The following is a 56,207-nucleotide window of genomic DNA, read 5'->3' on the forward strand; positions in this document are numbered from 1 at the left end:
CGGCGCCGACGCGGTTAAGGTCGGCGTGGGCCCGGGCTCGATCTGCACCACCCGCGTGGTCGCGGGCGTGGGCGTGCCGCAGATCACCGCCATCGACCTGGTGGCAGAGGCGCTGCAGGACCGCATCCCGCTGATCGCCGACGGCGGCATCCGCTACTCCGGCGACATCGGCAAGGCGATCGCCGCCGGCGCGTCCACGGTGATGATCGGCGGCCTGTTCGCCGGCACCGAGGAATCCCCGGGCGAGGTCGAGCTGTTCCAGGGCCGCAGCTACAAGAGCTACCGCGGCATGGGCTCGCTGGGCGCGATGGAGAAGGGGTCCAAGGACCGCTACTTCCAGGACGCTTCCGACGCCGACAAGCTGGTGCCGGAAGGCATCGAGGGCCGCGTCCCGTACCGCGGCCCGGTCGGCAGCATCATCCACCAGCTCGCCGGCGGCCTGCGCGCCACCATGGGCTACGTCGGCTGCGGCACCATCGAGGAGATGCGCAGCAAGCCGAAGTTCGTGGTGATCACCGGCGCCGGCCAGCGCGAGAGCCACGTGCACGACGTGACCATCACCAAGCAGCCGCCGAACTACCAGATCGGTTGAGGCAGGGGCAGGCCGCTCGGCCACCCGGCGCACCGTCCACTGCCAGCTGAACCCAATGACCGACATCCATAGCGACAAGATCCTCATCCTCGACTTCGGCGCGCAGTACACCCAGCTGATCGCCCGCCGCATCCGCGAGATCGGCGTCTACTGCGAGATCTGGGCCTGGGACCACGACCCGGCCGAGATCGCCGCGTTCGCGCCCAAGGGCATCATCCTGTCCGGTGGCCCGGAGTCGACCACGGTCGAAGGTTCGCCGCGCGCGCCGCAGGAAGTGTTCGATTCGGGCCTGCCGGTGCTCGGCATCTGCTACGGCATGCAGACCATGGCGGTGCAGCTGGGCGGCGCGACCGAGGCCGCGGACCAGCGCGAGTTCGGCCATGCCGAGGTCTCGCTGGTGGCGGCCGACCGCCTGTTCGAGGGACTGAAGGACCATCCCGGCTCGCCGCCGCGGCTGGACGTGTGGATGAGCCACGGCGACCACGTGTCGGTGGCGCCCCCGGGTTTCACCGTCACCGCGAAGACCGACCGCATCCCGGTCGCGGCCTTCGCCGACGACCGCCGCGGCTGGTACGGCGTGCAGTTCCACCCCGAAGTGACCCACACCAAGCAGGGCGAAGCGCTGCTGCGCCGCTTCGTGGTCGACATCTGCGGCTGCCAGACCCTGTGGACCGCCGAGCACATCATCGAGGACCAGATCCGCCGCGTGCGCGAGCAGGTCGGCTCCGACGAGGTGATCCTGGGCCTGTCCGGCGGCGTGGATTCGTCGGTGGTCGCGGCGCTGCTGCACAAGGCCATCGGCGACCAGCTGACCTGCGTGTTCGTCGACACCGGCCTGCTGCGCTGGCAGGAGGGCGACCAGGTGATGGCGACCTTTGCCGAGCACCTGGGCGTCAAGGTGATCCGCGTCGACGCCGCCGATCGCTACTTCAAGGCGCTGGAAGGCGTTTCCGAGCCGGAAGCCAAGCGCAAGATCATCGGCAACCTGTTCGTCGACATCTTCGAGGAGGAGTCGGCCAGGCTGAAGAACGCGCGCTGGCTGGCCCAGGGCACGATCTACCCGGACGTGATCGAGTCGGCCGGCAGCAAGACCGGCAAGGCCCACGTCATCAAGAGCCACCACAACGTCGGCGGCCTGCCCGAGCACATGAAGCTGGGCCTGGTCGAGCCGCTGCGCGAGCTGTTCAAGGACGAGGTGCGCCGCCTCGGCGTCGAGCTGGGCCTGCCGCGCGAGATGGTCTACCGCCATCCGTTCCCGGGCCCGGGCCTGGGCGTGCGCATCCTCGGCGAGGTCAAGCGCGAGTACGCCGAGCTGCTGGCACGTGCGGACGCGATCTTCATCGACGAGCTGCGCAAGGCCGGCCTGTACGACAAGACCTCGCAGGCCTTCGCCGTGTTCCTGCCGGTCAAGTCGGTGGGCGTGGTCGGCGACGCCCGCGCCTACGAATGGGTGATCGCACTGCGTGCGGTGGAGACCATCGACTTCATGACCGCGCACTGGGCGCACCTGCCGTACGAGTTCCTCGGCAAGGTGTCCAACCGCATCATCAACGAACTGCGCGGCGTCTCCCGCGTGGTCTACGACATCTCCGGCAAGCCGCCGGCGACGATCGAGTGGGAGTGATTCCGCGCAGGCCCTGATACACCCGGTCGTCCTTTCCCGGGGCGACCGGTCCGATGCCCCTCCGTGCGCGGGGCAGGCCGCCGGCACCGCCGGCGCTTGCGGGGAACCGTTCCCCGCGTTCGATCAGCAGGTAGTAGCAGTGGACTGGGTCCCGGTGGTGTTCCTGGCGTTCAAGATCTCGGTGTTCGGGATTTGCATGTTCCTGGCCATCAAATGGCATTACGACCAGGGCAGGAAGGCGCGGGCCGAAAGCGAGAAGCTGCGCGCGAGCTACGCGCAGCCCGAAGCCGCGGAGCCTGCGGCTGCCGGGCCGGAGGCCGGCGACAAGCCGCGGCCCTGAAGCGCGCCATCGCGGTATAGCCCATCTCCCGAGGTGAGAGGGCTTGGGGAGAGGGCCGGTGCGGCAGTGGTGGCCCGGCCGCATGCCACCAAGACGGCCCCGGTCCGCTGGATTCGCGCGTTACCCAGCCGCCGGGCTCGACCGTGGCGCGACCAACCTCGACACACCCTGCTGCGCGCCCTGTGTCCGGGCCGGATCGTCGCTGCTAGACTCCCGCGCTGCCACGGCAAGGACGCCGCGCATCATCCGGACCGCCCTTCCGTGTGCCACGGGAACCTGCGCAGGCTGCTGTCCCTGCGCTCCATGGATGCTCCAGGGGAGGAGGAAGGACGATGGGAAGACTGGTCGTACTGATCGTGCTGGTGGCGGTGGCGTGGTTCGCCTGGGACCGGGGCTGGCGGATCGGGGAAGAGCATGTCCACGAGTACTACGACCGCCAGGTCGAGCTGTTCGGCGCCTATGACCACGAGGAGCTGTGCAAGCTCCTGGCCGACGACTTCAGCATGGACGTCACCACCTATGCCAACGGGCAGCTGGTCGACGACGACGTCTACGATGCCGACGAGACCTGCGCGATGACCCGCAAGATGGTCGATGGGATGCGCATCCTGAATTCGCGCAGCCGCGGCCTGCTGGATTTCGATATCAACGTGGACATCCATTCCATCGACATCGCCCCCGGTGGACGCAGCGCCAGCGTGGACGCGACCACGACGGTGCGGATGGGCGACCGGCTGGTCAGCCGCAGCCGGGGCACCGAGCGCCTGTCGCGCGCGCGCTGGCGGGTGCGCAGCCACGGCGGCGAAGGCAGGAGCTGGACCTACTGAAACCAGTTCCGGCCGTCGTGCCCCGGATTCACGGGGGCGCGACGGCAGGAGTCGCAGCGTAGGGGCTCCGAATCCCGGGAATCCCCCGCCATGTCCGACGACACCAAGCAGGTCGGCTCGCCCGACCGCGACCGCATCAACCTCTCCGAGGACTACGAGGTCCGTTACTGGACCGGTGCCCTTGGCGTGAGCGAGGAGCAGCTGCGCGAGGCCGTGGCCGCGGTGGGTCCCACCGCCGAGGCCGTGCGCCGCCACCTGGGCAAGTGATGGGCGTGGCATGAGCCTGGTCGATTACCGGCGCAAGCGCAGCTTCGACCGTACCCGCGAACCGGAACCGGGCAAGCCTGCGCCGCGCGGGCAGCGCCCGATCTTCGTGGTCCAGCTCCACCACGCCAGTCGTCGCCACTACGACTTCCGCCTGCAGGTCGGCGATGCGCTCAAGAGCTGGGCCGTGCCCAAGGGGCCCAGCTATGACCCCTCGGTCAAGCGCATGGCGGTGGAAGTCGAGGACCATCCGCTGGACTACGCCGGCTTCGAGGGCGATATCCCGAAGGGCGAGTACGGCGGCGGCCACGTGGCCCGCTTCGACCATGGCGTGTGGTCCACCGCGGGCGACCCGGAGGAGCAGCTGGCCAAGGGCCACCTGCGTTTCGAGCTGTTCGGCGACCGCCTCAAGGGCGGCTGGCACCTGGTGCGCTCGGGCAAGCCCGCTCGCCAGCCGCAGTGGCTGCTGTTCAAGGACAAGGATGGGTGGGCCGGCACCCTTGAGGCCGACGACCTGCTGGCCGAGGTCACGCCCCCGCCGGAAGCCGACCGCAAGCGCGCCGGCAGCGGCAAGGCCAAGCCCAGGCGCCTGGCCGCGGTGCCGGCGCCGCGTGCGCGGCGCAAGGACTGGAAGAAGCGCGCGCTGGCACTGGACGGTTCGCGCGCCGCCGATGCGCCCGACGGTCCATTCCAGCCGCAGCTGGCACGCCTGGGCCAGGCCGCGCCGGAGGGCGAGCAGTGGCTGCACGAGATCAAGTGGGATGGCTACCGCATCCTCGCCACCGTCGAGGAGGGCGAGGTGCGGTTGTGGTCGCGAAACGCGCTGGAGTGGACCGACCGCGTTCCCGAGATCCGCGACGCGGTGAAGGCGCTGGGCCTGCGCAGCGCGGCGCTGGATGGCGAGCTGATCGCCGGCAGCGGCACTCGCGAGGACTTCAACCTGCTGCAGGCCACGCTGTCCGGCGAGCGACCGGGCACGCTGGCCTACGTGCTGTTCGACCTGCTCCACGTCGACGGCGTGGACATCACCGAGGCATCCCTGCTGGAGCGCAAGGAACTGCTGCAGGCGGTGCTGGAGAAGGGTCCCGCGCACCTGGCCTACAGCTCGCACATCCCGGGCGACGGCCGCCAGGCGATCGCGCTGGCTGCCGAGCGCCACTTCGAGGGGATCATCTCCAAGCGCGCCGATCGTCCGTACCGGCCGGGACGCGGCGACGACTGGCGCAAGACCAAGCAGCTGGCCAGCGACGAGTTTGCCATCGTCGGCTATACCGCGCCGCAGGGCAGCCGTACCGGTTTCGGTTCGCTGCTGCTGGCGCGGCCGGATGCGAAGCATGGCTGGCGCTATGTCGGCCGGGTAGGCACCGGCTTCAGCGACGAGATGCTGCGCGAGCTGGCACCGCGCCTGGCGAAGGACACCAGCAGCAAGCCGACCGCGCACGTGGACACCATGGACACCGCGCTGCGTCGCGCGACCTGGGTGCCGCCGCGCATGGTGGTCGAGGTCTTCTATCGTGGCATCGGCGGGCAGCAGCTGCTGCGCCAGGCCTCGTTGAAGACCTTGCGCCCGGACAAGGACATCGAAGACCTGTACGACAGCGACCGCGGCCCGGGTGTCGCGGAGGAGACGGTAATGGCGGCAAAGGGGAAGGCAGCCACGAAGAAGACTGCGGCGACGAAGGGGGGGGCGGGGAAGACCGCCACCGCGAAGACGGCCACGAAGAAGGCGCCGGCACGCGAGGCAGTTGCCAAGGGCGCACCCACGAAGGCTGCGAAGAAGGCAGTAAAGGCTCCTGCGGAGAAGGCCGCCGCGAAGGCCGCGAAAACATCGGCCAGCAAGATCGTAGGAAAGACTCCCGGCGCGAAGACGGGCGCCTCCCGCGCCGCCACGCCGACGAAGGCCAGCGCCGGCACCAGTCGCAAGCGCGCGACCACGCCGCAGGACTGGCCCAGGCTTTCCAGCCCCACCAAGGTCCTGTTCCCGGACATCCGCGCCACCAAGCAGGAGGTATGGGACTACTACGCGGCGGTGATGGACCACCTGCTGCCTGAGATCGTCGGACGTCCGCTCTCGGTGATCCGCTGTCCGTCCGGAACGGGCAGGCAGTGTTTCTTCCAGAAGCACCTGACCGCCGGGCTGGAACGGGTGGCCTCGGTGAAGCTCAAGGAGGAGAGCGGCACCAACGCCGAATACCTGGTGGTGGAGGACGAGGGTGGGCTGATGGAGCTGGTGCAGTTCAATGCGCTGGAGTTCCATCCCTGGGGCTCGCATGCCGACAACCCCGACCATGCCGACCGCGTGGTGTTCGACCTGGATCCCGGCCCGGACGTGCCGTTCGCCGAGGTCAAGAAGGCCGCGGTCGATATCCGCCGCCAGCTGGAAGCGCTGGAGCTGGCGTCGTTCCTGCGCGTGACCGGCGGCAAGGGCCTGCACGTGGTGGTGCCGCTTGCGCCGGGCTGCGACTGGGAACTGACCAAGCGCTTCGCCCATGGCTTCGCCGATGCGCTGGCCAGGTCCGAACCGGACCGCTTCGTCGCGACCGCGACCAAGAGCCTGCGCAACCGCCGCATCTTCGTCGACTACCTGCGCAACGGTCGCGGCGCCACCGCGGTGGCTTCCTACTCGCTGCGTGCGCGGCCGGGCGCACCGGTCGCGATGCCGATCGCCTGGAACGAGCTGGCGCGACTGCCTCGCGCCGACGTCTACACGATGCGGGACGTGCCGGAACGCCTGCGGCGCAGGCGCAAGGATCCCTGGGAGGGAATCGATGGACTGCGCCAGAACCTCGCGCGCTGGGCCAGGGACGAGTAGGGCTGCCGGTATGATTTCGACGATTTCCCGGGAAAACAACGATATCGATGGCGCCATTGGCGCCGGGGTGTCATCCTCCACCGGCCCTGTCCGCCCCGCGGACGACAAGGGGGGGCGCACTGATGGACGTTTCGTCGCTATGAGCGCCACCGGCACGCCACACGCCAGCCCCGGTGACGAGCACCTGCTGTTGCAGGGCGTTACCGATTACGCGATCTACATGCTCGATGCATCGGGCACCATCCTGAGCTGGAACACCGGCGGCCAGCGGATCAAGGGCTATACCGATGCCGAGGTGATCGGCCAGCACTTCTCGCGGTTCTATCCGCAGGAGGACATCGAGCGCGGCGAACCGCAACGTGCGCTCGGCATCGCCGCGCGCGATGGCCGTTACGAGACCGAGGGCTGGCGGGTGCGCAAGGACGGCAGCCGGTTCCGTGCCCATATCGTGATCGACGCGATCTGGCAGGACGGCGAGCTGGTCGGCTTCGCCAAGATTACCCGTGACATCACCGCGCGGCACCTCGCCGCCGAGCAGAAGCGCCAGGCTGAGCAGGCGCTGGCACAGGCGCAGAAGATCGCCGCCGTCGGCCAGCTGACCCTGGGCATCGCCCACGACTTCAACAACCTGCTGGCGGTGATTACTGCAAGCCTGGACCAGCTGGACGTGGCCGAGGGCCGCAGGCGCGAGGTCCTGGTCGATGCGGCACGCCAGGCCGCCGGCCGTGGCGCACGGCTGGTCCGGCAGATGCTGGCCTTCTCGCGCGGACAGGCGCTGGAGCCGAAGTTGCATGACGTCAACGCACTGATCGACGGCGCCAGCGAGGTCTACCGCCGCGCCGCCGGCCCGATCACCCAGTGCGTGTTCGAACTGGCCGAGGCCGATACCCGGGTGATGGTCGATGCCGAGCAGCTGGAAGCCGCGCTGGTCAACCTGGTGGCCAACGCGCGCGACGCGATGGAGACGCCGGGCACGATCCGCATCGCCACCCGCATCGCGCGTCCCCGCGCCGGGTTGCACCTCGAGGCCGTGCCCGGGCGCAACCACCTGCATGTCTCGGTCGCGGACGACGGTCCCGGCATGCGCGAGGACGTGCGCCTGCGCGCGATGGAACCTTTCTTCACCACCAAGGACGTGGGCCGCGGCAGCGGCCTGGGTCTCAGCCAGGTCTTCGGGTTCGCCAGCCAGTCCGGCGGTTTCGCTTCCATCGAGAGCGCGCCGGGCGAGGGCACCTGCGTGACCATGGCCATTCCCCTTCCGGAGAACACCAACGATGCCTAGGGTGCTGTATGTCGAGGACGATGCCCTGTTGCGCATGGTCACGACCATCGCGCTGGAAGATGCCGGTTACGCCGTGGTCGAGGCGCATGACGGCCACCAGGCGCGCCGGCTGCTGGACGAGGAGGGCGGCTTCGACTTCGTGATCAGCGACATCAGCATGCCCGGCGGCATGAGTGGGGTGGAGGTGGCGCAGGCGGCCCAGGCCGTGCGCCCCGGCTGCCGCACCATCCTGGTATCCGGTTACGCCACTGCGCAGTTGCCGCCGCTGCCGGAATCGGTGGTCTACCTGGGCAAGCCGTTCCGGGTGCAGCAGCTGATCGACACCCTGGCGGGGGCCACCGGCAGCCCGGCCTGAGCCGGCCGGGGTCGGAAAAGCCCTACACGAAGGGCCGCGGTCGCCCGATGGTCCGCCGCCCCCGGGGGCCGCAGACTATGCGGATTCCCCGGACGGCCCTCCAGCGCCGTCACTATTGCGCCAGTCCCCAATCCCTGGCGCCGCTCGGCCGCCTCGTGCGGCCTTTTTCTTCCTTGCGCCCAGTCCTTCCTCCCCCCTGGGAGGCGGCAATGCCTGCGCGCGGCGTGCACCTGGCGTCGGCGGCTTGCCCGTCCGATTTGCTACCCTGCGCCGCCGTCCGTATCGCTGTCCGGTGCCATCCATGCCGTTGCGTGTCCTGCCCATCCTCCTGCTGGTCGTGCTCAACACCCTGGTCCACGCCGTGCCGTTGCTGCTGGTCGGGCTGGTCAAGGCGGTGCTGCCGCTGCGTCCGGTTTGGCGCGCCTGCAACCCGCTGCTGACCGGGCTGGCGGAGAACTGGATCGCGGTGAACACCTGGATGATCGGCGCCTTCACCCGCACCCGCTTCGAACTGGAGGGAATGGCCGACCTGGAGCGCGACGGCCACTACCTGGTGCTGGCCAACCACCAGAGCTGGGTCGACATCCTGGTGCTGCAGAAGGTGTTCAACCGCAAGGTGCCGCTGCTGCGCTTCTTCCTCAAGCGATCGCTGTTCTGGGTGCCGGTCCTGGGTCTGGCCTGGTGGGCGCTGGATTTCCCGTTCATGGGCCGCTACAACCGCCGCCAGATCGCGAAGAACCCGGAGCTGGGGCGGCGCGACATCGAAACCACGCGCAAGGCCTGCGAGAAGTTCCGCGACATCCCGGTGTCGATCATGAACTTCGTCGAGGGCACGCGCTTCACCCCGGCCAAGCACGCGCAGCAGTCCTCGCCGTACCGGCACCTGCTCAAGCCCAAGTCCGGCGGCGTGGCCTTCGTGATCGACGCGATGGGCCAGGGCCTGCATTCGATCCTCGACGTCACCATCGCCTATCCGGACGGCCGCCCGTCGATGATGGACCTGATGGCCAACCGCGTCGGCACGGTGCGGGTGAAGGTGCGCCAGCGCCCGATCCCGGCCGGACTGGTCGGCGGCAACTACCAGGACGACCGTTCCTTCCGCGCCCGTTTCCAGCAGTGGATGAACGGCCTGTGGCAGGAGAAGGACGCCGACCTGGACCGGCTGCTGGGCCGCTGAAACGCGCGGCAGGAAGCGGGGGTTCGGGCTGAACGCCCGGGCCGGCGTGGTTTGCGCGGGCCGGCGGCAGCGGCTAAGGTGGTCGACAGCCGAGGCGCCGTGAGTCCACCGGTCCTTCGCGGCCATCCACCCATTCCCCCCTTTCCTTATCAATTACCAGGGAGAACCTTCCATGGAGATCGCTGCCGCACGCGTGGCCACGTTCCATTACATCCTCACCGACGACGCCGGCCAGGTGCTCGACCGTTCGCCGGACGAGCATCCGCTGAGCTACTTCCACGGTGGCGGCAACATCATCCCGGGCCTGGAGAAGGCGCTCGAGGGCCGTAGCGCGGGCGACGCGCTGACCGTCGACGTGCAGCCGGCCGAGGCCTATGGCGAGCGCGTCGAGGGCCTGGTCCAGGACGTGCCGCGCGAGGCCTTCCAGGGCATCGACACCATCGAGCCGGGCATGCAGTTCCAGGCCAATGGCGGCCAGGGCCCGGTGCTGGTCACCGTGGTCGCGGTGAACGACACCCAGGTGCGGATCGACGGCAACCACCCGCTGGCCGGCCAGACCCTGCACTTCGACGTGCGCATCACCGATGTGCGCGAGGCGACCGAGGAAGAGAAGCAGAACGGCCGCGTCGCCGGCTGATCCGCTTCCCACGGATGCATGACAGGACGCCGGCGCAATGCCGGCGTCCTGTTATCCGCAGTAGCGCATCCAGATGCAGTCCAGCGCATCCAGCGCGACATGCAGGACCAGGCCGGTGCCCAGCCAGCGCGTGCGTCGCGGCAGCATCAGGCCGGCATAGACCGCGGCGGCCGGCCAGGTGTGCAGGGGATGGAAGCCGATGCTGCAGCGTCCCGGCGCGTACACGGGATCGGCCAGCAGGTGGTCGATGTCGATCAGCCAGCCGGCCAGCAGCCATGGCGCGGCAGCGCGCCAGTGCCTGGGCCAGGCGATGCGGGCCACGCCCAACGGCACCAGCACGTGCAGTGCGATATGCAGCAACGGGCGAAGTTCGAATTCGGGCAAGGCGGGGCTCCGGCGGGAGCGCGCATGTTGCCTGTGCCGGCGCTGCAGGTACACCGCGCGGGCGGGTGGATCAGCGCCCTGGCGCGCGGGGCCGGGCGGAGGCGCGTGGAAGCGCGACGGCCGCCCCGCGCACGGGGCGGCCGCGGAAGGCTCAGGCGGCCTTCTTCTTCTTCGCCGCCGGGGCGGCAGCCTCCGGCGCGGGGGCATCGACCTTGGTCAGCACCGGGGTGTTGCCCAGTACTTCGATGCGGCCACCGGCCTTGCGGAAGGCCTCAAGGTCGTGGGCGATGCGCTCACGGGTGAGGGTGCCGCCGGACTTGCCGGTGTCGGCCAGCTTGCGGCCCTTGGTGGACGTGGAAGCGGTCTTGCGGACGGCCATGTCGTCTCCTTGGTCAGTCGAGGGTGAGCGGGAGGCCGCGCTGCCGCTGGTCGCGGTAGCGGGCACGGATGTCGATGCAGGCCCCGCCGCCCATCGCGAACTCGCGGCAGATGGCGGGACGGTCTTCGTAGATCGAGCAACGCAGGTGCAGCGGATCGATCGCCGCGCACCAGCCGTCCTCGTCCTTGGCCATGGTTTCCAGGCCGTGTTCGTCGATTGCGATGTACCGTGAGGGCACCCGGTCGCCCGGCAGCAGCAGGACCGGCAGGCGGCAGCACACTGCGTCGCAGCGCCTGCAGTCCACGCCGGCCTCCAACGCGCTCAGGACTTCGTCCCCGGCGGGAAGGGCAGGTTGCGCGGAAGCGCGGTATCCACACCGGCGGACCGGTGGGCGTGGAGGACCGGAAGGAGGATGACGACGCCCTGGAAGCGGCTTGCCGGCCGGCGCGGATGCGGCCTGGACCGGGAAGCGTGGAGCGCGTGGCAGCTCGCGCGGATGGATGGACTGCCGGAATGCCGGCCGAGTATAGCGCAAATCGGCGATCCGTGCCGAACTGGCGGGGGATCTGCCGGTAACGGCGTGCAAAACGCTGCATTCCACGGGCTTCGCGCGCATCGCCCGCGCTTCGTCGCTGCTAGCATCCCGCGCTTCATGCTTCCCGGTGGTCAACCATGAACCTGCAACCATTCCATCCCGTCGGCACGCCCGGCCAGCCCTGGGGCAAGGCCGAGAAGGCGCAGTGGCTTGCCATGCAGCGGCGCCAGCGCAGCCACGCCGAAGAGGTGGTGGAGCCGCTGCGGGCACTGGCCGGGGACTGGGACGTGGTCGAGTACGGCTCGCTCGACTACGCCGACGACGGGCACTACCCGTTGCTGGCGCTGCGCAGCCGTGGCTGGGACGACAGCCTGCCGGTGGCCCTGGTCACCGGCGGCGTGCACGGTTACGAGACCAGTGGCGTGCAGGGTGCGCTGCTGTTCGCGCGCGGGCATGCGGCGGCGTACGCCGGCCGCATCAACCTGCTGGTGGTGCCCTGTGTCAGCCCGTGGGGCTACGAGCGCATCCACCGCTGGAATCCCGATGCGATCGATCCCAACCGTTCCTTCCGCCAGCCCAGCCCGGCCCGCGAGTCGGCGGCGCTGATGGAGCTGGTGGAGCCGCTGCGCGGCCGCTTCGTGCTGCACGTGGACCTGCACGAGACCACCGACAGCGACGAGAGCGAGTTCCGCCCGGCGCTGGCCGCGCGCGATGGCAAGCCGTTCGAGCCGGGCCACATCCCCGATGGCTTCTACCTGGTGGACGACAGCGCCAGGCCGCAGCCGGAGTTCCAGCAGGCGGTGATCGAGGCGGTGGCGAAGGTCACCCATATCGCACCGGCCGACGCGGACGGCCGGATCATCGGCTCGCCGGTACTGGCCCCGGGCGTGATCGCCTATCCGCTGGTCGAGCTTGGGCTGTGCGCGGGGATCACCGGGGCGCCCTACGTCACCACCACCGAGGTCTACCCGGACAGCCCGCAGGCCACGCCGGCACAATGCAATGCGGCCCAGGTCGCGGCCATATGCGCGGCGCTGGATCATGTGCTGGCGGTCGCGCGTCCATAAGGTTTTCCCGGCGCCGGCCGACAACATGTGCGCCGATCCGCGCACGCGGATGGAGGGCCGGTGCCGCGACAGGCGGTCGCCGGTGCCCGGCAGGCGATGCGTACCCGGCGGCCCTGCCGTCGGGGAGGGGCGGTACAGGAGGTCATCATGCGGTGGATAGGCTGGCTGTTTGGAAGCAGGCGTGCCCAGGGCGCGCCTGCGCCGTCGCGCCCGTATGCGGATGGGGCCGACGCCAGCGATCCAGCCGCCACCGATGTCGCAGCGCAGGGCGGGCCAGCCCTGCACTGGAGCGTGCGCCTGGCGGCGCTGGCCCTGCCGCTGGAGGCGGAGACTGGAGTCGATCCGCGCCTGCTGCCGGAGGTCGAGGCCGCGCTGCTGCAGCTGGTGCACGACAAGGTGCGGCTGCCGCGGCGTCCGCAGTTGCTCCCGCAGTTGCTGGGCATGCTCAACGACGACCGCGCCTCCGGCCGCCAGATCGCCGAGGTGATCGCCCGCGATCCGGCGCTGGCGGCAAACCTGCTGCGCCTGGCCAACAGCCCGATGTACAAGGTGCACTCGTCCACCGTGGAAAGCCTGGACCGCGCGGTCGCGCTGGTCGGCACCGAGGGACTGCGCCAGCTGGTGGCGGTGGCGCTGATGCAGCCGGTGATGCGATTGGAAGGCGGCGCGACCGGCACCCTGCCGGAGCGGGTGTGGGAGCACACCGAACTGGCCGCGGCACTGGTCGCGCGCAACGCGTCCGGGCGTGGCCGCGATGCCGTGTTCGCGGCGCAGATGCTGGCGCTGATGCAGGGCCTGGGCGCGATCATGGTGGTGCAGGCGCTGCGCGATGCCTGCGCCCGGCTGCGCTGCGCGGCCCCGGATGCCCATGCCACCGGCGAACTGCTGCAGCGCTGGGCGCGGCGGATCGGCCGCGGCGTTGCCCAGGCGTGGGAGCTGCCGGCACTGACCGGCGTGGCCGACGTGGCCACCATCTTCGATGGGCTGCTGGAAGCGGCCAGCGACAGCGCGGTCGATGCCATGCAGGCGCCGGCGGCGGAAGCCGTGACCGACGCAGCCTGACACCCGTGCGGGGCGACGCCCCGCCTGCTGGCCAAGGCAGGGCGCGGCCACCAGTCACGCAGTCGCCCTCATTTATATGTGCATGTGCAGCATCGCTCGACCGGTGCTGCGTGGAGGGTCGTGGGCCGGCGGATGCGCACCGGCTGTCGACCATGCGCAGCCCTCCCGCGTCGACGGCTCGAACGCATCCGCCAGCCTGCTTGCCTGGCTGCAGGATCGCGCGGAGCCGGCCGCCGCTGTGCGACCGCTGGGTGCACGCGCATCGCGCGCGACTGCAATCCGCGACGTCGAATGCGCGTGCCTGCAGAGGAGGCTGCATACAAGCGCGCGGAAAATGTCCAGCGCTGTCGTCGCGGAATCGCGATCGCCGCTGCGCGGAAAAGCGGAAAAACCGGCCCGGAAGGCAATGAATACGTATGCACAAAGCTTCCCTACGTTGAACCCGCCACTACCATTGCCGCCACGCACCGGGCCTGTACACGGTGCCCGTGCAGGGCAGGGCGATCGCGCAGCGACGTACCCCGCCCCCGAACACAACGTCCTTGGAGAGGGGAACATGTACCTTAAGCGCAACCTGCTCAGCGCGGCGCTGGCTTCCGCCATCGTTCTTGCCGCGACCAGCGCCCACGCCCAGAACACCCAGGCCACGGCCGGCGAAGCCGCCGACGCCACCGAGCTCGACACCGTCACCGTCACCGGCATCCGCCGCGGCATCGAGAGCGCGATCTCGGTCAAGCGTGACTCCACCTCCATCGTCGAGGCGATCTCGGCCGAGGACATCGGCAAGCTGCCCGACGTGAGCATCGCCGAGTCGATCGCCCGCCTGCCGGGCCTGGCCGCCCAGCGCGTGGCCGGCCGCGCCCAGGTCATCTCCGTCCGCGGCCTGTCGCCCGACTTCGCCACCACGCTGCTCAACGGCCGCGAGATGGTCAGCACCGGCGACAACCGCAGCGTCGAATTCGACCAGTACCCGTCCGAGCTGATCAGCGGCGTGACCGTGTACAAGACCCCGGATGCCGGCCTCGTCGGCCAGGGCCTGTCGGGCACCATCGACATGCAGACCGTGCGTCCGCTGAGCTTCGGCGAGCGCGTGTTCTCAATCAGCGGCCGCTACCAGAAGAACTCGTTGGGCGAAGCCGCCGGCGAGGATCCGTACGGCAACCGCATCAGCTTCAGCTACGTCGACAAGTTCGCCGACGGCACCCTGGGCGTGGCCATCGGCTTCGCCCACTCGGAGATGTCCAAGCAGGAGAACCAGGTCGGCCTGTACGAGCCGTGGCAGGCGATCGGCGAAGGCTGGCGTCCGGGCGTCGAGCCGGGCACCTTCTACTCCGACGGCATCAAGGCCCTGCGTCGCACCGGCAAGGCCGAGCGCGACGGCCTGATGGCGACCATCCAGTACCGCCCGAACAACACCTGGACCAGCACCTTCGACGCGTTCTACACCGACGCCGAGGAGCACGACACCGCCAACCAGCTGGAAATCCACCTGGGCGACTTCAACGGTGGCTTCGACCGCCTGCAGGTCGACAACGCCGTGGTCAACGGCAACGGCAGCTTCACCGGTGGCATCGCCCGCAACGTGTACCCGCTGGTGCGCGGCATGTACAACGAGCGCGAGGACAGCATCAAGGCCTTCGGCTGGAAGAACGAGCTGTCGTTCGAGAGCTGGCGCCTGATGGTCGACATGAGCTGGTCGAAGGCCGAGCGCGAGGAGACCAACCTCGAGAACAACCTGCAGCGCCTGCCGTCGCCGATGCTGGATTCGGTCACCCTGGACTTCAGCGGCAATGGCTTCCCGCAGATGACCCCGGGCCTGGACTACTCCAACCCGGCCTCGCTGTACCTCACCAACACCATCTACGGCTCCGGCTACGGCAAGGTCCCGCAGGTCGAGGACGAGCTGCGCGGCTTCCGCGTGGTCGCCAACTTCAACGCGCCGCAGGCGCTGTCCTGGCTGTCGGACATCGACCTGGGCGTGAACTACGCCGACCGCAGCAAGAGCAAGCACCAGGCCGAAGGCAACATCAACCTGGGCGCCCAGGGCGAGACCAGCATCGCCGCCGACCTGCAGTACAAGCCGGTCAACCTCGGCTTCGCCGGCGCAGGCCTGATCCCGGCCTGGAACGTGCCGGAAGCGGTCAAGCGCTACATGGTGTTCGCGCCGGTCGATGACCTCGACTACCTGATCCCGAAGCAGTGGAGCGTGGACGAGGAGATCGTCACCACCTTCGTGCGCGCCAACATCGACACCCAGCTCGGCTCGGTGCCGGTCCGCGGCAACATCGGCTTCCAGGCCCAGCACGTCGACCAGTCCTCCGACTCGAACTACTGGGACGCCTCGCAGCCGGTGGGTAGCCAGGTGCTGCCGATCAGCAAGGGCAAGAGCTACACCGACTTCCTGCCGAGCCTGAACCTGGCCTTCGAGCTGCCGGCCGAGAACACCCTGCGCTTCGCCCTGGCCCGCCAGGTCGCGCGCCCGCGCGTCGACGAGATGCGCGCCTCGATGGACTTCGGCGTCGACACCAGCACCGGCAAGCCGGGCGCCGGCGGCGGCAACCCGGAGCTGGATCCGTGGACCGCCAACGCGATCGACCTGTCGTGGGAAAAGTACTTCGGCAACAAGGCGTACATCGCGGCGTCGGTGTTCTACAAGGACCTGCGCACCTACATCTACAGCCAGCTGCGCAGCGACTATGACTTCACCCCGCAGGTCCAGTCCTGGCTCGACGCCAACGGCGACACCCTGCCGCCGGGCGTGGTCGTGCAGAACACCGGCAACTACACCGCGCCGTTCAACGGCGAGGGCGGCACCCTGCGTGGCGCCGAGCTGACCGCCTCGCTGCCGCTGGACCTGTTCTCCGACGCCCTGCGCGGCTTCGGCGTCGTGGCCAGCGCCGGCTTCAACGACAGCAGCATCGTCATCCCGCCGGATCCGGGCACCGTGTCGTCGGTGGGCTCGGACCCGATCATGCTGCCGGGCCTGTCCAAGCGCGTCTACAACTTCACCGCCTACTACGAGAACAATGGCTTCGAAGTGCGCGTGAACCAGCGCAAGCGTTCGGACTTCATCGGCGAGATCGGCAACTTCGACGGCGCCCGCACCCTGCGCTACGTCGAGGGCGAGGACACGATCGACGCCCAGGTGGCCTACAGCTTCGGCTACGGCAGCGCGATGGAGGGCCTGAGCCTGTACCTGCAGGGCAGCAACCTCAACAACTCGCGTTACCGCACCTACGCCGGCACCAAGGACCGTCCGCTCGAGACCGTCGAGTGGGGCAGCACCTGGCTGGTGGGCCTGAGCTACAAGTTCTGATCCACGCGTAAAACCTCCCAGCACCACTTGGCCCGCCCTTCCCGGCGGGCCATTTTTTTGCGCCAGGCCACGGCGGACTGGCCTGGAGGTCATGCCAACTTTCCGCATGGGCGCATGCGCGTGGACGGTGGTATCCATGCGCTTTCCATAGCTGCCGGAGAGCCCATGGACACCACCCGCCGCGACCTGTTCAGGCTTGGCGCGCTTGCCGCCGCCGCAACCGCCCTGCCGGGCTTCGCCAGTCCCGCAGGGGCGCAGAAGCCATCCGCGGTGCCGGTGGAGCGGGCAAAGCGGCCGCTGGACATCCTGATCCTTGGCGGCACCGGCTTCACCGGCCCGTTCCAGGTCGCCTATGCGTTGGCCCGCGGGCATCGGGTGACCCTGTTCAACCGCGGCAGGCGGCCGTCGCCGGAATGGCCGGGCGAGGTCGAGCAGCTGCATGGCGACCGCGAGACCGGCGACCTGGAGGCCTTGCGCGGACGCCGCTGGGACGTGTGCATCGACAACCCGACCAGCCTGCCATCGTGGGTCCGCGACGCCGGCAGGGTGCTGCGCGGTAATGTCGGCCACTACCTCTTCATCTCGACCATCTCGGTCTACGCCGACGGCAGCCGGGCCGGGATCGACGAGGACGCCCCGCTGGCCCCTTACCGCGGCCGCGACGCCATGGCCGAGACCCGCCAGACCCTGATCGCGGACATGGAGAACCTGTACGGCCCGCTCAAGGCGCTGAGCGAGGTCGAGGCGCGTCGCCAGTTCGGCGAGCGCACCACCATCGTCCGCCCCGGCTACATCGTCGGCCCGCGCGACGAGACCGACCGCTTCACCTACTGGCCGCACCGGGTGGCACAGGGCGGCGAGATCCTTGTGCCGGGCGACGGCCTGGACCCGATCCAGGTGATCGACGGCCGTGACCTCGGCGAGTGGATGATTCGCCTGGCCGAACAGGGCACAACCGGCACCTTCAATGCGGTCGGGCCGGCATACCCGCTGACCATGGACGCGCTGCTGCATGGATGCCAGGCGGTGACCTCGACCGCGCTCACCCTGACCCACGTGGACCCGGCCTTCCTCGAGGCGCAGAAGGTGGACCTGCCGATCTGGGTGCCGCGCAACCGCGGGCCGTATGCCGGCTACGGCCAGGTCAGCAATGCGCGCGCATTGGCGGCCGGCCTGAGCTTCCGTCCCCTGGCCACCACGGTCGCCGACCTGCTGGCCTGGTTCGGCTCGCTGCCCGCCGAGCGCCAGTCCGCCCTGCGCGCCGGTATCGACCGCGCCCGCGAGGCCGAACTGCTGCGCGCCTGGCACGCCCGCGGCGGGGCTGGCTGAGCCGGCAGGCCCACTTGCGCGCGGCGCGGCCTGTTCACGGCCGTGCCACGCCGCCCTGCGTAAGGTCGCCGCCCAACACAACGGACTGGAGCAGGGCAATGATCAAGTGGGCCATCATCTTCCTCGTCATCGGGCTTGTCGCCGGCGCCCTCGGACTGACCGGCGTGGCCGGCGTGTCGATGGGTATCGCCAAGTTCCTGTTCATCGTCGCCCTGCTGATCGCCGTGGTGCTGTTCGTCCTCGGTGTTACCGTCTTCAAGAAGATCACCTGAGCGGTCGCGCTTGGCTGGTGCTAATGTCGGCGGCGACATGACGACGACCGCGATTGTTGCCCGGGCCGCCTGGCTTTTTCTGCTCCTGGTTCCCCTCTCGGTGGGCGCGCGCGAGCGTGCCCAGGCAAACCATCTTCCGTTGCCGGTCATGGACCTGGGGCGGTTCGCCGGCCAATGGCACCACGTGGCCTGGCTGCCGGTGGATTTGCAGCGCAAGTGCGTGCGCGATAGCCGGGTCTCCCTGGCGCGCGTTGAAGAGGGCTTCGAGCTGCGACGCTCCTGCGTCGACAGCGACGGCAAACTGCTGGAGGAAACCGCCGACGCCGTCTCCGTGCCTGGTGCACCGGGCTCGCTGCAGGTGCGCTCCGCACCGCGCTGGCGTGCATGGATACCGATGGGCTGGAGCCGGCGCTGGGTGCTGGCGGTGGACCCGTCCTACCAGTGGGCGCTGGTCGGGGCTCCGGACCAGGACCATCTCTGGGTCCTCGCGCGCCAGCCGCACATGGACCGCACCCTGCTGGCCAGCCTGGTCGAACGTGCGCAGGCCATGGGATATCCGGTGGATGAACTGGTGTTCGAGCCGGGTGCGCATGGCGGCGAGGCGCGGCGGATTCCCTCCACCCTCGTGGCCTCGACCAACGAGCCGTTCTGGCAGGCGAAGGTCGAGGGTGCGGTGGTGCAACTGTCGGGTCCCGCGCTGGAAACGCCGCGGCGACTGCCGCTGGTCGTGCGCGAGGATTCCCTGGTGCCTGGCGTGCAGCGCATCGTCGCACGCGATGCGCAGGGCGAGCTCGTGCTGCGGGTCGCGGCCGATCCCTGCCAGGACAGCATGTCGGGCGCGTGGTTCCCGCTGCAGGCCTCGCTGTCGGTGGATGGGCAGGCCGCGGTCGCTGGTTGCGCGCGTCCCGCGGACCTGCCGGCTCCGGTGGAGCCGCGCTAGCCCGATACAATGGCGGCCGTTCTTTCCTGCCCAAGAGGATGCAATGGCCGCCATTCCTTCCTGCCCCCAGTGCGGGCTGGACAACACCTACGCCGACGGCGCGCTGTGGATCTGCCCGGACTGCGGCCATGAGTGGACCGCGGAGGAGGGCGCCGAGGCCGACGCAGACGCCGCGGTGCGCGACAGCAACGGCAACGTGCTGGCCGCCGGCGACACGGTCGTCGTGATCAAGGACCTAAAGGTCAAGGGCTCTTCGATCCCGCTCAAGCAGGGCACGGTGATCCGCAACATCCGCCTGGTCGAAGGCGATCCGGAGCACATCGAAGGCAACTCCGAGAAGATCAAGGGGCTGGTGCTCAAGACCCAGTTCCTGCGCAAGGCCTGAGGGTGATTGGTGATTGGTGATTGGTGATTGGTGATTCGTGATTGGTGATTCGTGATTGGTGATTCGTGATTCGTGATTGGCGCGGAGCCTAGTCCGGACAAGCGACGCGCTCCGGTGTTGGGTGGGGCCGGAGCACCGTTCCTCTTCGATCTGGAGCGGGGTAGGGAGAGCGCCGGGCGCCGGCGCATCTCCCGGATCGCGGCGTAGGCGAGCGCCCGTACCAGGCCGTCTCCTGCGTGCCCATTCGCATGTGGCCGCTATGATTCGATGTTCGTCCGGCGCCACCGCGCCGCGGTCCTTTTCCCGGCCACGCTGCCTGCCAGCCCGGCCCGTTCCAGGAGTCCATGCATGCGTTCCAGAGCTTTCGGCCGTACCGGCCACACAGTCGGCGAGATCGGCTTCGGCGCCTGGGCCATCGGCGCGGCCTGGGGCACGGTCGACGACGGCGAGTCGGTCGCCGCGCTGCACGCGGCGCTGGATGCCGGCCTGGATTTCATCGACACCGCCGACGTCTACGGCGACGGCCATTCCGAGCGCCTGATCGCGCGCGTGCTCAAGGAGCGTGGCGGCAAGCGCCCGTTCGTGGCGACCAAGGCCGGGCGTCGCCTGCCCAGGCAGGAGGTGGCCGGCTACACCGCGCAGAACCTGCAGGAGTGGATCGACCGCAGCCGCCGCAACCTGGAGGTCGAGACCCTCGACCTGCTGCAGCTGCATTGCCCCCCGACCGACGCCTACTACCACCCGGAGCTGTTCGAACACCTGGAGCGGCTGGTCGAGCGCGGCGCGATCGCGCGCTACGGCGTGAGCGTCGAGCGCGTCGAGGAAGCCCTCAAGGCGATCGAGTACCCGAACGTCGCCAGCGTGCAGATCATCTTCAACATGTTCCGCCTGCGCCCGGCGCAGCTGTTCTTCGCCGAGGCCCAGCGCCGCGGCGTGGCGGTGATCGCGCGCGTACCGCTGGCCAGCGGCATGCTCAGCGGCAAGTTCCGCCCGGATACCCGCTTCGAGGAAAGCGACCACCGCAACTTCAACCGCAACGGCGAGGCCTTCGACGTCGGCGAGACCTTCTCCGGCGTGCCCTACGAGGTCGGCCTGGCAGCGGTGGAGAAGCTGCGTCCGCTGGTGCCGGAAGGCGCGACCCTGGCGCAGCTCGCGCTGCGCTGGATCCTGATGCACGAGGCGGTGAGCGTGGTCATCCCCGGCGCGAAGAACCCGCAGCAGGCCCTGGCCAATATCGCCGCCGCCGACCTGCCGGCGCTGTCCGACGAGGCCATGGGCGAGGTCGCGCGCATCTACGAGCAGGACATCAAGCCGTACGTGCACCAGCGCTGGTAAGCGCGGCGGCATCTTCCGGGAACGAGCAGGGACATGAGGATCCTCGTGGTACTGACCTCGCACGACCGCCTCGGCGATACCGGCGAGAAGACCGGCTTCTGGCTGGAGGAACTGGCCGCGCCGTACTGGCGCTTCCGCGACGCCGGCGCCGAGGTGGTGCTGGCCACGCCGCGCGGCGGTGCGGCTCCGCTGGACCCGCGCAGCGACGCGCCGGAATCCCGGACCGACGACACCCGCCGCTTCAAGGATGACGCCGCGGCGATGGCTGCGCTGGCGGATACCCGCAGGCTGGCCGAGGTGTCTACGGATGATTTCGACGCGATCTTCTATCCCGGCGGCCACGGTCCGTTGTGGGACCTGGCCGAGGACCGGCAGTCGCGGGCCCTGCTCGAACGTGCGGCCGCCAGCGGCAAGCCGCTGGGCCTGGTCTGCCACGACCCGGCCGCGCTGCGACATGCCCACCGCCCTGATGGCGCGCCGCTGGTGCAGGGCCGCAAGGTCACCGGCTTCAGCGACAGCGAGGAGGCCGCGGTGGGCCTGGCCGAGGTGGTTCCGTTCTCGGTCGAGGCCATGCTCCGCGACCACGGCGGCGAGTACTCCAGGGCGGGCGACTTCCAGCCCTACGTCGTGACCGACGGCCTGCTGGTGACCGGCCAGAACCCGGCCTCGTCCGCGCCAACCGCCGAAGCGCTGCTGGCCCTGCTGCGCTGAGCCAGGCGGGGTATCCGCCGAGCCCGTACTGGACAGCCTGCCGGCACCGGAGGCACGCTGGCGTCGGGTCCCACAGGCCTGCAAGGTGCCGAATGCGTAGAGCTGCGCTCGCTTCATGCCTTATCGCCGTCCTGGTGTCGCTGGTGGCGTGTTCGCGATCGCCAGGAGAGGGGGCGGAGACAACTGCCGTCAACCCGCCTGCACTGGTGGAAGAGGCCCTGTCGTCGGACGACCAGGTCGCGGACCAGCAGGCTCCCGTGGATGGGGCCGCGGACGATGGCATCGCCGACGAGCCCGATCCAACCATCGCCGGCCTGGCGGGTTCCTGGTCGCTGTGGGAGGACACGGAGGGCGGCACGGTGTGCCCGATCGAACTCAAGGAGACGCCGGTACTGGGAGGCCATGCGCGTGAAGTCGACCAGGCCTGCGTGGAGCAGCTCGACCTGGCCGGAGACATGCATGCCTGGTTCGTCGACGAACGCGACCGCTCGCTGGTGATCGTCGATGCCACGCGCCAAGCCATCGTGCGCCTGCCGCGTTCTGGTGGCACCGAGTTCTACCTGCCGCGCGAAGCGGGCCGGCGCTATGGCCTGATGCTCAGCCCGGCCCGGTAAGCGGCGGGCGCTCCGCAGCCGTCCAGCCCGGCGGCAGGCGTAAAATGCGCGTTCCTGTTCCCGGAACACGCGCAGTGGCAAAGCAGACCTCCACGGGCCCGACGCCCGTGGCCATGGAGGACAACCAGGCATCCGCCCAGCTGCGCATCGTGCCGGCCACCGCGGCCGATATCGATGCCCTGTCGGCGCTGCTGGTGGAGACCGTCGCCAGCAATGGTTCGGTCGGCTTCATGCATCCGCTGCCGATGGAGCAGGCGCGAGCGTTCTGGACCGCTGCGCTGGAAGAGGCCGGGCAAGGCAGGCGCGTGGTGCTTTGCGCCTGGCGAGATGGCGAGCTGCTGGCCACCGGTTCGCTGGCCCTGGTCCAGGCGCCCAGCCAGCCGCACCGTGCCGAACTGACCAAGGTGATGACCGCCCCGGCGGCACGCGGCGCCGGTGTGGGTGCGATCCTGGTGCGGGCGCTCGAGCAGGTCGCGCGCGAACGCGGGCGGCGCCTGCTGACCCTGGATGCCTCGCTGGTCGAGGGCGCGACGTCGTTCTACCGCCGCCTCGGCTACCACACCACCGGCGACATCCCCGAGTACGCGTACAAGCCGCTGGGCGGCCTGGGCGCGACCCGGATCATGTGGAAACTGCTGGATGCACGCGAGCCGATGCGTGTCACCGCGGTCGATCGGGCCATCGACGAGCGCCATATGTGCCACGCGCTGGACCTGGCCGAACGCGCCGAAAAGGAGTTCGACGAGATCCCGGTCGGCGCGGTGGTGGTCTCCGCCGCGGGCGAGGTGATCGGCGAGGGCTGGAACCGCAACATCCTCGACCATGATCCCAGCGCGCACGCCGAGATCATGGCCATGCGCCAGGCCGGACAGGCGCTGTCCAACCACCGCCTCGTCGGCGCGACCCTGTACGTGACCCTGGAACCATGCGCGATGTGCGCCATGGCCCTGGTCCATGCCCGCATTGCGCGCGTGGTCTACGGCGCGGCCGATCCCAAGACCGGCGCCTGCGGCAGCGTGTTCGACGTGATCGGCGACCCGCGCCACAACCACCGCGTGCAGGTGCAGGGCGGGGTGCTGGGCGAAGAGGCCGGGCGGCGCCTGACCAACTATTTCCGCGCCAAGCGCGGCAAGCCGCTGGTCTGAGCGGCGGCGCGGCGGTTCAGGCCTGCGGCGGTTGCGGCCGGATCGGGCGGTGGTCCATTTCCTCGTTGATCGCGGTCACCGCCAGGGTGGACTCGCGTGCCAGCAGGAAACTCGCCGCGAACATCGACAGCACGCCGCCGGAGGCCAGCCAGATCGGCAGCGCGCCGAAGCGGTGGCCGGCGAACGCGTCCACGGCCACCGCCAGGCTGGTGCCGACGAAGCAGGTGATCGCGATGTAGAGCAGCTGCCCGGCGCGCAGCATCAGCAGGCTGCGCAGCCGCTGCAGGGCGATGCGCTTCTCGTACAGCGCCCGCTCGCGCTCGTCGTGCACGTCCACCAGTTCCCGCAGCAGGGTGCGCGCGCGGTCGATGATCCGGGCCAGGCGGTTGTTGGCCGACAGCAGCAGCGAGGCGGTTGCGGTCAGGAAGAAGGCCGGCGCCAGCATCGCGGCCAGGATCGCGTGGGTGCTCGACTCTTGCATGGGCCAGGCGGGCGTGGGGACTGCGGTATCATGCCAGTCCCCGCCGCGCCCGCAAGCGCGGCCCCGCCAACGGAGCTGCGCAGCGCATGGCCATCGCCTCGGGAATGGACCGCCTGATCTGGATCGACCTTGAGATGACCGGCCTGGATACGGACCGTGATTCGATCCTGGAAATCGCCACGGTGGTGACCGATGCCCAGCTCAACGTGCTTGCCGAAGGCCCGGAACTGGCGATTTCGCATCCGTTGCAGGTGCTGGAGGCGATGGACGACTGGAACCGCAACCAGCACGGCCGCTCCGGCCTGTGGCAGCGGGTGCTCGACAGCGACGTGACCCTGGCCCAGGCCGAGGCACGCACCGTGGCCTTCCTCAATGAGTGGGTGCCGGCCAAGGCCTCGCCGATGTGTGGCAACTCGATCTGCCAGGACCGCCGTTTCCTGCACCGGCTGATGCCGCGGCTGGAGCAGTACTTCCACTACCGCAACCTCGATGTCAGCACGCTCAAGGAGCTGGCCCGGCGCTGGTGCCCGGACGCGCTGGCCGGCGTCGGCAAGCAGGCCGCGCACACCGCGCTGAGCGACGTGCACGACTCGATCGCCGAACTGCGCCATTACCGCGGCTTCCTCGGCAGGTTCTCCGGCCTGTCCGGAGGCTGAAGCTACGGGGCTGGTCGCCGGCCCTACGTTACTGAGCGCCCGCATCTGTCCTGGCCACGGGGCGAGGGCCATCGGGCAATTCCATCTGGCGAACCCGCCGCTGGCCAGCTGGACTCGCTGCCCTGCCAGACGGACCGGTAGTCCCTGCGCGCGCTTTCAGGAGCGCTTCGTTCCGGGTGCATGACTGACGCTGACGCGGCTTCCCCGACGACCGCGTTCCGTGCAATGCGGATGCTTGCGGGCGCTTGATCGACGGCGGATGCCGGAACAAGAAAAGGCCATGCCGGTGTACCGGCATGGCCTTCGTTACGGCGCAGGCAGCCCGTGTGGGCCGCCCTGGTCAGCCGGCGCGGCTCTTGGCCAGGCGCAGCCAGGTATCGACCACGGTGTCGGGGTTGAGCGACACCGACTCGATGCCTTCCTCCATCAGCCACTGGGCCAGGTCCGGGTGGTCCGAGGGACCCTGGCCGCAGATGCCGACGTACTTGCCCTTGGCGCGCGCAGCCTTGATCGCCATCGACAGCAGCTTCTTGACCGCCGGGTTCCGTTCGTCGAACAGGTGGGCGACGATCGACGAATCGCGGTCCAGGCCCAGCGACAGCTGGGTCAGGTCGTTGGAGCCGATGGAGAAACCGTCGAAGATCTCGAGGAACTCGTCCGCCAGCAGCGCATTGGACGGGACCTCGCACATCATGATGATCTTCAGGCCGTTCTCGCCCTGGCGCAGGCCGTTGGCGGCGAGCACCTCGACCACCTTGCGGCCTTCCTCCAGGGTGCGCACGAACGGGATCATGACCCAGAGGTTGTCCAGGCCCATCTCGTTGCGCACGCGCAGCACCGCCTTGCACTCCAGCGCGAAGGCGTCGGCGAAGGACGGATCGACGTAGCGGCTGGCGCCGCGGAAGCCGATCATCGGGTTCTCTTCCTCAGGCTCGTAGCGGTGGCCGCCGATCAGGTTGGCGTACTCGTTGGACTTGAAGTCCGACAGGCGCACGATCACCGGGTTCGGCGCGACCGAGGCGGTGAGGGTGGCGATGCCCTCGGCCAGGCGGTCGACGTAGAAGCTGACCGGATCAGCGTAGCCGGCGATCTTGGCGTCGATCTTCTTCTTCGTCTCGGCGTCCTGCCTGGCGTAATCGAGCAGGGCCTTGGGATGCACGCCGATGTGGCTGGCGATGATCATCTCCAGGCGCGCCAGGCCGATGCCGGCATTGGGCAGCTGGCCGAAGTCGAACGCGCGCTCCGGGTTTGCGACGTTCATCATGATCTTCAGCGGCGCCGGCGGCATGTTGCCGAGATCGGTCGTGGTGCGCTCGAAGGGCAGGGCGCCTTCGTAGATGTAGCCGGTGTCGCCCTCGGCGCAGCTGACGGTGACTTCCTGGCCGTCCTTGATCAGCTCCAGCGCGTTGCCGGTGCCGACCACGGCCGGCACGCCCAGCTCGCGGGCGATGATCGCCGCGTGGCAAGTGCGGCCACCGCGGTTGGTGACGATCGCGCTGGCGCGCTTCATCACCGGCTCCCAGTCCGGGTCGGTCATGTCGGCGACCAGCACATCGCCGGGCTGCACGCGCTCCATGTCCTCGAGCGAGCGCACGACGCGGGCAATACCGGCGCCGATCTTCTGGCCGATGGCACGGCCCTCGGCGATCACTTCGCCGCGCTGGCCCAGGGTGAAGCGCTCGATCTGGGTGGCGTGGCCGCGCGACTTCACCGTCTCGGGGCGTGCCTGCACGATGAACAGCTTGCCGGTCACGCCGTCCTTGGCCCACTCGATATCCATCGGGCGGCCGTAGTGTTCCTCGATGGTCAGTGCCTGGCGGGACAGCTCCTGCACGTCCTCGTCGGACAGCGAGAAGCGGCTGCGCAGTTCCGCAGGCGTGTCCTCGGTGCGCACGCGCTCGCCGGGCTTGTCCGAATACACCATGCGGATCGCCTTGCTGCCCAGGGCGCGGCGCAGGATCGCCGGCTTGCCCTGCTTCAGCGTGGGCTTGTAGACGTAGAACTCGTCCGGGTTCACCGCGCCCTGCACGACCATCTCGCCCAGGCCGTAGCTGGCGGTGACGAACACCACGTCGCGGAAGCCGGACTCGGTGTCCAGGGTGAACAGCACGCCGGAGGCGCCGACATCCGAACGCACCATCAGCTGCACGCCCGCCGACAGGAACACGTCCTCGTGCTTGAAGCCGTGGTGCACGCGGTAGGCGATCGCGCGGTCGTTGTACAGCGAGGCGAACACTTCCTTGACCTTGTGCACGACGTCGTCGGCACCGGTCACGTTGAGGAAGGTTTCCTGCTGGCCGGCGAAAGAAGCGTCGGGCAGGTCCTCGGCGGTGGCGGAGGAACGCACCGCGACGGCGATGTCGCCGCCGCCATTCTCGCTGCACAGCCTCGCGTAGGCGGTGCGGATGTCCGCGTCCAGCGCTGGCTGCAGCGGGGCGTCGATCACCCACTGGCGGATCTCGCGGCCAGCGGCGGTCAGCGCGTTGACGTCCTCCACGTCCAGCTGCGCGAGCCGGTCGTAGATGCGCTGGTGCAGATCGTTGTGCGCGATGAAATCCTTGAATGCCTCGGCGGTGGTGGCGAAGCCACCGGGCACCGAGACGCCGAGGCCGGACAGGTGCCCGATCATCTCGCCGAGGGAGGAATTCTTGCCGCCTACGCGTGCCAGGTCGGCGAGGCGCAACTCATGCAACCACAGGATGTTCTGGTTCAAGTGCGATGCTCCGTGGAGCCACGCCCGGCCGGGCAATGGCCGTGTCCCGAGGTATGTGGGGCCGTTATGATGCCGCTGCGAATATGGGCATATCAATGTTGATCATGTCACTCAATACGAATCCTGGAGACGCCGCAGGCATGAATGCAATACGCCCTGTTTTCTACGTATCGGATGGTACCGGTATCACGGCGGAGACCATCGGCCACAGCCTGCTCACGCAGTTCAGCGGCTTCCAGTTCCTCACCGATCGCATCGCCTTCGTCGACGACATGGACAAGGCGCGCGAGACCGTCCTGCGCATACGCGAAGCAGGCGAACGGTATGGCGTGCGCCCGATCGTGGTGAACTCCTGCGTCGATCCGCAGATGAGCACCGTCATCGCCGAAAGCGGCGCGCTGATGCTGGATGTGTTCGCTCCGTTCATCGGACCGCTGGAGCGCGAGCTCAACCAGCCCAGGCAGGCGAGGGTGGGTCGCGCGCACGGCATCGTCGACTTCGACAGCTACCACCGCCGCATCGAGGCGATGAATTACGCCCTTGCGCATGACGATGGCGTCGCGCTGGACTACAACGAGGCCGATGTCGTGCTCGTGGGTGTATCGCGCGCGGGCAAGACCCCGACCTGCGTCTACCTGGCCCTGCACTACGGAGTGAAGGCGGCGAACTATCCGCTCACCGATGGCGACCTCGACCACGACCAGCTGCCGCCGCGGCTGAAGCCGTTCCGGCGCAAGCTGTTCGGCCTGACCATCGACCCGGAGCGGCTGCAGCAGATCCGCCAGGAACGGCGGCCGGATTCGAACTATTCGCGGCTGGAAACCTGCCGCCGCGAGGTGCAGGCGGCCGAGGCGCTGTTCGCGCGCGAGCGCATCCCGACGCTGAGCACCACGCATACCTCGATCGAGGAGATCTCCAGCAAGGTGCTGGCCACCTTCGGCCTGCAGCGGGAGATGTTCTGAGGCCGCCGATTCATGGGGTCGGCAGGGCCTGATTTCAACGCTGCCGCGTGCGCGCGATGCCGTGTAGCATCGGACGCATGCAGCAGCAGACCCTCCCCATCGCCGCGCGCATTCCCAGGATCGGCCGCTTCAGCTGGCTGATGGGCCTGTACGCGGAGAACCACGCCCGCCTGACCCGGCTGTTCGCGCCGGCCGGGCTGGCCCGCGGCAGCTACATCTCCTCGCTCGGCGACGGGCTGGACGTGCGCCTGGACGTGCTCGAGCGCCACGCCTACACGGTGGAGCTGCGCCTGACCTACGACATGTGCGATCCGGTCACCGGCGAGCCCGATCCTTCCGCCTACCTGCGCCTGTACAACGACGCCCGCCAGGTCGAGACCACCCACTGCTACGTGGGCCGGCGCTGGCAGGACACGATCGGCATGTATCCGCCGCCGGCGGAAGTGGTCGGCCACCGCCTGCGGATGAACACCTTCCTCGGCAAGTGGCTGGAATACCTGGCCGAGCAGGGCCATGGCGTGGCCACCCTGTCCGCGGCACCGCCGCGGCCGGAGGCGCCGGCGGTGAAGCTGGCGGAGGGTTGAGCATGGCCTTCGATCCGCGCTCCATCCCGCTGTCGGTCCTGGACCTGGCCCCGGTCTGCGAGGGCTCGCACGTGTCCACCGCGCTGGCCAACACGGTCGGCCTGGCCCGCCACGCCGAATCGCTGGGCTACCGCCGCTTCTGGCTGGCCGAACACCACAACATGCCCGGCATCGCCAGCGCCGCCACCGCGGTGCTGATCGCGCACGTGGCCGCGCACACCTCGCGGATCCGGCTGGGGGCGGGTGGGATCATGCTCCCCAACCACTCGCCGCTGCAGGTGGCCGAGCAGTTCGGCACCCTGGCGGCGCTGCACCCGGGCCGGATCGACCTCGGCGTCGGCCGGGCCCCGGGTACCGACCATGCCACCGCCAAGGCCCTGCGTCGCTATTTCGAATCCGCCGACCGCTTCCCCCAGGACGTGCAGGAGCTGCTGGGCTTTTTCGCCCCCGAACAGCCGGGGCAGGCGGTGCGCGCCGTGCCCGGCGCGGGCCTGGACGTGCCGGTGTGGATCCTGGGCTCCAGCCTGTTCGGCGCCCAGCTCGCGGCGGCCCTGGGCCTGCCGTACGCGTTCGCCTCGCACTTCGCGCCGGATGCGATGGAGGAGGCCATGCTGGTCTACCACCGCCACTTCCGTCCCTCGAAACAGTGCCCCGAGCCGTACGTGATGCTGGCGGTGAACGTGGTTGCGGCCGGAACCGACGTGGAGGCCCGGCGCCTGTTCACTACCCCGCAGCAGGCCTTCGTGAACCTGCGGCGCGGCAAGGCCGGGCTGATCCCGCCGCCGGTGGACGACATGGAGGGCTACTGGACGCCGGAGGAGAAGGCCGGGGTGGAGCGGGCGCTGGCCTGCAGCGTGGTCGGCGACCGCGACACAGTGGCCGAGGGCCTGTCCCGCTTCGTCCAGCGCCATCGCCCCAATGAGCTGATCGTGGTGGCCAACATCCACGACCACCAGGCCCGCCTGGACTCCTACCGGATCGCCGCCGGGGCCTGGGGGCTGCAGCCGGCCCGGACGGACGCCTGAACGGCGCCGACAGGCGGCGCTCGCTATTCCCGGCGAATGCGGGTATGGTGCGCTCACTGTGTTTGCATGGGTCACCGTGAATCGTGGCCTGATGCAGTCGATCCGACGATCGCGCTACATCGTTCCGCTTTGCCTAACACCTGCAACCCAGTACCCGTCACGGATGTCCCGTGACCGGTTTTCATTTATCCGTTGAGGAGTTAGCAAACATGTCCGATCGTCAGACCGGTACCGTCAAGTGGTTCAACGACGCCAAGGGCTTTGGCTTCATCACCCCGGAGAGCGGCGCCGACCTGTTCGTGCACTTCCGCTCGATCCAGGGTTCGGGCTTCAAGTCGCTGCAGGAAGGCCAGAAGGTCTCCTTCATCGTGGTGCAGGGCCAGAAGGGCCTGCAGGCCGACCAGGTCCAGGCGCTGTAATTGACTGATGCCCCGGCCTGGCCGGGGTAGCAGACAGGAACGCCGGGGGCGCAAGCCTCCGGCGTTTTCCGTTTCAGGGCCGCCCAACGGATGGCGAACATGGGCCATGCGAGGATGTGCCGCCCCCCGAGGAGCCGACGATGCTGACCGTCCACCACCTTGAGAACTCCCGCTCCCAGCGCGTGCTCTGGCTGCTGGAGGAACTGGCCCTGCCGTACCGCGTGGTCCTCCACAAGCGCGACCCCAGGACCCTGCTGGCGCCGGAGGCGCTGCGGGCCGTGCATCCGCTGGGCAAGGCCCCGGTGCTGGTCGACGAGGGCCAGGCCTTGGCCGAGTCCGGCGCGATCCTGGAATACCTGGTCGAGCGCTACGACACCGGCCACGATTTCTCGCCGCCGCAGGAGCCGACCCTTTCCGAGGAGCGGCTGCTGTACCGCTACTGGATGCACTACGCCGAGGGCTCGGCGATGCCGCCGATGCTGCTGACCCTGGTCCTGCGCCGGATCCGCAATGCGCCGATGCCGTTCTTTGCACGGCCCATCGCCCGTGCCCTGGTCGACCGCACCCTGTCGGCCTTCGTCTCGCCGCAGGTCAGGCTGCACCTGGACTGGATGGAGCAGGCGCTGGACGGTGGCGGCTGGTTCGCCGGCGAGCGCTTCACCGCCGCCGACATCCAGATGAGTTTCCCGATCGAGGCCGCCGCCGCGCGCGCCGGCCTGGACAGCTATCCGAACCTGCGCGGCTTCCTCGAGCGCATCCACGCACGCCCGGCCTACCAGCGTGCGCTGGAGCAGGGCGGCCCGTTCTCGGTCGCCACCGGCTGACCCTGGACCGATGGATGGACCCGGCCGCGACGCGCGCCGGTGCATCCTGGGCGCATGCAGATCGAATTCGACAACAGCTTCCTGCGCGACCTGCCCGGCGATCCCGAGGCCGGACCGCGGGTGCGCGAGGTATTCGCGGCCTGGTCGCGGGTGGATCCCACCCCGGTGGCCGATCCGCGCCTGCTGGCTTGGTCGCCCGAAGCCGCGGCCCTGGTCGGGCTCGGCGCCGAGGACGTGGCCGATCCGGACTTCGCGCGTGTGTGCGGTGGCAACGCCCTGCTCGAGGGCATGCAGCCCTGGGCGGCCAACTACGGCGGCCACCAGTTCGGCAGCTGGGCCGGGCAGCTGGGCGACGGGCGCGCGATCTCGCTGGGCGAGGCCATCGCGGCGGACGGCCGGCGCTGGGAGCTGCAGCTCAAGGGGGCGGGGCGCACGCCCTACTCGCGCTTCGCCGATGGCCGCGCGGTGCTGCGCTCCTCGATCCGCGAGTTCCTGTGCAGCGAGGCGATGCACCACCTGGGCATTCCCACCACCCGGGCGCTGTCGCTGGTCGGCACCGGCGAGGAGGTGGTGCGCGACATGTTCTACGACGGCCACCCGCGTCCGGAGCCGGGTGCCGTGGTGTGCCGGATGGCGCCGAGCTTCCTGCGCTTCGGCAGCTGGCAGCTGCCGGCGTCGCGCGGCGACACCGCGCTGCTGCGCCAGCTCACCGACCACGTCCAGCGCCATCATTTCCCCGACCTGCACGGACTCGGTCCCGCCGGCGATGCCGAATGGTTCGCGCAGGTGTGCGAGCGCACCGCGGAGATGGTGGCCGGCTGGATGCGGGTGGGCTTCGTCCACGGGGTGATGAACACCGACAACATGTCCATCCTCGGCCTGACCATCGACTACGGTCCCTACGGCTGGCTGGAGGACTACGACCCTGGCTGGACTCCCAACACCACCGACGCCCAGGGTCGGCGCTACCGCTATGGCACCCAGCCGCAGGTGGCGTACTGGAACCTGACCCGGCTGGCGCAGGCGCTGGCACCGCTGTTCGGCGAGGCCGCGCCGCTGGAGGCCGGGCTGCAGCGCTTCCTCGACGCCTGGGCCCGGGCCGAGCGCGAAATGGTCGCCGGCAAGCTGGGCCTGGCGCGGGCAGGGGCCGATGACGTGGCCCTGTTCGAGGACCTGCGCACGGTGCTGCAGGCCGGGCAGTTCGACCTGACCGCCTTCTTCCGCAGGCTGGGCGAGGGTGACCCGGCCGCCGACGATGCCGGCGGGTTCGCGGCCGTGTCCTACGACGCCGATGCGTTCGCCTCCGCCACTGCGGCGCTAAGTGACTGGCTGGCGCGCTATGCCGCGCGCCTGGCCGACGACCCGCTGACCGCGGAGCAGCGCCGCGAACGCATGCGCCTGGCCAATCCGCGCTACGTGCCGCGCAACTGGCTGGCGCAGGAAGCCATCGACCAGGCCGAGGCCGGCAACCTCGCGCCACTGTCGAACCTGCTCGAGGTGATGCGGCGGCCGTACGAGGACCAGCCCGGGCGCGATCATTACGCCGGCCTTCGCCCCGGGTGGGCTCGCGACCGGGCCGGCTGCTCGATGCTGTCCTGCAGCTCCTGACGCGCTAACGTTCGCGTCTTCCACAACGCGACCACCCGGAGACCCCATGACCGCAACCGCCGCCGGAGCCGCCGCCCAGCCGGCCTGGGCCTCGCTGCTGCGCGATGTCCCCGATTTCCCGTCGCCGGGCATCATGTTCCGCGACATCTGCCCGCTGCTGGCCGACGGGGAGGGCTTCGCCGCCATGCTCGAGGACCTGGCCGCACCGTGGCGTGGCATCGGGATCGACGTGGTCGCGGGGGCCGAGGCCCGCGGTTTCATCCTCGGCGCCGCGCTGGCGCCGCTGCTGGGCGCGGGCTTCGTGCCGCTGCGCAAGCCGGGCAAGCTGCCGGGCCCGGTAGTCGAGGAAAGCTATTCCCTGGAATACGGCAGCGATCGCCTGCAGATCCAGGCCGGCGCGGTGGCTCCGGGCACCCGGGTGCTGCTGGTCGACGACGTGCTCGCCACCGGTGGCACCCTGGCGGCGGCAGCGCGGCTGCTGGTCCGGCAGCAGGCCCGGCTCGTGGGCGGCGTGGTGCTGCTGGAGCTGGAAGCCCTGGGCGGCCGCGCCCTGTGGAAGGCCGATGCGCCGCTGGTGGCGCTGTTGAGGCGGTGATTCGGGATTGGGGATTGGGGATTGGGGATTCGCGGGAGCGCGTGGGCTGGTATGCGGAGCGCACGCGCCGGTGCAATGCCACGCCCTGAACGGCGTGGCAGGGCCCGGGATGCGGTCTTCGGCCCTGTCCGCCTACGGCTGCGGCGTCAGAGCTTGCGCACCCGGAAGCGCCGGCCCTTGATCTTGCCGGCTTCCAGCCGCTGCAGGGCACGACCCACCTGGGCATTGGCGATCGCGACGTAGGAGCGGGTGGCGCCAATCACGATCTTGCCGATCGCCGGGCCCGGCAGCCCGGCTTCGCCGGTCAAGGCGCCGAGGATGTCGCCGGGGCGCAGCTTGTCGGTCTTGCCGCCGTCGATGCGCAGGGTGGTCATCGGTGCCTGCGCCGGCTGCGCGGGGCGGCCGGTCGCCAGCGGCGCGTTCTCGCGCGGCGGCGGGCTGTCCTGGGCGGCGGCGATCATCTCGGCTCGCGCGTTCTCGCGGCCGGCGACCAGGCTCAGGGCCAGGCCACGGCGGCCGGCACGACCGGTGCGGCCGATGCGGTGGCGGTAGGCATCCACGTCGGTGGGCAGCTCGTAGTTCACCACCGCGGCCAGGTCCTCGACGTCCAGGCCGCGCGCGGCCACGTCGCTGGCGACCAGCACGTTGCAGCTGCGGTTGGCCAGCTGCAGCAGCACCTCGTCGCGGTCGCGCTGCTCCATGTCGCCGTGCAGGGCCAGGGCGGAGAAGCCGAACTGGCGCAGCGAACCGGCAACCTCGTCCACGTCCTTGCGGGTATTGCAGAACACCACCGCCGACTCGGGGCGATAGCGCAGCAGCAGGCCGGCCACGGCCTTCTGCCGGAACTGCGCATCCACATCGAAGAAGCGCTGCTCGATGTCCGGCGCCGATTCGCCGCCTTCCACCGAGACCTCGACCGGATCGCGCAGCAGCTGGCGCGCCAGCTCGCGGATCGAATCGGGGAAGGTGGCCGAAAACAGCAGGGTCTGGCGCTGGCCGTGGCAGCGGTTGGCGATCTCGCGCACCGGCTCCTCGAAGCCCATGTCCAGCATGCGGTCGGCCTCGTCCAGCACCAGGGTGCGGACCACGCCCAGGTGCAGCACGCGCTTGCGGGCCAGCTCCTGCACGCGGCCAGGGGTGCCGACCACGACCTGCGGGTCGTGCGCCTCAAGCGAGGCGATCTGCGGCTCCAGTGCCATGCCGCCGGTGAGCACGCTCAGCTTGAGGTTGGGGATGCCGGTGGCCAGGCGGCGCAGCTGGCGGCCGACCTGGTCGGCCAGTTCGCGGGTCGGGCACAGCACCAGCGCCTGGCAGCGCGACTCGGCCGGATCCAGCCGCTGCAGCAGGCCCAGGCCAAAGGCGGCGGTCTTGCCGCTGCCGGTGGGGGCCTGCGCCAGCAGGTCGCGGCCGTCGAGGATCGGCGGCAGGGACTGCGCCTGGATCGGGGTGGCGGCGGTATAGCCCAGTGCATCCAGGCCGGGAAGCAGGGCGGGGGAAAGCGGCAGCGAGACGAAATCGGTCATGCGCCATTGTCGCAGGTGTGGGCCGCCGTCGCCCGGTCCAGGCCCGGGCCCGGCGCCGCCCCGCGTACAATGCGCGGATGCCCTTGATCACCCTGCAGAACGTCGACTACAGCGTCGGCGGCCCGTTGTTGCTGGAACACGCCGACCTGTCGATCGAACCGGGCGAACGCATCGCCCTGATCGGCCGCAACGGCGCCGGCAAATCCACCCTGCTCAAGCTCATCGCCGGCGAACTGCAGCCGGACGACGGCCAGGTGCGGGTCCAGTCCGGCGTGCGCGTGGCGCGGCTGGAGCAGGAGGTACCCGGTGGAACCGAGGGCAGCGTGTTCGAGGTGGTCGCCGGCGGGCTGGGCGAACTGGGCACCTGGCTGGCGCAGTTCCACCAGATCAGCCATGCCGAACATTTCGATGCGAAGGCGCTGGAGAGGGTGCAGGCCAGGATCGATGCCGCCGACGGCTGGGCCCTGGACCAGCGCGTGGCCGAGGTGCTCAGCCGGCTGGAACTGGATGGCGATGCGGTGTTCGCGCGCCTGTCCGGCGGCATGAAGCGCCGCGTGCTGCTGGCGCGCTCGCTGGTCTCGGCACCCGACGTGCTGCTGCTGGACGAGCCGACCAACCACCTGGACATCGAGGCCATCGACTGGCTGGAAGGCTTCCTCAAGGAGTGGGGCGGCTGCGTGGTGTTCGTCACCCACGACCGCCGCTTCCTGCGCGCGCTGGCCACCCGCATCGTCGAGATCGACCGCGGCCAGGTCACCAGCTGGCCGGGCGACTGGGCCAACTACGAGCGCCGCCGCGAGGAACGGCTCAATGCCGAGGCGCAGGAGAACGCGCGCTTCGACAAGCTGCTGGCGCAGGAGGAAGCCTGGATCCGCCAGGGCATCAAGGCCCGCCGCACCCGCGACGAGGGCCGCGTGCGCCGGCTCAAGGCCATGCGCGTGGAACGCGCCCAGCGCCGCGACCTGTCCGGCAACGTGCGCATGGAGGCCGCCCAGGGCGAGTCCTCCGGCAAGAAGGTGATCGAGGCCAAGGACCTGTGCTTCGCCCATGGCACGCAGGTGATGGTGCGCGACTTCACCACCACCGTGCTGCGCGGCGACCGCATCGGCCTGGTCGGCCCGAACGGCAGCGGCAAGACCACCCTGCTCAAGCTACTGCTGGGCGAACTGCAGCCGCAGTCCGGCGAGGTCAAGCTCGGCACCAACCTGCAGGTGGCCTATTTCGACCAGTACCGCGCCACCCTGCGCGAGGACTGGAACGCGATGGAGAACGTGGCCGGTGGCCGCGACTTCGTCGAGGTCAATGGCTCGCGCAAGCACGTGCTGGCCTACCTGCAGGACTTCCTGTTCTCGCCCGAGCGTGCCCGCGCGCCGATCACCCGCCTGTCCGGCGGCGAGCGCAACCGGCTGCTGCTGGCGCGGCTGTTCGCGCAGCCGTCCAACCTGCTGGTGATGGACGAACCGACCAACGACCTGGACGTGGAAACCCTGGAGCTGCTGGAGGAACTGCTGGCCGACTATCCCGGCACCCTGCTGCTGGTCAGCCACGACCGCGACTTCCTCGACAACGTGGTGACCTCGACCCTGGTGATGGAGGGCGAAGGCAGGGTGGGCGAGTACATCGGCGGCTACAGCGATTGGCTGCGCCAGCGTCCGGCCCCCGTCGCACCCAGGGCCGTGGCAGCGGACAAGCCCGCAGCCCAGCCGGCGGCACCCGCCGCGCCCGCCGCCGCGGCGCCGGCCGGCAAGCGCAAGCTCAGCTACAAGGATGCGCGTGAACTGGAGCAGCTGCCGGGGAGGATCGACGCGCTCGAGGCCGAGCTGGCGGAGCTGGCCGCGGCCATGTCCGATCCGGCGTTCTACCAGCAGGAGCCGGGCGCGGTGGCCGCGCACGGCAAGCGCATGTCCGAGGCCCAGGCCGAGCTGGACGCCGCCTACGCGCGCTGGGCAGAGCTGGACGGCTGAAGCCGTCCGCGCCATCGTGCGCGATGGTTCCCTTGCCCGTGGAGGGGCAGGCAATGGCAACGGATCGGTTCTCCATGCGCGTGCGGCGCCTGGCCTGGCTGGCGATGCTGGCACTCGCGCCGGCCGTGGCCGAGGTGCGGGATGCGTCGCCTGCAGGTTTCACCATCGAGAACAGCCGCAGCGTGGCCGTGCCGCCGGCACGCGCCTGGCAGGCGCTGGTCGAAGACGTGGACCGCTGGTGGCCGAAGGACCACAGCTGGTGGGGCCGGGATTCGGTGCTGTCGATCGATCCACGCCCCGGCGGGTGCTTCTGCGAGACCGGCAAGGATGGGCGCGGTGCCGCGCACATGCAGGTGGTGTTCGTCGATCCCGGCTCGACCCTGCGCATGACCGGTGGCCTGGGCCCGCTGCAGGGCATGGGCCTGCACGGCGCGCTCGAGTGGCGGCTTGCCGCCGAGGGCGAGGGCACCCGCATCACCCTCCATTACCGCGCCGGGGGCTACACGCCCGACGACCTCTCGAAGTTCGCCCCGGTGGTCGACAGGGTGATGGCCCAGCAGCTGGACGGGCTGGCGGACTACCTCGCGCGCCCCTGAGCCCGCGGCGTGCTGTCCAGGGCCAGGAACGCCCAGAACGGCACGCCGTCCTCCGCCCACCACTGCGCCGCGTCGGCCAGGACCGCGACCAGGGTTTCCAGGTCCTTCGAACGCGCCGCCTGCAGGCTGGAGACGCCGTCGATCGCCAGCACGTAGCCCGGCGCCGGCAGCCACGACAGGTCGCGCAGCGCGTCGAGCAGGCCATCCCAGTTGCGGCCCCAGCCGGCGGGGAAGTCCAGCGTGGTGCCGATCCGCAACAGCAGCGAGGCCTTGTCGCGGCAGCCCTCGAGGTCGACCCGGCGCAGCAGCAGGCCTGCATCGCGCGCGGCCGCGGCCAGCGCCGGCAGGTCGGCCGCCTCCACCTTGTACACCCCGGCCCGGGTGGCGTCGTCCAGGCCGATGTCGAATCCGGACTGGCTCATTGGCGCACCCCGCGTGCAGGCGCCTGGAAGGCGCGGAAGCTTTCGTAGTGGTCGGCGGTGTAGTACCACTCCACCGGCGGATCGCCCCCGGTCACGATCCGCCGCGCACCGCGGTGCGAAAGCCCCGGCGTGGGTACCGTGTACTCGTGGTAGTGGCCACGCGGGCGCTGCGGCAGCCGGCCCTCGCGGTTGGCGAACACGCTGCCGTCCTGGCGATGCGGAAATGGTCCGCCCTGGAGGATGCGCTCGACCACCGGACCCGCCTCGGCAGGTAGGAAGGAAGGCAATGCGGCTGCCTGCCGGCCGGTGCCGGGCGCCGACGAAGCTTCCGTCTGCGTGGCCGGGGCGCCAGTGGCGGCGGTGGCCGATGGACCAGGGCGTTGCAGCCAGGCCAGGCCGACCAGCAGCAGGGCGGCGACCAGCAGCGGCAGGCTGCGCGAGAGCGGGGAGCGTTGGCGTTTCGACATGCGTCGCAGTATGCGACGCGGCAAAGCCGGATTTCCGCCCCGCTTGCACGCGCCGTTAGCACGGGCTTCACGATTGCGGCACGAACGCCGCCGTTTCCCCCGGCGGAACGCCGCATTGCCGGCCTTGGACCTTGGTTGCCCGGGCCGGCGTCCCTACACTGTGCAGGCCGCCCGGATGTTCCGGGCACGCCATCAAGGAGACCACCATGGCTTACACCCTCCCCGAGCTGCCGTATGCCTACGATGCGCTGGAACCGCACATCGATACGGAGACGATGAAGATCCACCACACCAAGCACCACCAGACGTACATCAACAACGTCAACGCCGCGCTGGAAGGCACCGAGTACGCCGACCTGCCGGTCGAGGAGCTGGTGAAGAAGACCAAGTCGCTGCCGGAGAACCTGCAGGGCGTGGTGCGCAACAACGGCGGTGGCCATGCCAACCACAGCCTGTTCTGGACGGTGATGGCCCCGAACGCCGGCGGCGCCCCGAAGGGCGACATCGCCAAGGCCATCGAGCAGGACCTGGGCGGTTTCGAGAAGTTCAAGGAAGCCTTCACCAAGGCCGCGCTGACCCGCTTCGGCAGCGGCTGGGCCTGGCTGAGCGTCACCCCGGACAAGAAGGTCGTGGTCGAGTCCTCGGCCAACCAGGACAGCCCGCTGATGGACGGCAATACGCCGATCCTGGGCCTGGACGTGTGGGAGCACGCGTACTACCTGAAGTACCAGAACCGCCGTCCGGAATACATCGGCGCGTTCTTCAACGTGGTCAACTGGGACGAGGTCGAGCGTCGTTACCAGGAGGCGGTCAAGTAAGCCTCCGGGCTTCCTTCGATCCCACGCAAGCGCCCCGGCAATGCCGGGGCGTTTTCGTTTTGCGGCAGTTGCAGGGTGGGCTGCATCTGGCTTTGCCGTTGCCGTTGCTGTTGCCGTTGCCGTTGCTGTTGCTGTTGCTCTTCCCGCCCGTTATAGCGAGCCGAGCATCGGAGTGCCGGCGGGGGCGTAGAGGCCCGCATGTCTGAGCGAAGCGAGTTTGCGGGCCGTCCCCCGGCGGTGCGAGAAGCGCAGGTTACCGACCGGCGAAGCCGGTCGGGCGAGCGGTTCGGGCCGTGCTTTCTTTTTGGTTACTTTTGATCAGCCATTCGGCTGCTGAAAAGCGCTTCTTTGCACAAGCAAAGAAAAAGTGACTCGCCCAAGCCGCGAAGCGGATGGCGAAAGCTTTTGCTCCTGGGGCTCCCGCAGGAGCCTGCCCTTGTCTCTGGTTCCAGCTCAAAGGCAACAACGATGGGGCAGACCAGGGCCGAAGGCACGTCGGCCAAGCTAAACGAGAGAGCCAAAACCAAAGCCGGATCAAAATCTGTTTCGCCCGCCGCTGCGCGGCTACGGCGAGTTACTTCTTCTTTGCTCCTGCAAAGAAGAAGTAACCAAGAAGAAAGCAGGCCCGGTCGCGAACCGGCCGGCTGCGCCGACCGGTCCCCTGCGCTTCTCGCGGTGATGGGGGACGGCCCGCAAACTCGCTTCGCTCAGACATGCGGGCCTCTGAAGCCCCCATCGCCGCTGCGATGCTCGGTTCGCTCCAACGGGAGGGGGCAGCAACAACAACAGCAACCGCAACAGCAACCGCAACAGCAAAGGTCACGGGACAGCCGTGGCGCGAAGCCGCGACGGTGGGGCGCCACGCACAGATCCTGGGCGCAAAAAGAAAGCCCCAGCGCGAGGCCGGGGCTTCCAGTGTTACTGCATGTCGCGGAGGCTTACTGCGTGATCGCGGTTCCGCCGTCGCGCTTCTGCTGCTCGAGGTACTCCTTCGACGGCTCGTCGAGCTTGTCGCCGAGCATGCGGCGGACCACGATGAAGAACACCGGGATCATCAGCAGGCCGAGGAAGGTGGCGAACAGCATGCCGCCGATCACGCCGGTGCCGATGGCATGGCGCGCATTGGCGCCGGCGCCGGTGGACAGGGCCATCGGCACCACGCCCATGATGAACGCGAACGAGGTCATCAGGATCGGGCGGAAGCGCAGGCGGGCCGCCTCGATGGTGGCGTCGCGCAGGGTCTTGCCCGCTGCACGCTGCTCCACCGCGAACTCCACGATCAGGATCGCGTTCTTGGCCGCCAGGCCGATGATCGTGATCAGGCCGATCTTGAAGAAGATGTCGTTCGGCAGGCCGCGGGCCAGGCTCAGCAGGACCGCGCCGAGCACGCCCAGCGGCACGACCAGCAGCACCGCCACCGGGATCGACCAGCTCTCGTACAGCGCGGCAAGGCACAGGAACACCACCACGATCGACAGCACCAGCAGCAGGGTCGCGGTGTTGCCGGCCAGGATCTCCTGGTAGGACATGCCCGACCAGTCGAAGCCGAAGCCCGGCGGCAGGTCGTTGGTGACGATGCCTTCCATGATCGCCATTGCCTCGCCCGAGCTGTGGCCCGGTGCCGGCGAACCGACGATGTTGACCGCGGCGTAGCCGTTGTAGCGGTTCAGCGACGGCGGGTTGGTGGCCCACTGCGCATCGACCACGGTCGTCAGCGGGATCATCCCGCCCTCGTCGTTGGGCGTGTAGAAGTGGGCCAGCGACTCGGCACCGGTGCGGTACGGGGCGTCGGCGCGCAGGTTCACGCGCTTGATGCGGCCTTCGTAGAAGAAGTCGTTGGCGTACACCGGCGCCAGCATCAGGCTGATGGCGTTGTAGATGTCGCCGACCTGCAGGCCCATGGCCTGCGCCTGCACGCGGTCGACCTTCAGCTGCAGCTGCGGGGCGTCCTCCAGGCCGTTCGGGCGCACGCCGACCAGCGCCGGGTTCTGCGCCGCGGCGCCGAGCAGCATGTTGCGCGCCTGGGTCAGGCCTTCCTGGCCCTGGCCGGTACGGTCCTGCAGCCACATGTCGAAGCCGCCGAACTGGCCCAGGCCCTGCACGGTCGGCAGGTTGACCACGAAGATCGTGGCCTCCTTGATGCCGAACAGGGCGCCGTTGGCCTGCTGGATGAACTCCGGCGCGGTCAGGTCACGCTGGTCCCACGACTTGAGCTTGATGAAGCCCATGCCGACGTTCTCGCCCTGGCCGACGAAGCTGAAGCCGGCCACCTGCAGCATGCTCTCGAAGCCCTCGACGCCTTCCAGGCGCTCGCGCATCTGCGCGAACACGTCCTGGGTGCGCTGCAGGCTGGCGCCCGGCGGCAGCTGGACGATGGCCAGCGCGTAGCCCTGGTCTTCCTCGGGCAGGAAGCTGCCAGGCATGCGCGACAGGCTGAAGCCGCACAGCACCGCCAGCACCACGAACAGGATCATCCAGCGCGGGGCATGCCTGACGGCGCTGCCGATGTGGCCGACGTAGGTCCTGCTGATCCGGTCGTAGTACTTGTTGAAGGTGCGGAACACCACGTTGGAGTTGGCGTGGTGGCTGGGCTTGAGGAAGGTCGCGCACAGCGCCGGGGTGAAGCCCAGCGCCAGGAACGCCGAGAAGCCCATGGCGATTGCGATGGTCAGCGCGAACTGCTTGTAGATCTCGCCCGCCGCGCCGCCCTGCAGGGCGGAGGGGATGAACACCGCGGCCAGGACCACGGTGATCGCCACCACGGCGCCGGTGATCTGGCCCATGGCCTTGATCGTGGCGTCGCGCGGGGCGAGGCCCTCCTCGGTCATGATGCGCTCGACGTTCTCGATCACCACGATCGCGTCGTCGACCACGATGCCGATCGACAGCACCAGCGCGAACAGGGTCAGCTGGTTGATGGTGAAGCCGATGATCGACAGGCCGACGAAGGTGCCGAGCAGTGCCACCGGGATGACCAGGGTCGGGATGATCGTCGCGCGGAGGTTCTGCAGGAAGATCAGCATCACCAGGAACACCAGCACCACCGCCTCGAGCAGGGTCTTGACGACCTCCTCGATCGAGATCTTGACGAAGGTGGTGGAGTCGTACGGCGACATCCAGGTCACGCCCGCCGGGAAGGTGGACTGCAGCTCGTCCATCTTGGCGCGCACGGCGTCGGCCACGTTCAGGGCATTGGCGCCCGGCAGCAGCTGGATCGCGAAGGCGCCGATCGGCTTGCCGTTGTAACGGGTGTCGAAGCCGTAGGCGCCCGGGCCGAAGGCCACGCGGGCGACGTCCTTCAGGCGCACGGTGGTGCCGTCCTCGTCGGCGCGCAGGATGATCTCCTCGAACTGCTCCGGCGAGCTGAAGCGGCTCTCGGCCGAGACAGTGGCGGTAAAGGCCTGGCCCTCGGGCGCGGGGTCGGAGCCGATCGAGCCGGCGGCGAACTGCACGTTCTGGGCGCGGATGGCGGACAGCACCTGGGTCGCCGACAGCCCATAGCCCTGCAGCCTGTCGGGGTTGAGCCAGATGTTCATCGCGTACTCGGCGCCGAACTGCTGCACGCTGCCGACGCCGGGGATGCGCGAGATCTGTTCGATCACGCGCGAGCCGTTGAGGTCGTTCAGCGCGTTGCGGTCGACCGCCGGGTTGTCGGAGATCAGGCCTACCACCATCAGGAAGCCGGCGTTGGCCTTGGCCACCACCACGCCCTGCTGGGTCACCTCGGTCGGCAGGCGCGGGGTCGCCAGCGAGACCTTGTTCTGCACCTGGACCTGGGCGATGTCAGGATCGGTGCCGGTCTCGAAGGTCAGGGTGATGCTTGCGCGGCCGGTGGCGCTGGAGGACGAGCTGAAGTACAGCAGGTGGTCGATGCCGGTCAGCTGCTGCTCGATCACCTGGGTGACCGCCTTCTCGACCGTCTCGGCGCTGGCGCCGGGATAGGTGGCGCTGACCGTCACCTGTGGCGGGGCGATGTTGGGATAGGACTCGACGCCGAGGCCGAGGATCGAGATCACGCCCGCGAGCGAGATCAGGATCGCAACGACCCAGGCGAAGACCGGGTGGTTGATGAAAAACTTGGGCATCGGAGGAAGTCCTTACTCGGCCGGCTGCGCTTCAGCGGCGGCTTCACCGGCTCCGGCCTCGGCGGCCGGGGCCTGCTGCGGGGCCTGGCCCTGGGCCGGGGCGGCGGCATCCTGGCCGGCCTGGTTGGCCTGGTAGGGGGTAGCCTGGACCGGAGCGCCTTCGCGCACCTTCTGCACGCCGGAGACGATCACCTTGTCGCCGGCCGCCAGGCCGGCGGTGACCAGCCAGTTGCCATCGGAAGCGACGCTGGCCTCGATGTTCTTGCGGACCACGTTGCCCTCGTCGCCGACGACCATCACGTAGGCGCTGTTGGCGTCGCGCAGCACCGCGGCCTGCGGCACCAGGAACACGCCCGACAGCTCGCCCAGGTTGGCCTTCAGGGTGACGAAGCTGCCCGGCAGCAGGGCCTGGTCCGGGTTCGGGACCAGCGCACGCAGCGAGACGGCGCCGGTGGCCGGATCGACCGTGGTGTCGGAGAAGTCCAGGGTGCCGGCCTGCTCGTAGGCGCGGCCGCCCGGCAGCAGGACCTGCACGGTGGACTTGCCGGCGCCGGACAGCGACACGTTGGCGGCGCCGCGCAGGCGCTCCAGCTCGGTCGAGCCGATCGAGAAGTTGGCGTACAGCGGGTCCAGCTGGTCGACGGTGGTCAGCAGGGTGGCTTCGCCCTGGCCGACCAGTGCGCCCTCGGTGACCTGCTGCTTGCCGGCACGGCCGGAGATCGGCGCGGTCACGCGGGCGTAGCCGAGGTTGATCTCGGCGGTACGCACGGCGGCACGGGCGGCCTCGACCGCGGCGGCGGCGCTGCGCTCGGCGGCCACGGCGTTGTCCAGGTCGTTCTGGGACACGAAGTTCTGCGGGGCCAGCTGGCGGGCGCGGTCGGCGCTGGAGCGGGCGTTGGCGTAGCTGGCCTCGGCACGGGCGAGGTCACCACGGGCGACGCCCAGCTGCGCCTGCAGCGGGGCCGGGTCGATCTGGAACAGGACCTGGCCTTCCTTGACGTCGCTGCCTTCCTGGTAGACGCGCTTGACCAGCACGCCGGGCACGCGGGCGCGCACGTCGGCCGACCGGTACGGCGACAGGCGGCCGACCAGCTCGCGCTCGAGCGGCACGGTCTGCGGCTGGACCTCGACCACCCCGACCTGGGGCGGGGGCGGGGTGGCGGCCTGTTCCTGCTTGCATGCAGCCAGGGCCAGCAGGCTGCAGGCCAGGAGCAAGGGGCGGTACATCGTCATGGGGAGGGCTCCGGAAAGGATGTCGTGGAGTGTTTCAGGTTCGGGAAGCTGGCGGCGCGAAAGCGCGCAGGAAGCTGTCGATGGCGAACGCGGCCCACTGCGAACGCGCCTCGGGCGTGTCGCGGTGGGGCGCGAGATGGCGCTGCCGGTCGAAATCCAGACCGACAATCATGCCCAGCAGGAGCTCGGCCGCGCAGTGCGGATCGTCATGCCTCAGCAGGCCGCGGCGCATGGCCTGCTGCAGCCAGCCGCCGAGGCGGTCGAGCAGGGCGCCGACATAGTCCTGGTACATGGCGGCCACTTCCTCGGGGAACTCCGCGGCCTGGGCGGTGACCAGGCGTGCGGTACCAAGGGTACGCGGTTCGGCCAGGTGGGCGAGATGGTCCTCGGCGAAGGCGACCAGGGCCTTGCGCAGCGAGCCGGCAGTCGGCGCGGGCGGCAGCCGGATCGCAGCCATGCCGTCGCTGGCGACCAGGTGCATCAGCGCCTGCTTGGAGCCGTAGCGGGCATACAGGGTCTGCTTGGAGCAGCCGGCACGCGCGGCGATGGCATCCATGCTCACGTTCACGCCGAATTCGGCCACCAGCGCACGCACCGCGTCGCGCACCCGCTGGTGGCGGGCGTCGTCGGGCGCGGCTCCGGCGGGCGCGGAAGGCGGGCTGGCTTGCATGGGGCTGGACTATACCGTCCAGTTCATTAAATGAAAAGCACGTTTTTTGCCGCTATGCGTCACGGCTTTGGCGGTTGCAACCGATACAATCGCGGCACCTTCAAACCTCGGCGCATCCGCCATGACTCCGAAGCCAGCTGCAAAGGCTGCCAAACCTGCCAAGACCTCTCCCCGCAAGTCCGCCGCTCCCGCCCCGGCCAAGGCTGCCAAGGCTGCCAAGGCTGCCAAGGCCAGCAAGGCCCGCGCGGACAAGCAGGCCGCGCCGCCGGTGGCACAGGCGCCCGGGTTCACGCTGGAGCCGGTGATCGCGGCCTCGCGCAAGCTGGTTCCCGCCGCGCGCCAGGCCGAGCTGGCCGGCTTCCTCGAAGCCTTCTACCGGCGCATGGAAGAGGACGAGTTCCCGCACCACGAGCCGCAGGCCTGGGCTGCCATCGGCGCCGACATGCTGGAGTTCGCGCGCAAGCGCAAGCCGGGCACGGCCAACGTGCGGGTGTTCAACCCGGCCCTGAAGGCGAACGGCTGGGAATCGCCGTACACCGTGCTGCAGATCGTCAACGACGACATGCCGTTCCTGGTCGACTCGGTGAGCATGGCGCTGGCCGAGATGGGCGTGTCGGTGCACGTGCTGGGCCACCCGCTGGTGCGGATCGAGCGCGACCGCGCCGGCAAGCTGGCCAAGGTGGGCGAGGGCAAGGCCGAATCGCTGATGCTGCTGGAGATCGACCGCCAGCCGGCCGAGGCCATGGCCGCGATCGGGAAGCGCGTGGCCCAGGTGCTGGCCGAGGTGCGCGCGGTGGTGTCCGACTGGGGCCTGATGCGCGACCGCATGCAGACCCTGGCCGACGACCTGGCCACCCGCCGCATGCCGGTGGACGACGCCAACCGCCGCGAGGCGCAGGAGTTCCTGCGCTGGGCCGCCAACGACCACTTCATCCTGTTCGGCTACCGCGAGTACCGCGTGCTGCGGCAGGGTGGCGAGGACGTGCTGGCGCCGGTGGAAGGCTCCGGCCTGGGCCTGATGCGCGGGCACGACAGCGCCGCCCCGCGCCCGGTGCGGACCCTGGCCGCGCACGGCCTCAACGAGGCCGGCGCCGGGATCGAACCGCTGATCCTGACCAAGACCAACGCCCGCTCGCGCCTGCACCGCAAGGGCTACATGGACTACATCGGCGTCCTCGAGTTCGACGCCGGCGGCCGCATCATCGGCGAGCAGCGCTTCCTTGGCCTGTACACCTCCAGCGCCTACAACCGCCGCCCGTGGGAGATCCCGCTGGTGCGCGAGCGCCACGAGTACGTGATGCGCAAGTCCGGCCTGGCGCCGAACAGCCACAGCGGCAAGGCCCTGCGCCACATCCTCGAGACCCTGCCGCGCGAGGAGCTGTTCCAGTCCAGCCCGGAGGACCTGTACCGCACCGCCACCGGCGTGCTGAGCCTGCAGGAGCGCGTGCGCAGCCGCCTGTTCCTGCGCCGCGACCGCTACGGCCGCTTCTTCTCGGCGCTGGTCTACATTCCGCGCGAGCGCTTCAACACCGACGTGCGCCTGCGCATCGAGGCCATGCTGCGCGAGGCGCTGCACGGCGAACACGTGGACGCCAGCGTGGTCCTCGGCGAATCGCCGCTGGCCCAGCTGCACCTGATCGTGCGCCCGAAGGCGGGCGAGGTGGTGGACCTGGACATCGCCGCGCTGGAGGGCCGCCTGGCCCACCTGCTGCGCAACTGGCAGGACGACCTGCGCGAGCTGCTGATCGCCCGCCACGGCGAGGCCGAGGGCCTGCGCCTGGCGTCCAGCTACGGTCGCGCCCTGCCGGCCGGCTACATCGAGGACGTCTCGCCGGAACTGGCGGCCAACGACGTCGAGCAGCTGGCCGCGCTGGCCGGTCCCGACGACATGCGCCTGGGCCTGCACTCGACCCCGCGCGAGGGCGGCACCAGCCTGCACCTGAAGCTCTATCGCCAGCAGGACGACATCCCGCTGTCGGACGTGCTGCCGCTGATGGAGAACATGGGACTGCGGGTGATCACCGAGCATCCGTACCGCCTGCAGGCTTCCCTGCCGGGCGGCGACACCCAGCCGATCCACATCCAGGACTTCGAGGTCGAGGCCCAGGCCGACGCCGGCGACGCCGGTGCATTGGCGGCCGAGTTCGAGCAGGCCTTCGCCGCGATCTGGGCCGGCCGTGCCGAGAACGACGGCTTCAACCGCCTGATCCTGGGCGCCGGCCTCGACTGGCGCCAGGTCTCGCTGCTGCGCGGCTACTGGAAGTACCTGCTGCAGACCGGCGTGCCGTTCTCGCAGGGCTCGGTCGAGCAGACCCTGGCCCGCTACCCGTTGCCGGCGCGCCTGCTGGTGGAGCTGTTCGAGGCCCGCTTCGACCCGGCCAGCCTCAACGCCACCCAGCTGCGCGCGGCGCAGCAGCGCCTGGCCGACCAGCTGCGTCCGCTGGCCCGTGGCGACGAGGCCACCGTGCGCATCCTGCAGGAGGTGGTCGACGCCCGCGGCGGCGACCGCGCCGCCCGCGCCGAAGCAGTGCGCGAGGCCCTGCTGAAGCTCCTGGACCGCGTCGACAGCCTCGACGACGACCGCATCCTGCGCAGCTTCATCGACGTGATCGACGCGACCCTGCGCACCAGCTACTTCCAGCGCAACGCCGACGGCAACCCGGCCGAGACCATCAGCTTCAAGTTCGACCCTGCGCAGATCCCCGAGCTGCCCAAGCCGCGTCCGTACCGCGAGATCTTCGTGTACGGCCCGCGCGTGGAAGGCGTGCACCTGCGCTTCGGCCCGGTGGCCCGTGGCGGCCTGCGCTGGTCCGACCGCCGCGAGGACTTCCGCACCGAGGTCCTGGGCCTGGTCAAGGCGCAGATGGTCAAGAACACCGTGATCGTGCCGGTCGGCGCCAAGGGCGGCTTCTACGCCAAGCGCCTGCCGGACCCGGCGGTGGACCGCGACGCCTGGTTCGCCGAGGGCGTGGCCTGCTACAAGCTGTTCATCCAGGGCCTGCTGGACATCACCGACAACATCGTCGGCGGGAAGATCGTGCCGCCGCGCGACGTGGTCCGCCACGACCAGGACGATCCGTACCTGGTGGTGGCCGCCGACAAGGGCACGGCGAGCTTCTCCGACATCGCCAACGGCCTGGCCATCGCCCATGGCTTCTGGCTGGGCGACGCGTTCGCCTCCGGCGGCTCGGTCGGCTACGACCACAAGGGCATGGGCATCACCGCCCGCGGTGCCTGGGAGTCGGTCAAGCGCCACTTCCGCGCCCTGGGCCGCGACAGCCAGAGCGAGGACTTCACCTGCGTCGGCATCGGCGACATGTCCGGCGACGTGTTCGGCAACGGCATGCTGCTGTCCAGGCACATCCGCCTGGTCGCGGCGTTCGACCACCGCCACATCTTCCTGGACCCGGATCCGGACGCGGCGCGTTCCTTCGCCGAGCGCGAGCGCCTGTTCAAGCTGCCGCGCTCCAGCTGGGCCGACTACGACGGCAAGCTGATCAGCAAGGGCGGCGGCGTGTTCCCGCGCAGCGCCAAGTCGATCGAGATCAGCCCGCAGGTGCGCGAGGTGCTCGGCCTGGCCGACGACGTGCGCTCGCTGTCGCCGGCGGCGCTGATGCAGGCGATCCTGCGCGCGCCGGTGGACCTGCTGTGGAACGGCGGCATCGGCACCTACGTCAAGGCCTCCAGCGAGCAGCATTCGGACGTGGGCGATCGCGCCAACAACGCCATCCGCGTCAACGGCGGCGAGCTGCGCTGCAAGGTGGTGGGCGAGGGCGGCAACCTGGGCATGAGCCAGCTGGGCCGCATCGAGGCCGCCCAGCAGGGCGTGCTGCTCAACACCGACTTCATCGACAACTCCGCCGGCGTGGACACCTCCGACCACGAGGTGAACATCAAGATCCTGCTCAACGCCGCGGTGCAGGACGGCTCGCTGACCATGGCCGCCCGCAACAAGCTGCTGGCGTCGATGACCGACGAGGTCGGCCGCCTGGTGCTGTTCGACAACTACCGCCAGAACCAGGCCATCAGCCTGATGGAGCGGATGAGCGCCAGGCGCCTCGGCTCCAAGCAGCACTTCATCCGCACCCTCGAGGCGCAGGGCCTGCTCGACCGCCAGATCGAGTTCCTGCCGTCGGATGCGGAGCTGTCGGCGCGCAAGGCCCGCGGCCAGGGCCTGACCCGTCCGGAGCTGTCGGTGCTGCTGTCCTACGCCAAGCTGGTCGCGTTCCAGCAGCTGCTGGATTCGGACATCCCCGAGGATCCGTACCTGTCCAAGGAGCTGCAGCGCTACTTCCCCGAGCCGTTGCAGAAGAAGTACGCGCCGCTGATGGAGAGGCACCGCCTGAAGCGCGAGATCATCGCCACCGCGGTGACCAACCAGACCATCAACCGGATGGGCGCGACCTTCCTGCTGCGCATGCAGGAGGACACCGGCCGCAGCCCGGCCGAGGTGGCCAAGGCCTACACCATCAGCCGCGAGGTGCTGGACGCGCGCAGCCTGTGGAACCAGATCGACGCGCTGGACGGAAAGCTGCCGGAAGCCGCCCAGATCGACGCCCTGCAGGTGATCTGGAACCTGCAGCGCTCGTTCGTGCGCTGGCTGCTCAACCGCCCCGGCCCGATGCCCAGCATCGCCGCGGCGGTCGAGCGTTACCACGACGCGTTCAACGCCATCCGCTCGGCCTCCGGCGTGCTGCCGGACTCGCAGCGCCCGGCCTACGAGGCCTCGCTGCAGGAGTGGAAGGACAAGGGCATGCCGCCGGCGCTGGCGCAGCAGCTGGCCGAACTGCCGTACCTGGAGCCGGCGTTCGACATCATCGAGCTGGCCGCCGAGCGCAAGCTCAAGCCGGTGGAGGTGTCGCGCGTGCACTTCCGCCTTGGCGAGGCCCTGGGCCTGCCGTGGCTGTTCGAGCAGATCGACGCGCTGGCCGTCGACGGCCGCTGGCACGCGGTCGCGCGCGGCGTGATGCGCGACGAGCTGGCGGCCCACCACCGCACCCTGGCTTCGCAGGCGGTGGCGCAGCCGGCTTCCGACCCGGATGCCAAGGTGCGGCAGTGGCTGCAGCGCGACGATGCCTCGCTGCGCTTCACCCTGGGCATGCTCGAGGAGCTGTCGGCGCAGAAGACGCTCGACTATCCGACCCTGTCGGTGGCCGTGCAGAAGCTGGGCCAGCTCGCCTCGCGCGGCTGATCCACTCTGCGCAGGTGACGGAAACGGCGGCCTCGGGCCGCCGTTTCCGTTTGCGTGGCGGGTGGCGGTGGTCAGCGCCGTGCTGATTTCGGCGGTAACGAAAAACACCGCCGACACGCGGGCCGGTTATCCTCCCGCGACAGGGATGACCGCCGGATGGAGACATCGATGACCGCAAGCCCCCGCATCGCCTTCCTCGCCAGCGCCGCGCCCGGCGCCCAGGAGGCGCTGGCCGCGCTGGTGGAGCGCCACGGCACCTGCCCGGTGCAGGAAGCCGACGTGATCTGCTCGCTCGGGGGCGACGGCTTCATGCTCCAGACCCTCCACCGCCACGGTGGCCTGGGCAAGCCGGTGTACGGCATGAAGCTGGGCACGGTCGGGTTCCTGATGAACCACTACCATGCCGACGACCTGCTCGAGCGCCTGGCCGCGGCCGAGCCGGCGATCCTGCGTCCGCTGGAGATGGTGGCGCAGACCGAGTCCGGCAGCACCGTCGGCTCGCTGGCCTACAACGAGGTCTCGCTGCTGCGCCAGACGCGCCAGGCGGCGCACATCCGCATCGACCTCAACGGGCAGCAGCGGCTGGACGAACTGGTCTGCGACGGCGTGATGGTGTGCACCCCGGCCGGCAGTACCGCCTACAACTTCTCCGCCCACGGCCCGATCCTGCCGCTGGGCTCGCAGACCATCGCCCTGACCCCGATCGCGGCGTTCCGCCCGCGGCGCTGGCGCGGCGCGATCCTCAAGGCCGAGACCGAAGTGCGCTTCGAGATACTGGATCCCTACAAGCGTCCGGTGAGCGTGACCGCCGATTCGCACGAGACCCGCGACGTGGTCGAAGTGGTGATCCGCGAATCGCGTGACCGCACCGTGACCCTTCTTTTCGACCCTGAACACAACCTCGAAGAACGTATCCTGAGCGAACAATTCGTGGTATGACGTTGTAACCGCGCTGATCGCGCGCGGTGTGGAGGCCGGAGTGCCTCCGGGGAAACATTCGAAAAACTCGGAAGGAAGCTTCAACTGAAGGGGAGGGGTCCCGTGAAGTTGTGGTATCTGCTTTTCCTGTGCATGTTGCCGGCGCAGGCCGTCGGCGCGTGCGCGTTCGACACCAACCTGCAGCCCTTCAAGGTCGCCCGCAGTTCGCTGCTGGACTGGTCCGACCTGCCGCCTCCGGAACTGGAACAGGTGACGCTGACCCGCGGCCTCGGTGGCGGTGCGTCCTGCGACGAGCTCGGGTTCCTGAACATCCAGCTGAAGTGGCCGCGCGGTACGCCCTACGACCTGGAGGAGATCGGCTTCGAGTACCGGGTCGTCTCCGGCGAGGCGCCGGAGGACCTGGTTCCGGACGCGCCGGTGGTGGCGCCGATCCGGGGACGGCGGACCGAGCACCAGCTGACCTGGAACGACGGAACACCGGATGGGCAGCAACCGCTCCACCTGGTGCTGGAAGTACGCCCGGTGACCGCCGAAGGCTGGCGCGGGCGTCCGTTGCAGGTGCGGGTCGACTCTCCCTGAGGGCGGCGGCGCGGGCGTCGTGGCGGTGCCATAATCGCCGCATGACCGCGCCCGACCGCCATATCCAGGACAACGCACCGCGGGTACTCACCGTGGCGGTGACCTCGCGTGCCCTGTTCGACCTGGAGGAAGGCCACTCGCTGTTCGAGCGCGAGGGCGTGGACGCCTACGCCGAGTACCAGCGCCAGCTGGAGGACGAGATCCTCGAGCCGGGCGTGGCCTTCCCGGTGGTGCGCAAGCTGCTCGCGCTCAACCAGCGCCTGCCGGAGGATGCGCCGCAGGTGGAGGTGATCCTGCTGTCGCGCAACTCGGCCGACACCGGCCTGCGCATCTTCAACTCGATCCAGCACTACGGCCTGGACATCGTGCGCGCGGTGTTCACCGCCGGCGAGCCGACCTGGCCGTACGTGGCGCCGTTCGGCACCAACCTGTTCCTGTCGGCCAACCCGGAGTCGGTGCGGCGTTCGCTGGAGCACGGGGTGGCGGCGGCGACCATCCTGCCGGCGCGCGCGGCCGACGCGGCGCGCGACCAGCTGCGCATCGCCTTCGACGGCGACGCGGTGATCTTCGGCGACGAGAGCGAGCGCATCTCTCGCGAGCAGGGCGTGGCGGCATTCGGCCTGCACGAGCGCCAGCGCGCCCGCGAGCCCCTTTCCGGCGGCCCGTTCCGCAGCTTCCTGGCGGCCCTGCACCAGCTGCAGGCGGCGTTCCCGGCGGGCGAGGACGCACCGATCCGCACCGCCCTGGTCACCGCGCGCTCGGCGCCGGCGCACGAGCGGGTGATCCGCACCCTGCGCGAGTGGGGCGTGCGCCTGGACGAGGCGCTGTTCCTGGGCGGGCGTGACAAGGGGCCGTTCCTGGCCGCGTTCGGCGCCGACATCTTCTTCGACGACTCGCGCCACAACATCGACAGCGCCCGCATGCACGTGGCCGCCGGCCACGTGCCGCACGGCGTGGCCAACGTCGAGGACTGAGGCTCAGGCCCCGGCGTGGCTGCCGGCGTGGGCGCCGGCCAGCTCCAGCAGGCGCTGCGCGATCTTGTCCAACGGCACGATGTCGTCGGCCGCGCCGAGCCGTACCGCGGCCCCGGGCATGCCCCAGACCACGCTGGTGGCCTCGTCCTGGACCAGGGTCGGCGCGCCGGCTTCCTTCATTTCCATCAGGCCGCGGGCGCCGTCGTCGCCCATGCCGGTGAGGATCGCGCCGACCGCGTTCGGCCCGGCGGCCACGGCCACCGAGCGGAACAGCACGTCCACCGCGGGACGGTGGCGATTGACCGGTGCGCTGCCATCGACCCGGCAGCGCCAGCGCGCACCGTCGCGGATGATGCGCAGGTGGTGGTCGCCGGGCGGCAGGTAGGCATGGCCCGGCAGCACCAGCTCGCCGTCGCTGGCCTCGCGCACCAGCATCGGCGAGTGCCGGTCCAGGCGCTCGACAAAGGCGCGGCTGAAGCCGCCGGGGATGTGCTGGGTGAGCACGACCGCCGGCGCATCCGGCGGCATCTGCTCGAGCACGTAGCGGATCGCCTCGGTGCCGCCGGCCGACGCGCCGATCGCGATCAGGCGGTCGGTGGTGCGGAAGCGGCCGGACAACGGCATGGACGCGCGTGGCGCAGCCGGTTCCAGCCGCTGCGCCGGGCGCATCAGCGCCTGCACCTTCGCCCGCGCCGCGCCCTTGACCTTGGCCACGATCTCGTCGGCATAGGCCTCCAGGCCCTGGGCCACGCCCAGCCTGGGCTTGGTGACGAAATCGACCGCGCCCAGCGCCAGCGCCTGCAGGGTGACGTCGGCGCCGCGCTCGGTCAGCGAGGACACCATCACCACCGGCATCGGCCGCAGCCGCATCAGGTTCTCGAGGAAGGCCAGGCCGTCCATGCGCGGCATCTCGACGTCGAGGGTGATGACGTCGGGGTTCAGGCGCTTGATCTTCTCCCGCGCCAGGAACGGGTCGGCGGCGGTGCCGACCACCTCGATCCCCGGCTCGCGCGCCAGCAGCTCCGAGAGCACCTGGCGCACCACCGCCGAGTCGTCGACCACCAGTACCCGGACCGCCATCAGAACAGCTCCACGCCACCGCTGACCGGCGTGCTCGACAGGCGCGACCGGACCGCGGTTTCGGCGGCCAGGACCTCGGCGCCGTGGGCATGCGGCAGGCGGTTGACGATGACCTTGCCGGTATGCGGGAAGAACCAGACCTTGCGCGGGTGGATGCCGCGCAGGTCCTCGGCCACCACCGGGATGCGCTCGGCGTCCAGGTAGGACAACACGAAGTCGGCGTTGCGGGTGCCGACCGGGTTGCTGGTGAAGCCCTTGAGCACGTTGGCGCCGCCGAACACCTTGGCTTCCAGGCGCTTGCGGTTGGCGCCGCGCTTGAGCAGCTCGTTGATCAGCATTTCCATGGCGTAGCTGCCGTAGCGCGCCGGTGCGCCGTCGCCGGTGTTGCCGTCCGGCAGCAGGAAGTGGTTCATGCCACCGAGGTTGAGCAGCGGGTCGCGGATGCAGGCGGCCACGCAGGAGCCCAGCACGGTCACAAGCGCGGTGCCGTCGTCCACCACCAGGTACTGGGTGGGCAGCAGCTTGGCGGCCGGGACCTGGAACTGCGGGTCGCGGTAGCGCATCACCCCGTCGGACTGCAGGGCCAGGCTCATGCGCGCACCGTGCGGCGGTAGAGGGTGCGGCCGCAGGGCTGGATCAGGTCGGCCGCGTGCAGGTAGTTCTCCGAATGCCCGGTGTAGAGCAGGCTGCCAGGCTCCATGTGGGTGACCAGGCGCGAGAGCACGGCGCGCTGGGTCGCCTTGTCGAAGTAGATCATCACGTTGCGGCAGAAGATCGCGGCGAAGCTGCCGCCGACGTCGTAGCGCGGCGCCAGCAGGTTGAGCGGGCGGAACTCGACAAGCGCCTGCAGCGCCGGATGCACCCGGCAGCGGCCGTCGTTGGGGCCGGTGCCGCGCTGGAAGTAGCGGCGGCGGGTGTCCAGGTCGAGCCCGTTGATGCGCTCCATGGCGTAGACGCCACGGCGCGCCGTGGCCAGCACGTTGGTGTCGATGTCGGTGGCCAGGATGCGCACCGGCGGGGTCATGGTGCCGAAGGCCTCGCAGGCGGTGATGGCCATCGAATAGGCCTCCTCGCCGGTGGAGGCGGCGCAGGACCACAGCCGCACCGGGCCGTCTCCGGCCAGCCCCTGCAGCTGCCGGTGCAGGTGCTCGAAGTGGTGCGGCTCGCGGAAGAAGGCGGTGAGGTTGGTGGTCAGCGCATTGGTGAAGGACTGCCACTCCGGGCCGGACGGATCGGCATCGAGCAGGTCCAGGTAGGCGCCGAACTCGTTGATCCCCAGCGCCCGCAGGCGGCGCGAGAGCCGACCGTAGACCATGTCGCGCTTGGCGGGGGCCAGGGCGATGCCGGCGCGGGCGTGGATCATCCGGCACACGCGCTGGAAGTCGCGGTCGGAGAACGCGAAGTCGCGCTGTTCGGTCGGGGGATGGGGGAGATGGGCGCTCATGTTGCTCGCTGCACCGGCACACTGCCGCTGATGCGGTTATCGGCCGGCGGCGGCAGGAGTGAAGCCCTGCCGTCGTTGGCACTCGGAAGGCGTCGGCTCAGACCGCCAGCGCCTGCCGTGGCGTGGAGATGGCGGTATCACCGCCGGGCTGGCCCCAGCTGTCTTCCAGGCGGAACGCGGCCATGGCCGCGCCGAGCCCGACGGCCTGTTCCTCGAGCGCCCGCGCTGCGGCGGAAGCCTCTTCGACCAGGGCGGCGTTCTGCTGGGTGGTCTCGTCCATCTGCACGATGGTGCGGTTGACCTGGGCGATGCCCTCGGCCTGCTCCTGCGAGGCGGCAGAGATCTCGGCCATGATGTCGGTGACCCGCTGCACGCTGGTGACGATCTCGCCCATGGTCCTGCCGGCCTGCTCGGCCAGCCTGGCGCCATCGGCGACCTTGCCGGTGGAGTCCTCGATCAGCTGCTTGATCTCCTTGGCCGCGGTGGCCGACCGCTGGGCCAGCGAACGCACCTCGGTGGCGACCACGGCGAAGCCGCGGCCCTGTTCGCCGGCACGCGCCGCTTCCACCGCCGCGTTGAGCGCGAGGATATTGGTCTGGAAGGCGATGCCGTCGATGACCGAGATGATGTCGGCGATCCTGCGCGAGGAGGCCTGGATGTCGGCCATGGTGGTGACCACCTGGCCGACGACCTGGCCGCCCTCGGATGCCACCGAGGCGGCACCGATCGCCAGCTGGTTGGCCTGGCGGGCATGGTCGGCGTTCTGCTTCACCGTGGAGGTCAGTTCCTCCATGGAGGCGGCGGTTTCTTCCAGGTTGGCCGCCTGCTGCTCGGTACGGCGCGACAGGTCGTTGTTGCCGGAGGCGATCTCGGTGGCGCCGCTATTAATGGCGGAGGAGGCGGCCTGGATGCGGGACACGATCGACGCCAGGTGGTCGACGGTCGCGTTGGCATCGTCGCGCATGCCGGCG

At 69.7% G+C, this 56,207-nt stretch carries 51 protein-coding genes and 1 pseudogene (2 of these 52 only partly in view); 37 read left to right on the forward strand and 15 right to left on the reverse strand.

Annotated features, from left to right (window positions below; all coding sequences use genetic code 11):
- The 10 genes from guaB to PSESU_RS07180 form a co-directional block, all read left to right on the forward strand.
- A protein-coding gene (guaB, locus tag PSESU_RS07140; protein ID WP_013535088.1) for an IMP dehydrogenase crosses the window boundary here: on the forward strand, window positions 1–592 show its final stretch. The gene continues 869 nt to the left of window position 1, outside the view; only the last 592 of its 1,461 coding nucleotides appear in the window; its start codon lies off the left edge, out of view; its stop codon occupies window positions 590–592.
- 55 nt (window positions 593–647) lie between these two features.
- On the forward strand, window positions 648–2,216 hold the full coding sequence (guaA, locus tag PSESU_RS07145) for a glutamine-hydrolyzing GMP synthase (protein WP_013535089.1): 1,569 nt from the start codon (window positions 648–650) through the stop codon (window positions 2,214–2,216).
- Between the two features lie 139 nt (window positions 2,217–2,355).
- Window positions 2,356–2,556: a hypothetical protein gene (locus tag PSESU_RS07150; protein WP_013535090.1), complete on the forward strand. Its 201-nt coding sequence runs from the start codon at window positions 2,356–2,358 to the stop codon at window positions 2,554–2,556.
- Between the two features lie 332 nt (window positions 2,557–2,888).
- Window positions 2,889–3,383, forward strand: coding sequence for a hypothetical protein (locus PSESU_RS07155; RefSeq protein ID WP_013535091.1), 495 nt, complete (start codon window positions 2,889–2,891; stop codon window positions 3,381–3,383).
- A 90-nt stretch (window positions 3,384–3,473) separates the two neighbouring features.
- A complete protein-coding gene (locus PSESU_RS15875) occupies window positions 3,474–3,650 on the forward strand; it encodes a DUF3606 domain-containing protein (protein ID WP_013535092.1) in 177 nt (58 codons plus the stop codon).
- Window positions 3,651–3,660: 10 nt separating this feature from the next.
- Window positions 3,661–6,459, forward strand: coding sequence for a non-homologous end-joining DNA ligase (gene ligD, locus PSESU_RS16615; RefSeq protein WP_013535093.1), 2,799 nt, complete (start codon window positions 3,661–3,663; stop codon window positions 6,457–6,459).
- Between the two features lie 139 nt (window positions 6,460–6,598).
- Window positions 6,599–7,741 carry a two-component system sensor histidine kinase NtrB gene (locus tag PSESU_RS07165; protein ID WP_041763974.1) on the forward strand — a complete coding sequence of 381 codons (1,143 nt, stop codon included), beginning with the start codon at window positions 6,599–6,601 and terminating at the stop codon, window positions 7,739–7,741.
- Window positions 7,734–8,096, forward strand: a complete 363-nt coding sequence (locus tag PSESU_RS07170) for a response regulator (RefSeq protein WP_013535095.1) — start codon at window positions 7,734–7,736, stop codon at window positions 8,094–8,096. Before PSESU_RS07165 ends, PSESU_RS07170 begins: the two co-directional genes overlap by 8 nt.
- A gap of 301 nt (window positions 8,097–8,397) precedes the next feature.
- The gene (locus PSESU_RS07175) at window positions 8,398–9,273 is read left to right on the forward strand and encodes an acyltransferase (protein ID WP_013535096.1); all 876 of its coding nucleotides are present in this window, start codon (window positions 8,398–8,400) and stop codon (window positions 9,271–9,273) included.
- A gap of 172 nt (window positions 9,274–9,445) precedes the next feature.
- Window positions 9,446–9,910 (forward strand): FKBP-type peptidyl-prolyl cis-trans isomerase, encoded by a 465-nt coding sequence (locus tag PSESU_RS07180; RefSeq protein WP_013535097.1) that lies wholly within the window; start codon window positions 9,446–9,448, stop codon window positions 9,908–9,910.
- Between the two features lie 51 nt (window positions 9,911–9,961).
- Here the strand turns inward: PSESU_RS07180 and PSESU_RS07185 are convergent, their stop codons facing one another.
- From PSESU_RS07185 to PSESU_RS07195, 3 genes are all read right to left on the reverse strand, one after another.
- Complete coding sequence (locus tag PSESU_RS07185; RefSeq protein ID WP_013535098.1) at window positions 9,962–10,294, reverse strand: DUF6122 family protein; 333 nt, start codon at window positions 10,292–10,294, stop codon at window positions 9,962–9,964.
- 151 nt (window positions 10,295–10,445) lie between these two features.
- On the reverse strand, window positions 10,446–10,673 hold the full coding sequence (locus PSESU_RS07190) for a hypothetical protein (protein ID WP_013535099.1): 228 nt from the start codon (window positions 10,671–10,673) through the stop codon (window positions 10,446–10,448).
- A 13-nt stretch (window positions 10,674–10,686) separates the two neighbouring features.
- Complete coding sequence (locus PSESU_RS07195) at window positions 10,687–10,977, reverse strand: YkgJ family cysteine cluster protein (protein ID WP_013535100.1); 291 nt, start codon at window positions 10,975–10,977, stop codon at window positions 10,687–10,689.
- A gap of 368 nt (window positions 10,978–11,345) precedes the next feature.
- On the opposite strand from PSESU_RS07195, the gene PSESU_RS07200 reads away from it, so the two are divergent.
- From PSESU_RS07200 to tadA, 12 genes and pseudogenes are all read left to right on the forward strand, one after another.
- Window positions 11,346–12,275: a M14 family metallopeptidase gene (locus PSESU_RS07200; RefSeq protein WP_013535101.1), complete on the forward strand. Its 930-nt coding sequence runs from the start codon at window positions 11,346–11,348 to the stop codon at window positions 12,273–12,275.
- A 147-nt stretch (window positions 12,276–12,422) separates the two neighbouring features.
- Window positions 12,423–13,337 (forward strand): HDOD domain-containing protein, encoded by a 915-nt coding sequence (locus PSESU_RS07205; RefSeq protein WP_013535102.1) that lies wholly within the window; start codon window positions 12,423–12,425, stop codon window positions 13,335–13,337.
- Between the two features lie 556 nt (window positions 13,338–13,893).
- Window positions 13,894–16,653, forward strand: coding sequence for a TonB-dependent receptor (locus PSESU_RS07210; protein ID WP_013535103.1), 2,760 nt, complete (start codon window positions 13,894–13,896; stop codon window positions 16,651–16,653).
- A gap of 165 nt (window positions 16,654–16,818) precedes the next feature.
- Entirely contained in the window at window positions 16,819–17,982 is a 1,164-nt protein-coding gene (locus PSESU_RS07215; protein ID WP_013535104.1) for an NAD-dependent epimerase/dehydratase family protein, read from the forward strand.
- 98 nt (window positions 17,983–18,080) lie between these two features.
- The gene (locus tag PSESU_RS15880) at window positions 18,081–18,254 is read left to right on the forward strand and encodes a DUF1328 domain-containing protein (RefSeq protein WP_013535105.1); all 174 of its coding nucleotides are present in this window, start codon (window positions 18,081–18,083) and stop codon (window positions 18,252–18,254) included.
- Between the two features lie 148 nt (window positions 18,255–18,402).
- Window positions 18,403–19,194 carry a lipocalin family protein gene (locus PSESU_RS07225; RefSeq protein ID WP_233275263.1) on the forward strand — a complete coding sequence of 264 codons (792 nt, stop codon included), beginning with the start codon at window positions 18,403–18,405 and terminating at the stop codon, window positions 19,192–19,194.
- Between the two features lie 43 nt (window positions 19,195–19,237).
- Window positions 19,238–19,579 carry a zinc ribbon domain-containing protein YjdM gene (locus PSESU_RS07230; RefSeq protein ID WP_013535107.1) on the forward strand — a complete coding sequence of 114 codons (342 nt, stop codon included), beginning with the start codon at window positions 19,238–19,240 and terminating at the stop codon, window positions 19,577–19,579.
- Between the two features lie 348 nt (window positions 19,580–19,927).
- Window positions 19,928–20,914: an aldo/keto reductase gene (locus tag PSESU_RS07235; RefSeq protein WP_013535108.1), complete on the forward strand. Its 987-nt coding sequence runs from the start codon at window positions 19,928–19,930 to the stop codon at window positions 20,912–20,914.
- A gap of 33 nt (window positions 20,915–20,947) precedes the next feature.
- The gene (locus PSESU_RS07240) at window positions 20,948–21,625 is read left to right on the forward strand and encodes a type 1 glutamine amidotransferase domain-containing protein (protein WP_013535109.1); all 678 of its coding nucleotides are present in this window, start codon (window positions 20,948–20,950) and stop codon (window positions 21,623–21,625) included.
- Window positions 21,626–21,831: 206 nt separating this feature from the next.
- A complete protein-coding gene (locus PSESU_RS07245) occupies window positions 21,832–22,239 on the forward strand; it encodes an AprI/Inh family metalloprotease inhibitor (protein ID WP_233275264.1) in 408 nt (135 codons plus the stop codon).
- A gap of 245 nt (window positions 22,240–22,484) precedes the next feature.
- Window positions 22,485–22,799 (forward strand): annotated as a pseudogene (locus PSESU_RS16470) (GNAT family N-acetyltransferase); the annotation flags it as partial.
- 93 nt (window positions 22,800–22,892) lie between these two features.
- Window positions 22,893–23,384: a tRNA adenosine(34) deaminase TadA gene (gene tadA / locus PSESU_RS16475; RefSeq protein ID WP_041764631.1), complete on the forward strand. Its 492-nt coding sequence runs from the start codon at window positions 22,893–22,895 to the stop codon at window positions 23,382–23,384.
- Between the two features lie 16 nt (window positions 23,385–23,400).
- Here the strand turns inward: tadA and PSESU_RS07255 are convergent, their stop codons facing one another.
- Complete coding sequence (locus PSESU_RS07255; protein ID WP_013535112.1) at window positions 23,401–23,865, reverse strand: DUF2721 domain-containing protein; 465 nt, start codon at window positions 23,863–23,865, stop codon at window positions 23,401–23,403.
- Between the two features lie 86 nt (window positions 23,866–23,951).
- Between PSESU_RS07255 and orn the strand changes: the two genes are divergently transcribed.
- A complete protein-coding gene (orn, locus tag PSESU_RS07260; protein ID WP_013535113.1) occupies window positions 23,952–24,521 on the forward strand; it encodes an oligoribonuclease in 570 nt (189 codons plus the stop codon).
- A 340-nt stretch (window positions 24,522–24,861) separates the two neighbouring features.
- Here orn and ppsA read toward each other — a convergent pair whose 3' ends face one another.
- Entirely contained in the window at window positions 24,862–27,234 is a 2,373-nt protein-coding gene (gene ppsA / locus PSESU_RS07265) for a phosphoenolpyruvate synthase (protein WP_013535114.1), read from the reverse strand.
- A 140-nt stretch (window positions 27,235–27,374) separates the two neighbouring features.
- Between ppsA and ppsR the strand changes: the two genes are divergently transcribed.
- From ppsR to PSESU_RS07300, 7 genes are all read left to right on the forward strand, one after another.
- Complete coding sequence (ppsR, locus tag PSESU_RS07270) at window positions 27,375–28,196, forward strand: posphoenolpyruvate synthetase regulatory kinase/phosphorylase PpsR (protein WP_013535115.1); 822 nt, start codon at window positions 27,375–27,377, stop codon at window positions 28,194–28,196.
- A gap of 77 nt (window positions 28,197–28,273) precedes the next feature.
- Window positions 28,274–28,780, forward strand: a complete 507-nt coding sequence (locus PSESU_RS07275) for a DUF1249 domain-containing protein (RefSeq protein ID WP_013535116.1) — start codon at window positions 28,274–28,276, stop codon at window positions 28,778–28,780.
- 2 nt (window positions 28,781–28,782) lie between these two features.
- Window positions 28,783–29,805 (forward strand): LLM class flavin-dependent oxidoreductase, encoded by a 1,023-nt coding sequence (locus tag PSESU_RS07280; protein WP_013535117.1) that lies wholly within the window; start codon window positions 28,783–28,785, stop codon window positions 29,803–29,805.
- Between the two features lie 209 nt (window positions 29,806–30,014).
- Entirely contained in the window at window positions 30,015–30,224 is a 210-nt protein-coding gene (locus tag PSESU_RS07285) for a cold-shock protein (RefSeq protein WP_013535118.1), read from the forward strand.
- A gap of 140 nt (window positions 30,225–30,364) precedes the next feature.
- Window positions 30,365–31,048: a glutathione S-transferase gene (locus PSESU_RS07290; protein WP_013535119.1), complete on the forward strand. Its 684-nt coding sequence runs from the start codon at window positions 30,365–30,367 to the stop codon at window positions 31,046–31,048.
- Window positions 31,049–31,102: 54 nt separating this feature from the next.
- Window positions 31,103–32,656, forward strand: coding sequence for a protein adenylyltransferase SelO (locus tag PSESU_RS07295; RefSeq protein WP_013535120.1), 1,554 nt, complete (start codon window positions 31,103–31,105; stop codon window positions 32,654–32,656).
- Window positions 32,657–32,702: 46 nt separating this feature from the next.
- Window positions 32,703–33,251 carry an adenine phosphoribosyltransferase gene (locus tag PSESU_RS07300; protein WP_013535121.1) on the forward strand — a complete coding sequence of 183 codons (549 nt, stop codon included), beginning with the start codon at window positions 32,703–32,705 and terminating at the stop codon, window positions 33,249–33,251.
- A 146-nt stretch (window positions 33,252–33,397) separates the two neighbouring features.
- Here the strand turns inward: PSESU_RS07300 and dbpA are convergent, their stop codons facing one another.
- Window positions 33,398–34,774 (reverse strand): ATP-dependent RNA helicase DbpA, encoded by a 1,377-nt coding sequence (gene dbpA, locus PSESU_RS07305; RefSeq protein ID WP_013535122.1) that lies wholly within the window; start codon window positions 34,772–34,774, stop codon window positions 33,398–33,400.
- A gap of 77 nt (window positions 34,775–34,851) precedes the next feature.
- Here dbpA and PSESU_RS07310 point away from each other — a divergent pair, with 77 nt between their 5' ends.
- Window positions 34,852–36,738 (forward strand): ATP-binding cassette domain-containing protein, encoded by a 1,887-nt coding sequence (locus PSESU_RS07310; protein ID WP_013535123.1) that lies wholly within the window; start codon window positions 34,852–34,854, stop codon window positions 36,736–36,738.
- Window positions 36,739–36,791: 53 nt separating this feature from the next.
- The gene (locus tag PSESU_RS07315) at window positions 36,792–37,334 is read left to right on the forward strand and encodes an SRPBCC family protein (RefSeq protein WP_013535124.1); all 543 of its coding nucleotides are present in this window, start codon (window positions 36,792–36,794) and stop codon (window positions 37,332–37,334) included.
- Here the strand turns inward: PSESU_RS07315 and PSESU_RS07320 are convergent.
- Together PSESU_RS07320 and PSESU_RS07325 are read right to left on the reverse strand one after the other, a co-directional pair.
- Window positions 37,316–37,756 (reverse strand): barstar family protein, encoded by a 441-nt coding sequence (locus PSESU_RS07320; protein WP_013535125.1) that lies wholly within the window; start codon window positions 37,754–37,756, stop codon window positions 37,316–37,318. The two genes, PSESU_RS07315 and PSESU_RS07320, sit on opposite strands and share 19 nt — an antisense overlap.
- A complete protein-coding gene (locus PSESU_RS07325) occupies window positions 37,753–38,223 on the reverse strand; it encodes a ribonuclease domain-containing protein (RefSeq protein WP_013535126.1) in 471 nt (156 codons plus the stop codon). The genes PSESU_RS07320 and PSESU_RS07325 overlap by 4 nt, the downstream gene beginning before the upstream one ends.
- A 206-nt stretch (window positions 38,224–38,429) precedes the next feature.
- On the opposite strand from PSESU_RS07325, the gene PSESU_RS07330 reads away from it, so the two are divergent.
- The gene (locus PSESU_RS07330; protein ID WP_013535127.1) at window positions 38,430–39,041 is read left to right on the forward strand and encodes a superoxide dismutase; all 612 of its coding nucleotides are present in this window, start codon (window positions 38,430–38,432) and stop codon (window positions 39,039–39,041) included.
- 938 nt (window positions 39,042–39,979) lie between these two features.
- On the opposite strand, the gene PSESU_RS07335 is transcribed toward PSESU_RS07330, so the two are convergent.
- Genes PSESU_RS07335 through PSESU_RS07345 form a run of 3 tightly spaced genes read right to left on the reverse strand, consistent with a single transcriptional unit; the run spans window position 39,980 to window position 45,029 of the window.
- Window positions 39,980–43,126, reverse strand: coding sequence for a multidrug efflux RND transporter permease subunit (locus PSESU_RS07335; RefSeq protein ID WP_013535128.1), 3,147 nt, complete (start codon window positions 43,124–43,126; stop codon window positions 39,980–39,982).
- A 12-nt stretch (window positions 43,127–43,138) separates the two neighbouring features.
- Window positions 43,139–44,359, reverse strand: a complete 1,221-nt coding sequence (locus PSESU_RS07340; protein WP_013535129.1) for an efflux RND transporter periplasmic adaptor subunit — start codon at window positions 44,357–44,359, stop codon at window positions 43,139–43,141.
- A 34-nt stretch (window positions 44,360–44,393) separates the two neighbouring features.
- Window positions 44,394–45,029, reverse strand: coding sequence for a TetR/AcrR family transcriptional regulator (locus PSESU_RS07345; RefSeq protein WP_013535130.1), 636 nt, complete (start codon window positions 45,027–45,029; stop codon window positions 44,394–44,396).
- A gap of 121 nt (window positions 45,030–45,150) precedes the next feature.
- Between PSESU_RS07345 and PSESU_RS07350 the strand changes: the two genes are divergently transcribed.
- From PSESU_RS07350 to PSESU_RS07365, 4 genes are all read left to right on the forward strand, one after another.
- The gene (locus PSESU_RS07350) at window positions 45,151–50,220 is read left to right on the forward strand and encodes an NAD-glutamate dehydrogenase (RefSeq protein ID WP_013535131.1); all 5,070 of its coding nucleotides are present in this window, start codon (window positions 45,151–45,153) and stop codon (window positions 50,218–50,220) included.
- A 168-nt stretch (window positions 50,221–50,388) separates the two neighbouring features.
- Complete coding sequence (locus PSESU_RS07355; RefSeq protein WP_013535132.1) at window positions 50,389–51,159, forward strand: NAD kinase; 771 nt, start codon at window positions 50,389–50,391, stop codon at window positions 51,157–51,159.
- A gap of 102 nt (window positions 51,160–51,261) precedes the next feature.
- Window positions 51,262–51,738, forward strand: coding sequence for a hypothetical protein (locus PSESU_RS07360; protein ID WP_013535133.1), 477 nt, complete (start codon window positions 51,262–51,264; stop codon window positions 51,736–51,738).
- A 62-nt stretch (window positions 51,739–51,800) separates the two neighbouring features.
- Window positions 51,801–52,712, forward strand: a complete 912-nt coding sequence (locus PSESU_RS07365) for a 5'-nucleotidase (protein ID WP_041764634.1) — start codon at window positions 51,801–51,803, stop codon at window positions 52,710–52,712.
- Window positions 52,713–52,715: 3 nt separating this feature from the next.
- Here PSESU_RS07365 and PSESU_RS07370 read toward each other — a convergent pair whose 3' ends face one another.
- The 4 genes from PSESU_RS07370 to PSESU_RS07385 form a co-directional block, all read right to left on the reverse strand.
- A complete protein-coding gene (locus tag PSESU_RS07370; protein ID WP_013535135.1) occupies window positions 52,716–53,792 on the reverse strand; it encodes a protein-glutamate methylesterase/protein-glutamine glutaminase in 1,077 nt (358 codons plus the stop codon).
- The gene (cheD, locus tag PSESU_RS07375) at window positions 53,792–54,385 is read right to left on the reverse strand and encodes a chemoreceptor glutamine deamidase CheD (RefSeq protein ID WP_013535136.1); all 594 of its coding nucleotides are present in this window, start codon (window positions 54,383–54,385) and stop codon (window positions 53,792–53,794) included. The genes PSESU_RS07370 and cheD overlap by 1 nt, the downstream gene beginning before the upstream one ends.
- Complete coding sequence (locus PSESU_RS07380) at window positions 54,382–55,236, reverse strand: CheR family methyltransferase (protein WP_013535137.1); 855 nt, start codon at window positions 55,234–55,236, stop codon at window positions 54,382–54,384. Before PSESU_RS07380 ends, cheD begins: the two co-directional genes overlap by 4 nt.
- A gap of 97 nt (window positions 55,237–55,333) precedes the next feature.
- Window positions 55,334–56,207, reverse strand: partial view of a methyl-accepting chemotaxis protein gene (locus PSESU_RS07385; protein WP_013535138.1) — the final stretch only. Its footprint extends 1,319 nt past the window's final position; only the last 874 of its 2,193 coding nucleotides appear in the window; its start codon lies off the right edge, out of view; it ends in the stop codon at window positions 55,334–55,336.

The organism is Pseudoxanthomonas suwonensis 11-1, from assembly GCF_000185965.1.
Classification (GTDB): domain Bacteria; phylum Pseudomonadota; class Gammaproteobacteria; order Xanthomonadales; family Xanthomonadaceae; genus Pseudoxanthomonas; species Pseudoxanthomonas suwonensis_A.

What these genes read in the sequence shown, in the direction of transcription:
- PSESU_RS07280 (WP_013535117.1), top strand. Translation starts at nt 28,783, where the DNA reads ATGGCCTTCGATCCGCGCTCCATCCCGCTGTCGGTCCTGGACCTGGCC.
- PSESU_RS07240 (WP_013535109.1), top strand. Translation starts at nt 20,948, where the DNA reads ATGAGGATCCTCGTGGTACTGACCTCGCACGACCGCCTCGGCGATACC.
- PSESU_RS07210 (WP_013535103.1), top strand. Translation starts at nt 13,894, where the DNA reads ATGTACCTTAAGCGCAACCTGCTCAGCGCGGCGCTGGCTTCCGCCATC.
- guaA (WP_013535089.1), top strand. Translation starts at nt 648, where the DNA reads ATGACCGACATCCATAGCGACAAGATCCTCATCCTCGACTTCGGCGCG.
- PSESU_RS07215 (WP_013535104.1), top strand. Translation starts at nt 16,819, where the DNA reads ATGGACACCACCCGCCGCGACCTGTTCAGGCTTGGCGCGCTTGCCGCC.
- PSESU_RS07350 (WP_013535131.1), top strand. Translation starts at nt 45,151, where the DNA reads ATGACTCCGAAGCCAGCTGCAAAGGCTGCCAAACCTGCCAAGACCTCT.
- PSESU_RS07175 (WP_013535096.1), top strand. Translation starts at nt 8,398, where the DNA reads ATGCCGTTGCGTGTCCTGCCCATCCTCCTGCTGGTCGTGCTCAACACC.
- ligD (WP_013535093.1), top strand. Translation starts at nt 3,661, where the DNA reads ATGAGCCTGGTCGATTACCGGCGCAAGCGCAGCTTCGACCGTACCCGC.
- PSESU_RS15880 (WP_013535105.1), top strand. Translation starts at nt 18,081, where the DNA reads ATGATCAAGTGGGCCATCATCTTCCTCGTCATCGGGCTTGTCGCCGGC.
- PSESU_RS07205 (WP_013535102.1), top strand. Translation starts at nt 12,423, where the DNA reads ATGCGGTGGATAGGCTGGCTGTTTGGAAGCAGGCGTGCCCAGGGCGCG.
- PSESU_RS07255 (WP_013535112.1), bottom strand. Translation starts at nt 23,865, where the DNA reads ATGCAAGAGTCGAGCACCCACGCGATCCTGGCCGCGATGCTGGCGCCG.
- PSESU_RS07370 (WP_013535135.1), bottom strand. Translation starts at nt 53,792, where the DNA reads ATGGCGGTCCGGGTACTGGTGGTCGACGACTCGGCGGTGGTGCGCCAG.
- cheD (WP_013535136.1), bottom strand. Translation starts at nt 54,385, where the DNA reads ATGAGCCTGGCCCTGCAGTCCGACGGGGTGATGCGCTACCGCGACCCG.
- PSESU_RS07290 (WP_013535119.1), top strand. Translation starts at nt 30,365, where the DNA reads ATGCTGACCGTCCACCACCTTGAGAACTCCCGCTCCCAGCGCGTGCTC.
- PSESU_RS07180 (WP_013535097.1), top strand. Translation starts at nt 9,446, where the DNA reads ATGGAGATCGCTGCCGCACGCGTGGCCACGTTCCATTACATCCTCACC.
- PSESU_RS07190 (WP_013535099.1), bottom strand. Translation starts at nt 10,673, where the DNA reads ATGGCCGTCCGCAAGACCGCTTCCACGTCCACCAAGGGCCGCAAGCTG.
- dbpA (WP_013535122.1), bottom strand. Translation starts at nt 34,774, where the DNA reads ATGACCGATTTCGTCTCGCTGCCGCTTTCCCCCGCCCTGCTTCCCGGC.
- PSESU_RS07275 (WP_013535116.1), top strand. Translation starts at nt 28,274, where the DNA reads ATGCAGCAGCAGACCCTCCCCATCGCCGCGCGCATTCCCAGGATCGGC.
- PSESU_RS07235 (WP_013535108.1), top strand. Translation starts at nt 19,928, where the DNA reads ATGCGTTCCAGAGCTTTCGGCCGTACCGGCCACACAGTCGGCGAGATC.
- PSESU_RS07170 (WP_013535095.1), top strand. Translation starts at nt 7,734, where the DNA reads ATGCCTAGGGTGCTGTATGTCGAGGACGATGCCCTGTTGCGCATGGTC.
- PSESU_RS07380 (WP_013535137.1), bottom strand. Translation starts at nt 55,236, where the DNA reads ATGAGCGCCCATCTCCCCCATCCCCCGACCGAACAGCGCGACTTCGCG.
- PSESU_RS07320 (WP_013535125.1), bottom strand. Translation starts at nt 37,756, where the DNA reads ATGAGCCAGTCCGGATTCGACATCGGCCTGGACGACGCCACCCGGGCC.
- PSESU_RS07285 (WP_013535118.1), top strand. Translation starts at nt 30,015, where the DNA reads ATGTCCGATCGTCAGACCGGTACCGTCAAGTGGTTCAACGACGCCAAG.
- PSESU_RS07345 (WP_013535130.1), bottom strand. Translation starts at nt 45,029, where the DNA reads ATGCAAGCCAGCCCGCCTTCCGCGCCCGCCGGAGCCGCGCCCGACGAC.
- PSESU_RS07325 (WP_013535126.1), bottom strand. Translation starts at nt 38,223, where the DNA reads ATGTCGAAACGCCAACGCTCCCCGCTCTCGCGCAGCCTGCCGCTGCTG.
- PSESU_RS07340 (WP_013535129.1), bottom strand. Translation starts at nt 44,359, where the DNA reads ATGACGATGTACCGCCCCTTGCTCCTGGCCTGCAGCCTGCTGGCCCTG.
- PSESU_RS07230 (WP_013535107.1), top strand. Translation starts at nt 19,238, where the DNA reads ATGGCCGCCATTCCTTCCTGCCCCCAGTGCGGGCTGGACAACACCTAC.
- PSESU_RS07200 (WP_013535101.1), top strand. Translation starts at nt 11,346, where the DNA reads ATGAACCTGCAACCATTCCATCCCGTCGGCACGCCCGGCCAGCCCTGG.
- PSESU_RS07165 (WP_041763974.1), top strand. Translation starts at nt 6,599, where the DNA reads ATGAGCGCCACCGGCACGCCACACGCCAGCCCCGGTGACGAGCACCTG.
- PSESU_RS07295 (WP_013535120.1), top strand. Translation starts at nt 31,103, where the DNA reads ATGCAGATCGAATTCGACAACAGCTTCCTGCGCGACCTGCCCGGCGAT.
- PSESU_RS07335 (WP_013535128.1), bottom strand. Translation starts at nt 43,126, where the DNA reads ATGCCCAAGTTTTTCATCAACCACCCGGTCTTCGCCTGGGTCGTTGCG.
- ppsR (WP_013535115.1), top strand. Translation starts at nt 27,375, where the DNA reads ATGAATGCAATACGCCCTGTTTTCTACGTATCGGATGGTACCGGTATC.
- tadA (WP_041764631.1), top strand. Translation starts at nt 22,893, where the DNA reads ATGCGTGTCACCGCGGTCGATCGGGCCATCGACGAGCGCCATATGTGC.
- PSESU_RS07300 (WP_013535121.1), top strand. Translation starts at nt 32,703, where the DNA reads ATGACCGCAACCGCCGCCGGAGCCGCCGCCCAGCCGGCCTGGGCCTCG.
- PSESU_RS07315 (WP_013535124.1), top strand. Translation starts at nt 36,792, where the DNA reads ATGGCAACGGATCGGTTCTCCATGCGCGTGCGGCGCCTGGCCTGGCTG.
- PSESU_RS07155 (WP_013535091.1), top strand. Translation starts at nt 2,889, where the DNA reads ATGGGAAGACTGGTCGTACTGATCGTGCTGGTGGCGGTGGCGTGGTTC.
- PSESU_RS07225 (WP_233275263.1), top strand. Translation starts at nt 18,403, where the DNA reads ATGGACCTGGGGCGGTTCGCCGGCCAATGGCACCACGTGGCCTGGCTG.
- orn (WP_013535113.1), top strand. Translation starts at nt 23,952, where the DNA reads ATGGCCATCGCCTCGGGAATGGACCGCCTGATCTGGATCGACCTTGAG.
- PSESU_RS07355 (WP_013535132.1), top strand. Translation starts at nt 50,389, where the DNA reads ATGACCGCAAGCCCCCGCATCGCCTTCCTCGCCAGCGCCGCGCCCGGC.
- PSESU_RS15875 (WP_013535092.1), top strand. Translation starts at nt 3,474, where the DNA reads ATGTCCGACGACACCAAGCAGGTCGGCTCGCCCGACCGCGACCGCATC.
- PSESU_RS07330 (WP_013535127.1), top strand. Translation starts at nt 38,430, where the DNA reads ATGGCTTACACCCTCCCCGAGCTGCCGTATGCCTACGATGCGCTGGAA.
- PSESU_RS07310 (WP_013535123.1), top strand. Translation starts at nt 34,852, where the DNA reads ATGCCCTTGATCACCCTGCAGAACGTCGACTACAGCGTCGGCGGCCCG.